The sequence below is a fragment of the Paenibacillus sp. FSL P4-0113 genome, from assembly GCF_038009305.1.
In the GTDB taxonomy this organism is placed as follows: Bacteria; Bacillota; Bacilli; order Paenibacillales; family Paenibacillaceae; genus Paenibacillus; species Paenibacillus polymyxa_D.
The window spans coordinates 693,186-750,856 of record NZ_JBBPAZ010000001.1 but is presented as its reverse complement, the minus strand read 5'-3'; the positions used below and the strand labels follow the sequence as shown (position 1 = coordinate 750,856).

Genomic DNA, 57,671 nt, shown 5'->3' with positions numbered 1-57,671 from the left:
TCCATGGTAGGCATCATCACGTCAAGCAGTATAAGATCAAATGCTCCGAGCTGCATGGTGAGAACCTGTGGGGAGGCGGAGACCACCGTGACAACATGGCCATCTTTCTGCAAAATATTTTGAAGGAGTGCCAAAACGGCGGGTTCGTCATCAACGGCCAACAAGTTTGCCATGCTTTATTCACATCCCTTGCTTTCTTTACTCTAATCTTTACTCCAACGAATTTTGTCCTTCCCAACGACAAATCCATAACCCTAATAATACCATGATGACTAAGGTCCCTACTACGCAATATCTGATTCCCAAATGAAGCTGTATAGCTTCAGGGATAGAATCTGCTGAGCTTACGCCGTATTGCACCCAGATCGTGATGAACCGGGCCGCCCAAGCAGCGGGGAAGAATATCCAATTATGATCACCCAGCCCTGTAAGAAGCAAAGCGGACAATAGACTCTCCATGATACCCAGACCGATGGAAGCTCCCTTACCGAACCGCAAACTAATGAAAAAATGCAGAATATAAAGGAACACACTGGACACAAACAGAATGCAGGCAGCCAACACATAAAACTTCAAGCCATACGGGGACTCTTTCATAAGATATATATAGCCAGCCCCAAAGCCGCCTGAGGCAAGCAGCACACTGCCAAATCCCAAGCACAGAAGTAGGCTGAGCTTGCTCAGGAAAGGTAGCAGCTTCACTGGCGAGGTTAAGAGCTGCTGGAAATTCCCAGCGGCTGACTCCTGATCGGCAGTAATGGAGCAGACAATACCAATCATGGTAGGAAGAGCCACGGCCAGGACCTGCAAATAGCCGTCAACCTTCGAAATCGGTGAGTATGGAGTGAAGGAATAATAGGCTAGAAAAATTGCTATCCCCAAGATCGGCACAAGCAGCTGCACGAGCAATAAGGGCTGTCTTCTAAGTTTAAGCACATCAGATTTCAGATTGCGGAAGAAAGATATCATCTTACTTAGCCTCCCGTTTGCGGAAAGAAATGGCCGTCAGCACTGACAGAATCATGAATAGACATACTGTGATCAACAGGCCGGGCACAATTACGCCTCTATCCAAAAGTGGATCTCCTGAAGGAACGGCAAGCCCATTAGGCAGCACTTGAATGACGGCGCACATCAATCTCGCTGGAATAGCATAGGGTACCGCCCACCATACAGAAGACGTAGCGAACAAAATGGTACAGGCTGCGTTGCCCACCATGTTGATGATTAGGGTGGCAAACATGCCTATTCGGTCCGTTAGGAACAGGCAAAGTGGAACTTGCCACAAAAAGGTGATGAAGAGTATCAGAGTTGCAGCGACGCTTCCTGCTAGTGTCATGGAAGTTGAGAATACGAATCCGCCAAGAGTTATCCCTGTAAATAGGATAATAGAGGAAACCATTAAGAGCCTTACGCAAATCCCGATTTTACCGTACCATACCCGAGCCAAATCTACAGACATGCCGAGGACAGCACGGTATTTTAGCTTCTTGCCGTCCTTTTGAATCACTCCTGAGCACATTAAGGTAAGGGCACCTGGCAGTAGCATGAAATACCACCAATTGTAGCTGGCGCTTTGGAGCATACGTCCTCCCATGAGCACGGTACACAGAAGAAGAGTAACGATGGGGGCAAGCCAGACCAATTTTTTCGTGAAGGTACGCTTTAATTTTAGATGTTCGGCGGCTATATATTGCTGCATCCTACTCACCTCTCTTTCGGTATTCCTGTGCAATCTGCATGAACAACGATTCCAAGTCTTGTCCTGGTGTAACCGCCTCTTGGTAAGCTAATATGCCACCGGCGATGATGCCGACATGGTCAACGATTTGTTCGACTTCAGATAGGATATGACTGGAAAGAATTACGGTAATTCCTTGCTTCGGAAAGGAGCGAATCAGCTCGCGTTGCTCCTGAATGCCAATGGGGTCAAGCCCGTTGGTTGGCTCATCTAAAATTAGTAACTTGGGATGGTTGAGGAGTGCAATGGCAATGCCCAGCCGCTGTTTCATGCCCATCGAGAACTGGCCAGAGCATTTTTTCCCCGTATGAATCAAATCAACAATGTTCAGTACTTCATCAATTCGTGAATCAGGTAATCCGAGCAAGGTTGTACGAACCTTTAGATTCTCTCTAGCTGTCAAATTCTCATAGAGTGGAGGAGATTCGATCAGTGCGCCGATCTGAGCGAGATCTTTTCGAGACCAGGGTTTTCCTTGAAATAAAATCTCACCGGCCGTGGGGCGTAGCATACCAGTTAACATTTTTAAGGTAGTTGATTTTCCTGCCCCATTCGGGCCGAGCAGACCATACACGGAATTCTCCTGAATAGACAATGTGACGTTATTCACCGCCTGTTGTCGTCTGAAGGTTTTGCAGAGATTTTTAGTTTGTAAAATAATGTTATCCATATCAGTTCATCCTTTTCATTCGTTCTGACAACTACTTTACAGATCAATTCTAAGAACTTTATAAGGATTGAAATATTAATGTTTCAAACTTTATGCATTCATACAGTATTCGCTATAATGGATACAGTGATTTAGGAAAGGGATGTATTCATGAAGAAGGTTATCGTAATCGGAGCAGGAATTCTGGGGGCATCGACAGCATACCAGTTAGCAAAATTGGGCGCTGATGTCATTCTTGTAGACCGCAAAGATAAAGGACAGGCGACTGATGCAGCTGCTGGCATTATTTGTCCCTGGTTATCACAGCGACGCAATCAGGCTTGGTATCAGCTAGCCAAAGCGGGCGCACGTTTTTACCCCGGATTGATTGAAGAACTCAAAAGCGAGGGGGAAACAGAAACTGGCTATGCTCAAGTTGGAGCTCTCAGTATTCATGATGATTTGGAGAAAATCAAAAAAATGCAGGAGCGAGCACACTTACGACAAGCGGATGCACCAGAAATCGGTGAGATTACCCGACTAAATGAAAAGGAAACCCATGAACAATTTCCTTTGTTAGTAGAAGGTTATCATTCTGTTCATATTAGCGGTGCCGCTCGTATAGATGGTCGTGCGCTGCGTGATGCGTTGATCCGATCAGCAAAAAGAAATGGGGCAACCCTTATCCATGGGGATGCTGTGCTTCAATACGATTCCGACCATGTAACCGGAGTGGCGGTCGGTGCAAACAGCTTCTCATCTGACGAAGTCATTGTTTGTGCAGGTGCATGGGCCAATCAACTGATGCTGCCTTTGGGCATTCATTTTAAAGTTAGTTATCAAAAAGCACAAATTATGCATTTGCAGATTTCTAATAGGCAAGACACAGGCACCTGGCCTGTAATCATGCCGCCTTCTGATCAATATCTGCTGGCTTTTGACAAACAGAAGATCGTAATAGGGGCAACTCATGAAAATGAAATCGAAGGCTACGATACAAGAGTAACAGCAGGTGGGATACAGGAAATTCTGAACAAAGGTTTAGAATTGGCTCCTGACTTAGCAAACAGCACTTTTCAGGAGGTAAGAGTTGGTTTCCGTCCTTTTACACCCGGTTTTCTACCGGTGATCGGAGCTGTTCCTGGCTGGAATGGCCTTATAGCGGCAAATGGGCTTGGGGCATCCGGGTTGACCATGGGCCCCTTTATTGGAAATCAGTTGGCAAAGTTGGCACTTGGAATGGCCTTGGATATCGATATCAATGATTATGATATTCGAAAAGCAATAGATGAAAGTTGATTCTTCAAGGTAGACAACATTAGATAGCATAAGAAGCCGCCATACTGGCGGCTTTTCTAGTAATATAAGTTCTTTTCCTGGACCAAAGATAGAGCCTATGTCGATTTTTAAGGTTACTCGTTTCTATTTTAGTCTTAGACCTAGTAAAACCCCGCTACGTAGGAACAAGATTAGTGATATAGTGAAACAAATCACAGAAAACAGGCTAACGGAAATAAAACCACCGGCGTGCGCGTATAGCATTCCTGCTGTGAAAGAGCCAACCATCGTTCCAAAATACATAGAAGAATTGGCAAGTGATGAAACTGTTCCACGTGCTGTGGCAGACAAGGTTTGAAGCATACTCATCATAAGCGGAAAAATCATTCCAAGGGTAAGGAAGATCAGAAAATATGTAATTTCGACATAGGTTACACTAGGTAAATAGGGTAGAATTAAATAAAGTAGGCCGATGAAAATTACGCCATATATCAAAGATTGCTTAGGACCCACTTTGTTAACTAAGCTACTCCCAAATAAGCTGCTGATCGTATTTCCTAAACCAAGGAACAAAATCACCGTACCAATATTTGCAACATTGAGGCTGAATTTGTCGGACAGCCATGTGCCAATAAAAGAGAAGGCAGCAAAATTTCCGAGTTGGAACAGGAAGTAGGCCAGAAAAGCGACCTTAGGTGTTGACCCCTGCAGCAATGAACGATATCTGTTCCTAATCGAGGGAGCCTTTTGCTTCTGTATAGAAGGAGGCAAGGCGGGCAAGAGAACAGCAGTCCAAATAACGATCAAAAAGGTGCAGCAACCAATTACCATAAAGGGTGTTTGCCACCCGGCGGTAGCGAGATAGCTGCCAATGGGAACGCCTAGCATTTGGGAAAAAGCTAATCCAGCGGTGGCAACTCCCATGGCTTTTAACACTTTATGTGGTTGAACCAACTGAGGAATGGCAGCCCAAACTTGAGGTGAGGCAAAAGCGGCACTAATGCCAGCTAATAAGCGAAAAGCAAACATGGTCCAAAAATCAACGGCAAAGCCGCAAAGTAGAGTGAAGATACCGAAACCAAGCAAGCCGAACAGTAGTACTTTTTTTCGATTCCATGCATCTGACAACGGTCCTGCAATTAAGGCAAACAGAGCATACCCTAAAGCATAGGCTGAAACGATCCAGCCCGATTGTTCAATAGAAATGCCGAAGCTTTCACGAAGAATAGGTAAAAGAGGGGATACAATGAACGTATCCGTACCAATGAAAAACATGATCAAGAAAAACAAGATGATAATTTTATTCAAAACGAAACCCTCCATTTGTTCTATTGTTCGAATATTTTCGAATAATAGAAATATAGCATTCCAATATGCTATAATGCAACTATAATTCTTTGTTAGGCAGGTGAACGGATCTTGAGAACGCTGTATCATCCTAACGTAATTGAAATTACTCTACCTACAGTTTTATATGCTTTAAGTGACCCCATTCGGCTTAATATCATCCAGATTTTAGACGAAAACGGGGAGCAATCCTGTAGCTCGCTAGATATTTCAGCCCCAAAGTCAACCTTGTCTCATCATTTCAAGGTTCTTCGGGAATCAGGGGTCATTCATACGAGAATAGAGGGAACCCAACGCTTTATTTCTATCCGTTACGACGATTTAAATGAACGCTTTCCAAGCTTGCTGTCGGCTGTACTGATGGGCTTGAAGCAATAAAAAAACAAAGGTCTAGTTAGCATGATACTAACTAGACCTTATTTGCCGAAAAACAACCATATATACTTATAAGTTGCTGCTTATTTTGAAGTTAGAGAGAAGCTGATCCTTCTATACGTCATTCATCATGTCATTGAGATGTGAATTCTTCAACGATTGTGTTAGGATTTGCATGTTTTTCAAGTAGTCGATTTTATAGATACAGGAGTAAATCACATTTAATACATAGTCAAAAGCAATTTGCGACGAAAATGTACCAATCTTGGCATGTTTTACTTCGTCATTAGGCACCTGGATACAGATATTACTGAGTTTGGCCAATTCATTTTGATTGGTTGCTGTAATTGTGATAAATGGAATATTTTCATGTGTAAAGTGCCTTGCTGCTTTTAAAAAAATTGGCGATTTTCCATGGTAAGTTAAAAAAACAGCGCAATCCTGTGGCGTAAGATTAGCCGTATGGTACGCCCACTCAGACAGCTCCGTAGCTATAACCACATACTTGTTAATTTTCACTAATTTATTTTGGAAACTTTTCGCACGGATTTGTGAATCTCCTAACGCATATATAAAGATCCTGTTCGCTTGATCCAGCAATAGGGCTGTTTGCGACAATAAATCATCATCCATGAATGTAAAGTTTTTTTCTATCGTTTCCTTCATTAATTCTGCAATTTCTTTCGCCACTTGAAGTGGGGATTCATCAAAACCAAATGGATAGTTGGGGTCTACATTGGAAATGTTCTGGGTATTCTGCTGAAACTCCCGAGCAAGTTTGATTATGAACTCCTTGAAGCCAGATAGCCCAAGTTTACGTGTTAATCGATTAATTGCGGAATGCGAAGTATATGTTGCCTTTGCAAGCTCCTGAATATTTAAGTGCAGGATACTTTCCTTATGAAGCAAAATATAGGATGCAATGCTTTTTTCGTTTGGTGTAAAGTTTTGCATTTCGGATAATTGCATCAGTATTTTCAACAGGTTCACTCCGGTTCAATTGAAATGACGTTTGATAAAGGATATAAAATAAACATTTTGTTCGAAAATAAACAAACATTTTTAAAAATATTCGGTTGATTGTACCATTTTGGCGGCAAATCCTTTACGATCAACGTTCTTCTTCTATAATAAATGAAAAAGAGCCTAGGGGGAATTAATATGCTTAACATCGGTTATATTGGGAATGGCAAAAGCACCAATCGGTATCATCTTCCTTTTTCATTGACCAGAGATCATTTGAACGTAAAGACGATCTACGCCCGTAATCCAGATAAAAGGGAGTGGGAGAAAACCCCTGGTGTGCAGTATACAGATAATCTTGAATCTCTAATGAACGATAAGGAAATTCAGTTGATTGTTATCTGTACACCTGTAGAATCCCACTACACTTATGCGAAGATGGCACTCAACCACGGAAAAAATGTACTTGTTGAGAAACCCTTTATGTTAACGAAAGAAGAAACTGTGTCCATCTTCCAATATGCCAAAGAGAAAAATCTGATTATTCAATGCTATCAAAACAGACGTTACGATTCGGATTTTCTCACTACAAAGAAGGTTATTGAATCAGGAAAACTCGGTGATTTGTTGGAGGTGGAAATGCATTTCGATTATTATCGCCCTGAGACCCCCAACTCCACCTCTCATTTTTCTAAATATAACAGTTACTTATATGGACATGGCGCTCATACCATTGACCAAGTCCTTTCCTATTTTGGGAAGCCTGACACGATCCATTACGATGTGCGCCAATTGCTCGGTTCTGGAAGAATGAATGATTATTTTGATCTGGATTTTTATTATTCTTCACTCAAGGTATCCATCAAATCCAGCTTTTTTCGTTTAAAAGAGCGGCCGAGTTTTGTAGTTTACGGCAAAAAAGGCGTTTTTATAAAGCAGACAAAGGATCGTCAGGAGGAGCATCTGAAATTATACTATCTGCCTAAGGGACACTCCGATTTCGGCATCGACCTGCCCGAGCATTACGGCATCTTAACATATCTGAATGATAAGGGCGAGTATCATGAAGAAAAAGTAATTTCTGAAAAGGGAGACTATGCCCGAGTGTATGACGATATTTATCAGTCGATCGTAATTGGTAAAGAAAAAGTGATTAAAGACGAAGAAACGATAATGTGTATGGAAATACTTGAAAAAGGTATAGAGGAGTGCAGCTAAAATGAAGTTAGGAATTGTCGGAGCAGGGATGATCGTAGGGGATCTATTAAGCTTTATTCAGGAAATCCCGACCATTTTACTAAAGGGCATTTGTTCTAGACCTAGCCACAAGGAGAAATTACTGGATTTGCAAAGTAAATATGGAATATCTCAGATTTATTCGGATTACAGCGAGATGCTGATGAGTCGTGACGTGGATACTGTCTATATCGGGCTGCCTAATCATCTTCATTATTCATATGCCAAAGAAGCATTATTGAGTGGTAAACATGTCATTTGCGAGAAGCCGTTTACTTCCACTTTGCAAGAATTTCTAGAGCTAAAAGAAATTGCTCAGCAAAGAAAACTGGTATTGGTGGAAGCCATAACGAATCAATATTTGAAAAATTATTTATCAATGAAGGAGTATCTACCTAAGCTTGGTGAGATCAAAATAGTTGAATGCAACTATTCTCAATACTCATCTCGGTATGAAGCTTTCAAAGCAGGAATAATCCAGCCAGCGTTTAATCCAGAAATGTCTGGTGGAGCCTTGATGGATATTAATTTATATAATATTCATTTGGTTGTTGGATTCTTCGGGAGCCCGAAGAAAGTGGAGTATTGGGCGAACATGGAGCGTGGAATTGATACTTCAGGTATACTGCTGCTTGATTACGGTGATTTCAAGTGTGTCTGCATAGGTTCGAAAGACAGTACGGCTCCCAATGCAGTGAACGTTCAAGGCAATAAGGGGTATATACACATGGCAAGTTCAGCAAATATATGCGACTGCTTTGATTACACTGCGAATAAGGAAACGCCAATTCGGGTGGATCAGAAAGATCATCCCCATCGAATGTATGATGAATTCGTTGAATTTGACCGTATCATCAAGGAAAAAGATTTGGGAAAAGTCTCAGAAATGCTTGAACACAGCGAGAGGGTCATGAATGTCATTGAGAAAGCCAAGCAATCCGCCAATCTTGTATTTGGTCCTGATAAATAAAGAAGCAGCTCAATTACTGAGTTGCTTCTGATCCGTAATTCCCACACAGCGGACACTGCATAACGGATAACCACTTCTTCGTTTAATCCTTGATTTCTCTCTTCAGTCATGTCTTTGATATCATTACTTCAAGTCATAATCCAATCACGAGGAAGTCTCTTTAGTTAGAGTGAATAATTCAGATGAAAAATCATATTTCTCCGCAATATTAAAATCCTGGTCAGCCTTATAAGGCGGGGTGAGTATAAGTCCGATGTTCATTAACTCGCTGCCTGTAAAACGTCGGTCCAATTCTTCCACGAAATATACTGCCATTTCGTCCAGTCCGATGAGCTTTAGCCGTGAATAAGCTGCATTGGGGCGTGAGAGAACCTGGTACCAGCCGACGAGAGCATGCTCACGTTCTGCATCAATGGTCATCCATGCTGTTTCATTTTTTTCAAAGGGACTTAGCAGACGGTAAAAGGTTCCCTGTGTAATTAATCGTCGGTGACGTTTATATACTTGTATTTGTTTTTTAATTACATTGCACTCTTCTTCGGACAACGCCAATGGGTCAAGTTCATAACCGAATATACCAAAGTAGGCGACATTGGATCTAGTTTGCAGCGGTGCCGTTCTGCCTACCTGGTGGTTCGGGATGCTTGACACATGAGCACCCATACTGCTAAGCGGATAGGCCATGGAAGTGCCATACTGAATCTTCAGACGTTCTATAGCCTCGCTATCGTCGCTTGTCCATGCTTGCGGAGCGTAATAAAGCATCCCTGGATCAAACCGTCCCCCACCGGAAGCACAGGACTCAAACAAAATCTCAGGGTGTTCGGTAATCAGCTTCTCATATAAAGCATATACACCCAGGACATAGCGGTGAAAAAATTCGCCCTGTCTTTCCTTGCCCAGAGATAACGAATAGGCTTCTGAAATACAGCGATTCATATCCCATTTTACGTATTCGATCCGAGCAGAAGAGAGCACGTCATCCATTAACTTAAACAGGTAATCCACGACAGGCGGTTGGGAATAATCAAGAACATATTGATGACGTCCATGCTTGCGTTGACGGCCGGGTGTTCCCACAACCCAGTCTGGATGCTCCCTCATAATATGAGAGTCGGAGTTAACCATTTCCGGCTCGAACCAAAGACCGAATTTCATCCCGAGCTGATTGATCTTCTTTGCCAAATTCGAGATCCCGTTCGGTAGCTTTTCAAGATTTTCAAACCAGTCACCGAGGGAAGAGGTATCATTGTTTCTTCGACCGAACCATCCGTCATCCAAGACAAAGAGTTCAATCCCCAGTTCACCTGCTTTTTTTGCCATATCAACTATTTTCTGCTCAGTAAAATCAAAATAGGTCCCCTCCCAGTTATTGATCAATACAGGTCGTTCCCGCTCGGTCCAACTGCTGCGAATTAAGTGTTTATTGTACAGGCTATGGTATGCTTGGCTCATGCCATTTAAACCGCTCTCAGAATAGACCAGAACTGCTTCAGGCGAATAAAAACATTCTCCTGGCTTCAGGGTCCAGCAGAATTTGTCAGGATGAATGCCGATCATCAATCGGGTAGTTGAATAGCTGTCCACTTCCGCCTGGGCAAGAAAGTTCCCGCTGTAAACGAGATTAACCGCATATACTTCTCCTTGGTGTTCCTGTGATCCGGGTTTGGCAAGCGCCAGAAATGGGTTGTGAACATGACTACTAATTCCTCGTGTGCTCCCAATCGACTGTAGCCCAGGTCTCAATGGTGTACGCTCCACATGACGTTCCCTGCCCCAAGCCCCTGATAAATGAATAATTTCATATTCGGAGTCAGGGAGATCAAGACTCAGGCTCATTAGACGGTTGACTCTCAGGAGATCATTCCCGGAATTCGTTATGGATACGGATCTCGTGATCACGGGCAGTTCGCTGAAGATGGTGTAAGCAAGCACGGCCACCGCTCCTGTAAGAGAATCGGTCAGCGTGATGAGGAGTGTCTCTGCTTCATGTGCTTCCTTACAAAACGTAGCTGGAAGATGAGGAATTTTGGGTTTTCCAGTGATTACCTCGTAATGGTCATAAGTGAACTCCATTATATGAGATCCATCCTCCTGTATGATCTCAATTGTTGGCTCTCGAAAGTCTCCACTTCCCGCAGAAGGAAACTCCTGCTTAATACTTTCCAACGATGTCACCAAGTCACTATCAAACTCACCGACAGACACGGGACGGTAGCTTCGCTCGATAAAACGATCATATTGACCCAGGTACTCTATTTTTTTGCCGTAATATAAATGCTCCAATTGCCCGTTCTCCATGACACGGAAAAGATAACTGCAGTATTTGTTCGTTAAGTGAAATGTCCGTTCCTTTTGGTTAACTTGTAGACTAGCCATGTACATAGCCCCTTTCAAAATATGTCGAACCACTTGAAAACGTTATTATTGAATCAGCATAACAAAGATAGTGATAGTAAATACATGACTTTTTTTAAGTTGGATATGGGAAAAACAAAGAACCTTACAAAAAAATATAGTTTAGAGCCAAATTTTTTCTGGACATTTGTCATCCTTAACTTATGCTATACTGTTAAATTAACAAGCATAGGTTCTTTATTTGGAAAAGTGAGGAGGATGCCAATGGGCCAGAATATGATTCAATATGTTGATACGTATACCAGTTCAGAGCATAAAAATATATCAGATTTGATTTTGTATAACTGTGGCACAGAGCTCTGCTTATCCAAACAGGATTTTGGACCCATCGCCCGCGATTTTAATCTGGTTCATTTTGTACTAAAAGGACGAGGTAGGCTGGTGATTGACAACAAAAATTACGATATAGGAGAAGGACAGGCTTTTTTAATTCCGGCCAATAGGGTAGCATATTACCAGGCGGATGAAGCCGAGCCTTGGGAGTACAGTTGGGTCGGCTTTATGGGCATTAAATCCGACATCTACCTGCAGAACATATCACTTCCACACCAGAACCCTTATATAATTGATATCGAAGATATTACGTTCTTTCATTCCACGATTATTGAGATGTTGCGGATCGGAGATAACACGCTTTCTTCATCGCTGGCTATACAGGGGTATTTATTCCATATTCTTGCCAAACTTGTACACAATTTGGGGGAAACGATGTCGATAAAGGAACAGCTTCCTTATTCGGTGCAAGCGATAAACTTTATTGAGAAAAACTACATCAGTGGCATCCAGATTAGTGAAGTAGCGGAGTACCTTGGTCTACATCCGAATTATCTGACCTCCGTTTTCAAACTAGAAACTGGTGAAACGCCTAAACAATATCTGATAGTCCTCAGGATTAAAAAAGCGTGCGAATTGCTGCAGCATACAGACTATTCGATCCAGGTCATATCTAATTCGGTCGGCTATACCGATCAGTTGACCTTTTCGCGAGCTTTTAAAAATGTAATGAGCATATCACCCAGCGCGTATAGAAAAAAATTTCTTTGATTTTGCTATATAAATCTATAAAAATATTTGTATTTAGAAGCGGTTTTTTTTGCTATCGTAAAACTGTGGATTTTTTCCTGCATGGCATTTTAACGATTGTAGGAAGAGTACTTTTTACGGGAGGAGAATTTCGCGCGTGGATTTCATTATTGCTTTTATTCCAGCCCTTGGCTGGGGAGTTATGCCGATACTGGCGCATATTACAAAAGCCAGTCCCCGAGAACAGCTGACAGGTACCGTTATTGGTGCTGTGCTGTTTTCCCTGTGCTTGTATACCATTCATCCTACCTCATTAACACCGATTCATTTTGTGGTAAGTTTTATATCTGGTATTTTTTGGGCCGCTGGACAATTGCTCCAGTTTCAAGCTTTTCAAAAAGTAAGCGTATCGATCGCCATTCCTGTGATTTGTGGTCTGCAGTTGATAGGGACGACGCTATTTGCCGCACTTATTTTGGGTGAATGGATAACAGGGTACCAATATGCGATAGGCGTTGGTTCTCTTCTGTGTATATTGGCAGGAGTTCTGTTAACCAGCTATCAGGGCAAGTCTGCTGGATTGCCCAAGCCTTTGCCGGTACCCATTATCATAATGTTGGTTTGCTCGGGATTAGCGTTAAGCAGTTATGTCGTGATTAATCAGTTTTTTCATATATCCGGGCTATCCGTCATTCTGCCGCAATCGCTCGGTATGCTATGCTCAGCCATGGCCATGAATCTGAAGGGCAAAAAGCGGCTACGATTCTCTCTGGTGGTTCGCAATTTGTCGACAGGATTGGTTTGGAGCATTGCGAATCTAGCACTATTTATTTCCAATGGGCTGATCGGCATGGCGGCTAGTTTTCCGATCTCTCAAGCGAGCATTGCTATTGCCTGTGTTGGCAGCATTTTAATATTTAAGGAAAAGAAGAGTCCTCAGGAATGGATAGGTATACTTGCGGGAATTACAGTACTGATGATAGGAGTAGGAATGATCAGCATGCTCAAGCCTTAAAGAATCATTTTGTATCTTGTATATGATCAGGTGTTTTGACTGTTTGCCAGTAGGAACCACGAGACCACGTTCTTTTAGTAACGAAAAGAGCTTATCCATCTATGGGGTACGCTTTTTGGGATTGACAGAGGTAGGACTGCATGAGAAAATGTACGCGCGTACATAAAATGATTTGGAGGTGGGTAATATTGTTTCGCGCAAGGAAGTAGCCGAACTTTCCGGCGTGTCTGAAGCGACAGTATCCCGGGTCTTGAATGCGGTAGGTCCTATCAAAGAGGATACGCGAAGAAGGGTTCTGGACGCAGCCAATCAGCTTGGATATGTTCCCAGTGCGCTGGCCCGTAACTTTGCCCGAAGGAAGAGTGGCCATCTTGGTGTGGTTATGCCTTATGTCCCGAAGGCGCACTTGTTCTCAGCCTATTTTTTCTCTGAGATGCTGAGCGGTATCGGAAACAAGGCTAGAGACAGCGGACTTGATCTGCTTCTATTGTTCCGGAAGCCGGGGGAACGGATTGATTACAGTAGTCTTTTCCGTCAGCAAAGGATCGATACCTGTATCATCCTTGGAGCCAGGGATGACCACGATGAGGTGGAAGCTCTAAAGAGGCTTCAGGAAGAAGGACGTCCGTTCTGCGTCATGAATCACCATTTTGAAGGGCAATCGTTCTGTGAAGTGGATGCAGACCATGTAGAAGGCAGCCGGGCGGCTGTAAGTCACCTCATCGAGCAGGGATACAAGCGGATTGCCTTTCTCAACGGCCCGGATATCTATTCCAATAGTACTGAGCGAATGAAGGGTTATCGTACCGCGCTTCAGGACGCTGGGATTGAATATGACCACGAACTGCTTCTGGAAGGTAACTATAGCCGTCGGAGCGGACTCGAAGCCTCAGCTACAATCGCAGACCAATTGAATGATATTGATGCTGTATTTGCGGCGAACGACCGGATGGCTCTTGGGGTAATGCAGGGTCTCCGTGAGCGCGGACTGGCAGCTGACCGGTTTCCGGCGTTTGTAGGCTATGACGATTCGGATGCGGCTGAGATGGCTGTTCCGCCGCTAAGCAGTGTCCGCGTACCTTTTTATGAGATGGGGGAGCTTGCAGCCTCGAAGCTTATACCCGATTCTCAGCATCTCATTCCGGCTCTGGAACTAACCGGGTGCGACTCAATAAGAGAACTCCTATCCACAGAACTGATTATCAGAGCGTCATCCATTCGTCGATAACACCATTCGTCAAAAATTCGTTGAAACTCAGACCCATAAGGAGGATCACGACATGTCTAATCGTCTTCGTATCGGAATGGTTGGCTACAAATTTATGGGCAAGGCTCACAGCAACGCTTACCGTAGTCTACCCATGTTCTTCCCAGATGCCCCGCTGCAGCCAGAAATGTCCGTTATCTGTGGACGCAACGCGCAGGGGGTTCAGGCGGCTGCCCGCCAGTTCGGCTGGACCGAAAGTGTTACGGATTGGCGTGATCTAGTGAAACGTAACGATATTGATCTCATTGACATTAACGCCCCGAGTAATGCCCATAAAGAAATTGTCGTGGAGGCTGCCCTCCATGGCAAGCATCTGTTCTGTGAGAAGCCGCTTGCGCTCTCGCTGGCGGATTCACGTGACATGCTGCAGGTAGCAGAGCAAGCAGGGGTCAGACATATGGTAGGCTTCAACTATCGCTTTTCACCGGCTGTCCAGCTGGCAAAGCAGCTAGTCGAGAGCGGTCGCCTAGGCAAAATTTATCATTTTCGTGCCTTCTTCCTTCAAGACTGGATCATGGACCCGTCCTTCCCGCTGGTATGGCGGCTGCAAAAAGACGTGGCCGGTTCTGGCTCTCATGGTGATCTTGGCGCCCATCTGATTGATCTCGCTCGCTTCTTAGTTGGCGAGTTCCATGAAGTGATCGGCATGAGCGAGACATTCATCCAGCAGCGCCCGTTAGCTTTGGAGATGAGCGGGTTGAGCTCCAAAAGAAACACTGAAGCAAATGCTCCAATGGGAGAAGTGACAGTCGATGATGCCACGCTGTTCCTGGCACGCTTCGCCGGAGGTGCGCTGGGCAGCTTCGAGGCCACACGTTTTGCTGCCGGACATCGGAGCACCAATTCATTCGAGATCAACGGTAGCCTAGGCAGTGTGCGGTTTGACTTTGAACGAATGAACGAACTGGAAGTGTATTTCACACAGGATGAGGAAGACGTTCAGGGCTTTCGCCGCGTACTCGCCACCGATCCGGCACACAAGTATTCTGAAGCTTGGTGGCCTGCAGGACATACGATTGGATTCGAGCATACCTTCACCCATGAGATGCTTGAGATGTTGAGTGCCATCTCTGAAGGAAGGCAACCGTCGCCGAACTTCCGTGACGGTGTTGCTTGTCAGGCTGTGCTTGAAGCGGTAGAACGATCCATAGAGGAACGCCGCTGGGTATCCATTGAAGAAATGTAGTATAACAATACATTCCGAAAGGTGAGTGGATTACAGATGCGCAAGGCACTGATTGTATGGGGCGGATGGAACGGACATGAGCCGGAGCAGGTGGCGGCCATTTTTGAACGCATTTTGAAGGAAGAGCAGTTCGAGGTGGAGGTGTCTAATACCCTTGAAGCCTACCAGGATGCAGAGAAACTGCTTGACCTGGACCTGATCGTTCCAATGTGGACCATGGGACAGATTGAGCAGGAACTGGTCGATAATGTCTCCGCTGCGGTTCAAAGCGGCGTAGGTCTCACAGGCTGCCATGGTGGCATGTGTGATGCCTTCCGGAACAATGTGGATTGGCAGTTTATGACAGGCGGGCAATGGGTTGCGCATCCCGGCAATGACGGCGTAGAGTACATGGTGAACATGAAGCGCGGCTCCAGCCCACTTCTAGACCATATTGAGGATTTTCAGGTCAAAAGCGAGCAGTATTACCTCCACGTAGACCCAGCAGTTGAAGTGCTGGCAACCACACGCTTTCCGATCGTACCAGGCCCCCATTCAGCTAATGGGCCAGTGGATATGCCCGTTGTATGGACGAAGCGCTGGGGGAACGGCCGCGTCTTCTACAATTCGCTGGGGCATCACGCAGATATCATAGATATGCCTCAAGTGACCGAGATGATGCGCAGTGGATTTCTGTGGGCAGCAGCAGGCAAACAGGCGGTGGCCACCCGGGGCAGCTCTCTCGCAGAGGCTTATACAGGCATGACAGACAACCAGCAACGCTAGGGTGAACAGGATGGTATCCGATGTAACAAAAGAATGCCATTATCCATTTTTTCTGAAGAAGAAGGGAGTCTAGGCATGAACAAAATGAAAGTAGGCATTATCGGGTGTGGTAAAATTAGCGGAATTTACATGGAAAATTGCCATCGTTTCGACATTCTGGAGCTGTACGCTGTAGCGGATCTGGACCAAGGTCGGGCAGAGGAGCAGGCGGTAGCGTTCAACGTTCCGCATGTATATTCGGTAGATGAGATTTTGGCTGATCCGGAGATCGAACTCATCATTAATTTGACCATTCCGGGCGTTCACGCCGACGTATGTCTCAGAGCTCTTGAGGCAGGCAAGCATGTCTATGTGGAGAAGCCACTTGCCGTCACCCGTGAGCAGGGTCAGGCTGTCTTGGATCTTGCTCATCAAAAGGGACTGCTTGTCGGCTGCGCACCAGAGACCTTCTTCGGTTCCGGTATACAGACATCATTGAAGCTGATTGAAGACGGAGTCATTGGGAGTCCGGTAGCCGCTACGGCTTTCATGATGAGCCGTGGACATGAACATTGGCATCCTGATCCTGAATTTTATTATGCAGTCGGCGGCGGTCCAATGTTTGATATGGGCCCTTATTATTTGACGGCTCTGGTGCAAATGCTGGGTCCGATTGCTGCCATTTCGGGCATGACAGGCAAGGCGATGGACCAGCGAACGATTACGAGCGAGAAAAAGAAAGGCCAGACTATCCCAGTCGATATTCCGACCCATGTAGCCGGGTTGCTGCGCTTTAAGCAGGGAGCTGTCGGTACGCTGATTACCAGCTTTGACATCTTTGGTGGAAGCACTCTGCCACCGATTGAGGTTTACGGTACTCATGGCACGCTGCAGGTGCCTGACCCGAACACGTTCGGAGGGCCAGTTCGCTATAGGCTGCTAGGCGAGCAAGAATGGACAGAGGTACCGCTGCTGCCAGGATACCAGGAGAATACACGGGGCATCGGTGTTGCCGATATGGCCTACGCTATCCGCAGCGGACGGCCTCACCGCGCTAGTGGAGAACTGGCCTACCATGTGCTGGAAGCGATGTGGGCGTTCCATGATTCCTCCGATCAGCAGACCTTCTATCCAATGCAGAGCACATGTCTGCGCCCGGCGGCTTTACCGGAAAACCTGCCCTTGTATACGTTAGATGCGTAAACTAATGTAAATTTCACATCCCGCTTTGAATGTTCATTTCTATTAAAAAGAAGACTCCAGCTCCGTTTTGACCGGGGCTTGGAGTCTTCTTAGTTCATTTTCAGGAAGGATTTTAATTGCGGGCATAAAATCATTCTTTACCGGTCGTTCTAGATATGTTATATTGTTGGCGTGGGAGGAGTACACGGATAAGAAGCCAAAAGTTATGGGGAGTGGTGTGAGTGTGAGATCTTGCCGTGGTGCTCTTCTATGCATATTAGAATGATCATTCTTAATATAATAGATGGAGAAGGGATGGATTGAACATGGAATATCGTGTATTAGGAAATACAGGCCTTAAAATAAGCAGTTTTGTATTAGGTACAGGTACTTTTGGTTTTTGGGGCAACAATACGGAGAAAGAAGCTGCAGTCATGTTAGATGAGGCTTTGGCTGGAGGCATTAATCTGATCGATACAGCGGATGTCTATTCAAGTGGTCAATCCGAAGAAATTCTGGGTCAGATCCTAAAAGGACGCAGACAGGATGTTATACTGGCCACGAAAGGCGGAATGCCCATGGACAGTGGGCTTAATCAATCCGGTAACTCTAAATATTGGATTAAGCGTGCAGTAGAGGGAAGCTTGAGAAGGTTGCAAACGGACTATATCGATTTGTACCAACTACATCAGCCAGATATCCATACCGATATTGAAGAGAGTCTTGACGCACTTACGGACCTGGTTCGTGAAGGGAAGATTCGCTATATTGGTACATCCAATTTTCAGGCATGGCAAGTGACCGAAGCACAGTGGACTAGCGAACGTAAAAATACAGCACGCTTTGTATCCGAGCAAGCCCCATATTCCATTGTGAATCGGAGTATCGAATTCGATTTGCTTGCTGCAACTGCAAAATATGGAATGGGCGTAATGGTTTGGAGCCCACTTTCGGGTGGTCTACTAACGGGAAAATACCGCTCAGGAGAAGCGGTTGCCCCAGATTCAAGAGCAGCGAGTTCTCTAGGGAAACTTTCAACTGTTGTAGACCCAAATCGAGAAGAAAACCGAACCAAGTTCGAAGCCGTTGCTAAGCTCCAAACCCTTGCAAATGAAGCAGGATTAACTTTGCCTCATCTTGCCATGGCATTTACACAAGCTCATTCGTCAGTTACTTCTGCTATAGTGGGGGCAAGAACAATTGAGCAACTACGTGAAACGTTAAAAGGCAGTGACATTCGATTAAGCACTGATATTCTGGATGCGATAGATGCTATCGTTCCGCCAGGAGTAACCCTGGATGCCCTGGAAAAAGGATGGACGCCTGATTGGTTACAAGCAGACAAACGAAGAATCCTGGGTTAAATATATAAGACAGACCTCATAGCTGTAATGTATTCACATATTTTAAATCTAGTTTGCCGATCCTTCACTAAATTGTATAATGATTATTCGAGGTGATGACGATGGCAAGATCAAAAGAATTTGAAGTTAATGAAGTATTAGATAAAGCGATACACCTGTTTTGGGCACAAGGATATGAGAAAACTTCAATGCAAGATTTGGTTGAGTTTATGGGCATTCACCGAAGAAGTATCTATGATACCTTTGGGGATAAGCATGCCTTATTTATGAAAGCTCTCGAACGATATGAAACGAAGCAGACCAGCAAAATGAGGTTTCTGATTGAAAAACAAAAACCGATCAAAGAATCAATTCGGGAGTTGTTTGAGGCGACAGTAAGAAACGAAGGAGAACCTCTAGGGTGTTTTCTCGTGAATTCAGGTGTGGAACTCGGCGTGTTGGATCCTGAAGTTGCATCCTTAGTTGATGAAAGTTATTCGCGAACTGAGGAACTCTTGACTAACCTTGTTCTGAAGGGTCAACAATCGGGTGAATTCAAGGCTGACTTGGATCCTGTAGTTATTTCTCATTATTTAATGAATGCGTGGTTAGGGCTACGTACGTTGGTTAAGACAACAACGGATCAGCAAAAATTAAAGAATATTATTGATATGACACTGACCGCTTTAGATTAAAAGTGAAATTACAGCATGACAGGCAAAAGGAGTTACCTCAATGGAGGACTGTTTGTTTCCGTGATACAAGTTTTTTCTTGTCCCTCTAACATAAGAAAGAACTTGTATCTTACGCCTCAAACATGTCAAGGAATACCGCTCCAAAATTACAATTCTTAGCCACGAAAAAATTCTTTATTGTTCGTTCTAAAATTGATATGCTAATAGCAAGTCAGATCTAACTGTTTTTTTTACCCTAATAAGAATGGTCGTTCTAAAATCGTCTTTAAAACTTATTTACACTAATATGCATGTTATGAAGGAGAGAATATTATGAAGTATACAGTTATTACAGGAGCAAGCTCGGGGATTGGATATGAAACGTCATTGGCATTTGCGGCACGTGGCAAAAACCTAATCTTGGTAGCTAGAAGATTTGATAAATTAGAAGAACTCAAATCAGCAATTCACAATATTGACCCTAATGTAAATGTTATTGTTCATACAAGTGACCTGTCTGTTACAGATCAAGCCTACACACTATATAACGATTTAAAGGAATACCAAATTGAGACCTGGATAAACAATGCGGGACTCGGTGAATCTTCTTTTGTAGCAGAACAGAATTTAGATAAAGTTGAAACCATGTTACGTGTTAATATCGAAGCTTTGACCATCCTTTCTACACTATATGTACGAGATTATGCTGATGTAGAAGGAACTCAGTTAATTAACGTTTCATCTGGACTTGGATATGCCATTGCTGTTGGGAGTGTTACTTATTCTGCATCTAAGTATTACGTTAGTGCCTTCACAGAAGGACTTGCAAAAGAACTAGAAATAAAAGGTGCAAAACTAAAGGCAAAGGTTTTGGCACCAGCTATAACAGAAACGGAATTTGTGAAGAAATCATTAGATGCAGAAGATTTTGATTATAAAGCAAACATGCCTAAGTACCACACTGCCAAACAAATGGCGGGCTTCATGGTGGATCTTTATGACAGCAACGAAGGGGTAGGGATTGTAGACCAGAACTATAATTTCAATCTCAGAGGTCAAATATATCCGATCATTTCAGAATTTTAAATTCAATTTATAGATCTGTTGAGTTTATTGAAAGAGGAGAGTATCCAATGAAAAAGTTGTGGAGTAAAACGAAGATTGGAAAAATGGAGCTGCCACATCGTTTAGCAATGGCACCAATGACACGTAGCAGATCGCAAGAAGATGGCACACCGGGAGAGCTAACATCTCTTTATTATGCTCAACGAGCGTCAATGGGACTCATTATTACGGAGGGTACACAACCTTCTGATGATGGTCAAGGGTACTTATGGACACCTGGGATTTATACGGATAAACATATTGAAGGATGGAAAAAGGTTACTTTGGTCTGGGGAGTAAAGGTTACACGGACTATCCGACGATACGAGAATTAGAATCGCAAGAGGGACTACAATAGCAAAAGAGTGGAACATGGCGTACAACCGTAAATTGTACGCCATGTTTTTAGCCAATAGTTTCATGGTTATGCTATCTCCAAATTAGCAAAGGAAGAGGATGAATATGAGAGCAGCACAAATACAGAAATATTCAAAAAAAATCCAAGTGGAGTTAAATGATGTTGACATGCCACAGATCAACAACCATGAGGTGCTTGTCAAAGTAAAGGCAGCAGGTGTAAATCCACTGGATATCCTAAATTTGAATGGTAGTGTTCGGATGATTGCTGACTATAAGTTGCCATTAACTTTAGGGAATGAACTGTCTGGCGTTATTGAAGCTGCTGCTGTACCCCTTACTGCCTTGACTGCTTATCAAGCATTGCACGATGTACTCCATGTCCAGCCGAATAAAAAGCTATTCATTCCTGGAGGAACCGGAGGATTTGGCGCTATGGCAATCCCCATTGCCAAATCACTGGGGTTATTTGTTATTACAAGTGGAAGTGAAAGAGGCAGGTTACGTATACTGTCGATCGGGGCTGATCAGTTCATCAATTATAAGACAGAGAATTATGCTAACATACTGTCCGATATCGATTATGTGATCGACACCTTGGGTACCAAAGAGATCAAAGCTGAACTGGGTATTTTAAAACCACAAGGGAAATTGGTATCATTGAAAGCCGGACCTAATTATCGCTTTGCGGTTGACAATCGTTTTCCCCTGTGGAAAAAAGCATTATTTGGTCTGGTGGGTGCTCGCTTAGATTCTTTAGCGCGCAAGAATCAAAATGAATATCGTTTTTTATTTGTGCAAGCCAATGGAAGTCAATTACAAGAAATCACTAAACTTGTTGAAAAAGAAAATATAAAGCCCTCTATAGATTCAACTTATACGTTTGGTGACATTAACAAGGCGCTGATTAATGTGTCGACGGGCCACTCCCAGGGCAAAGTGATTGTGACCTTCTAAGTAATTTCTAGTTCACATACTTTTCTATCGTGCTTCGGACTGCTCCGGGACCTGCCAGCATTTCATGAAACATGGCTTCAATCTTGTCGCCCAGACCAATTTCATATAATCGGACACCGAACAGTTTGTCATCTTCGAGGAGGCAGCGAACCTTGGAGGTCTGATCGCCCAGCTTCGTATTCTTCAAATATCCCTGCAACGTATCCAGTAACGGGTCCGGACTGAGTGTGAAGGGTTCTCCTTGATCATCCACTCCCAGCAAATAGCGACACCAGATCGCAATGGTCAAGGGAATAGCAGTCAAGTTCGCAGGATCAAGTCCTACTGTGCCAACATAAGACTTTATGGTTTCACCAAAACGGATGCTCATCTTTTGAGAGGTATCTGTTGCAATCCGCTGTGGCGTATCCGGAATATAGGGATTGGCGAAGCGTTCCTGCAATACCTCGTCAATAAATGGTTTCGGTTGAATAATACCGGGATCAACTACAACAGGCAACCCTTCCTTGTAGCCGATAGTTTCCACCAGACGACGTAATGTGTGATCCTTCATTTCATCTGCAATAAGCTCATACCCAAGCAGACACCCAGCTAGCGCCAGCGCTGTATGCAGCGGATTGAGACAGGTAGTGACTTTCATCTTCTCCACTTTGTCCACTGTATCCCGATTCGTGAAAATGATACCAGCTTCCTCTAGTGCAGGTCTCCCGTTCGTAAACTTGTCTTCAATGACCAAATACTCGCTAACCTCAGCATTGACAAAGGGAGCCGTATACGTATGCCTGGAGGTAACGATTAACTCCATGTCGGCTAACCCCAGTTCCTGAAGAGCAGACTGTACTTGCAAGGAAGGGCGGGGGGTAATTTTGTCGATCATGGTCAGGGGGAAGGTTATTTTCTCCTCATTCTGCAGATAGTCTGCAAATCCTTCCTTTACCAGGCCTCTGCGAGTCCACTCCTTGGCGATGGCAATCATACTATCCTTTAACAGATCGCCGTTATGGGAGCAATTATCCATGCTCACAAAAGTCATTGGAAGTCGCCCCTTTAGATAACGCCGATAGGCAAGCGAAGTAGCTATGCTCATCACATGCGCTGGTTGTTCAGGGCCATTCATCAAATCCCTCTCTACAACAGCCAGATACTTGCCGTCGGGCCCGGTCAGAGCGTATCCTTTTTCCGTGACAGTAAAGCTGGCCATCTGCAGGGACGGATTCTCAAATATTTCAATCAGACGGAGGTAGTCGTCTGGACGATTCTGCTCTGCCGCGATTTCCTCAACGATGCTTGCGACCACGCTCTTGTGAAATCTTTCGTCTGCACTCATCAACACCAGTAAGGTTAAATTGTCGTAAGGCTTATAGGCTTTGTCGATCATTTCAAAATCAAAGGCTTCGGCTGCAATAATACCTGTATCCGCTTTCAAGTTATTCAGTAGTTGTTGCTGCGCATTGGCTATCAACCCTCGAAAAATATTGCCTGCTCCGAAATGCACCCATTGCGGTCGAAGTCGGGTGTTATGGGCTACAAGCTCCAGATCATATTTCGGCAATTCAATACCTGCTGCTTCCCAGGCCGCCTTATCTAAAAGGCCTTTCCGGTCAAGTTGGAGCATTTATTTCACTCCTTTGCCTTGAGAGAGACTATCCCAGACACCAAGCAAGTACATAACTCCCAGTGCACGGTCATACAAACCATAGCCTGGCCGACAATTCTTTTCTTCCCCCCATAGATGTCTGCCGTGATCTGGACGTACATATCCCTGATAGCCGTTCTCGTGATAAGCTCTAACTATTTCCGGTACATCGACGCTTCCGTCCTTCCCGCGATGTGACACTTCAATAAAGTCTCCATTCTCAAACACCTTGACATTACGAATATGCGCAAAATGAATACGATCATGAAACTCCCGAATCATGGCTGGTAAATCATTCTCAGGATTACTTCCCAGTGAGCCTGTGCAGAAGGTTAGACCATTATATGGACTGCTCACTGCGTCTAGGATGCGCCGGATGGTCTCACAACTCCGGACAATTCTCGGCAATCCGAAGATGGGCCATGCTGGATCATCAGGATGAATGGCCATCTTGATGTCAGACTCCTCGCAGACCGGGATGATGCGCTCAAGAAAATACTTTAGGTTGTCAAACAACTTGTCTTCTGTGACATCCGCATAAGCAGCAAAAAGTTCATCCAGTCTCGCCAACCGTTCCGGTTCCCAGCCAGGCATGGTGAACTTCCCAGCTCCCTTGAGAATCCGATCCACCATTTGGCGGGGATCATCAGTAATGGCAGCCTTTTCATAAAAGAGGGCATTGGACCCGTCAGGCAGTTCCTTGTACAGCTCTGTTCTGGTCCAGTCAAAGACAGGCATAAAGTTATAGCAAATCACCTTAACTCCCACTTTGGCTAATTTTCGAATGGTGTCGATATAAATGTCAATATATTGATCGCGGGATGGTAGGCCGATTTTGATATCATCGTGGACATTTACACTTTCTACGACCGCCGAACTAAAGCCCTTGCTCGTAATCTGATCAGCTACCTCCTGAATTCGCTCCATTTCCCATACTTCACCAGCTACCTTATCATGTAAAGACCAGACAATGCCCATAACTCCAGGAATTTGCCGGATATGGTCCAGCGTAATATTGTCGTTGCCTTCTCCATACCATCTCCAGGTCATATTCATAACGATACCTCCCTGATTATATTCGTCTGTCTTGTATACAAGATTGAGTTGATCATAAATTATAGGGTTTGTTCTTGTCAATGATAATTATAAAGGGATTTATCACCTCAAAATGCTTTATAATAGTTCTAGATTTATAAAGTGAAGGTAGGAATGAAATGTTGACGAAAGAAGAAATCAAGCAGCTTTTGAAAAATGATATTTTGTCACTGACTTTAAAGCCGGGTACTCTACTGAGTGAGACGACTTTGTCAGAACGCTTCCAGCTGTCCAGAACTCCGCTACGCGATGTATTAAAGTGGCTTGCGCTCGAGTCCTACATTGATATTTATCCCAAGAAGGGGAACATTGTGTCCTATATTGATCTGGAGTCCGTTGAGCAAATTATTTACTTAAGAAGCGCATTGGAAAAGGAGATTATGAAGGAGCTTTCTTCGCAAATTACATTAAGCGATGTGCAGGAGCTGAGCGATATTCTGGACAGACAGAGAGCTGTGATCGAAGAAGATCATGCGACGGATCAATTTCTCAGTTTGGATGATCAGTTCCACCAAACCATGTTCCAATTGGTGGGGCGGGAGTTTCTTTGGCAGCTCATTCAGCAGTCAAATGTTCACTATATCAGATATCGCAAGCTGCATATGCTGGAAACAGGGAAGCTGATGGGCATCTGGCATGAGCACCAAGCTATGCTTGAATACATGCTGAATAAGGAAACAACCAAAATGGATGATCTGGTTCATCATCATCTTAGAGAGGATATCCATTCGCTCGATTTTCTTCGGAAGTTCGCTGATTATATCAAGAAATAAGGCGGCTAGCTTAAATTAACTTGTATGAATATTGAGGAAGTGGGGGAGTCATGGAGGCTGTTCTACGAGTTGGATATATCGGTGAAAGAGCGAGTAAGAAATGCGAGACTGCAGCAAAATTTATGGGCGGAAACGAGCTGGCCTTTGTCATTCCGTTTTTGCTCGTGAGTATTGTTATTTACCGTCAGGCGGTGGCCAAACTGGAGGAATTCTCACAGGAGTTTTCAGACTTGTATACATGTCAATTGAAAAAATACTGAAATATTTCTATGATTTAAGTGAAAAATGCCAGACCAATTCTAGATTATAAAGGGGGTAACCGTATGTGTAGATATGCAATATGCGGCCCATATAAAGATATCTTTGCCTGCTTTACCTGCAGGAAAGTATATAAGCAGACATCACGGTTTGAAATGCCGAAGGATGAATATGAACGGATTGTCCATGTCTGTCCGCAATGCCAGGCATCCATGCATGACATGGGTCATGATTTTCAGGCCCCGAAGCAAACGGATATCAAACAGTGGAAAAAGGTAGAGCTACTATATCAACAAGGATACACTTACCACTCCTGCGGCTGTGGTGGCCCCGGGTACAGACCCTCTCGGCTGATAGAGGTGCCTGAATTTCTGGAAACACAGCGAACGTTTGAGAATAAGGGAGAGGCGCTGCTGTACCGGCTTTTGCAAAGCTAGAACAAACGTATTTTGAAGCGTATCCAACAATTCGAAGAAGTCTACTCGTGGACAGGTTTTCTATCGGAATTTGTTTGATCGAGCAAAGCAGGTGTTGTAAGGTAGATCGACTTGGAATGAGATAATATTCTATGTCATGCAGCACCTGTCGGGTAATAAGAATTTCATCCCATTCATTGCTGCGAAATCGCGGCTTTTTTTATTTTAAGAAGTGATAGCGGAAATCAAAAAAGAACCTGGATAGTTTTATCAGGTTCTTTTATATTGCATATAAAACAGACACGATGATATAATCAGATTATCTTTTACAAAGATGTAGTAGACATAAATAACACATCTTACAATTAAATCTTACCATGCCGCTAAACTCTTGTCAAATGTTTTTTTCTCAATTTAATGGTTAGGAGAGATGTTGAATGAATTCACTAGTTCTCGATTTTCAAGAAATGGATAACACTCAGCTTTTGCTTGTTGGTGGAAAAGGGCTACACTTAGGGGCATTAACCAAAATGGAAGGAATACAAGTGCCAGAAGGGTTTTGTGTTACAACAGTGGGATATCAAAAAGCCATCGAACAAAACGAAATGATTCATGCTTTGTTGGATCGGCTAACTACGCTTAAAGTAGAAGATCGAGAACAAATTTATGGAATTAGCAAGAAGATTCGACAGGCCATTATGGAAGTAGCCATTCCTTCCGATGTTGTGAAAGCAGTTGCTCACTATCTCTCCCAGTTTGGCGATGAATATGCTTATGCCGTGCGTTCTAGTGCGACCGCTGAGGATTTGCCGCATGCTTCTTTTGCTGGTCAACAAGACACTTATTTAAATATTATCGGCAAAGAATCCATCTTGGAGCATATCCGCAAATGTTGGGCTTCTTTATTTACGGAACGCGCGGTAATTTACCGAATGCAGAATGGATTTGATCACAGCCAAGTTTATTTATCTGTTATCGTTCAAAGAATGGTGTTCCCACAGGCTTCAGGGATTTTATTTACCGCTGATCCCATCACTTGCAACCGAAAGCTGCTCTCTATCGAAGCCAGTTTCGGACTTGGAGAAGCACTGGTCTCTGGCTTAGTCTCTGCCGATTGTTATCAAGTACAGGAAGGGGAAATCGTCGATAAGAGGATAGCAACCAAAAAATTGGCTATCTATGGACGAAGAGAAGGCGGAACAGAGACTCAGCAAATCGATCTCGATCAGCAAAGGACTCAAACCCTTACGGAACAACAAATTTTACAACTGGCACACATTGGAAGACAGATCGAAGAACACTTCGGCTGCCCCCAAGACATCGAATGGTGTTTGGCTGATGATACATTTTATATTGTCCAGAGCCGGCCGATCACCACTTTATATCCCATTCCTGAAGCAAATGACCAGGAGAATCACGTGTATGTATCTGTCGGTCATCAGCAAATGATGACTGATCCTATTAAACCACTGGGGATATCTGTTTGGATATTAACAGGTGCCACGCCCATGTTTAGAACTGGTGGCGGAAGGCTGTTTGTGGATATCACGATGGGCCTGGCTTCACCGGCTGGCAGGCAAAATTTATTGGATGTTCTAGGGCACTCCGATCCGCTCATAAAAGACGCGCTTATTACCATCATAGAGCGGGGAAATTTTATAAAATCGGACCCATATGACACAAGCGAACCGGGGCCCGTTAAAAGCCATAAGGGTATGTCGTCTGCGGATATTTTGGAAGAAGCAGGAAACGACCCGGAAATTGTTGCTGTTTTGATTAAGAGTAGTGAGACATCGTTATCAGCATTAAAACATAATATCCAAACGAAATCAGGATTGGATGTATTTGATTGTATCCTGGAAGATATGCAGCAACGGAGGCAGCGAGCGTCAGAACTGAAAAATTTGAATGTGATTATGGCCGCCATGCATGCTTCAGCATGGATCAATGAAAAAATGAATGAATGGTTAGGTGAAAAAAACGTAGCAGACACACTTTCCCTATCTGTACCTAACAACGTCACTTCGGAAATGGGTATGGAGCTACTGGATGTTGCAGATGTGATTCGTCCCTATCCGGAAATAATTGAGTATTTACAACAGGTAAAGGATGATAACTTTTTGGATGAACTGGTTCAATTCGAAGGTGGGCAGCAGGTGCGTGATGCTATTGCTGTTTATCTCGACAAATATGGAATGCGATGTGCCGGGGAGATCGATATTACAAGAACACGCTGGAGTGAAAAACCAAGTACACTGGTACCTATGATCCTCAGTAACATTAAAAACCTTGATCCTGGCGCCAGTAAACGAAAGTTTGAGCAAGGGCGACAGGAAGCTTTGAACAAAGAACAGGACTTATTAGCCCGATTGAAACAATTACCGGGTGGTGAACAAAAAGCCGAAGAGACAAAACAAATGATCGACCTGATCCGGAACTTCATCGGTTATCGTGAATATCCGAAATACGACATTGTTAGTCGCTACTTTATTTATAAACAGGCTTTACTAAAGGAAGCGGAACGACTCGTACAAGCCAACGTTCTTCATGAAAAAGAAGATATTTACTATCTCGCTTTTGAAGAATTGCAGGAAACCATACGCACAAATAAACTGGATTACCAGGTCATCGACAAACGAAAAGATGAGTACAGATTATATGAAAAACTAACTCCGCCACGTGTTATCACGTCTGATGGGGAAATCATTACGGGTCAGTACAAACGAGAAAATATCCCTGCCGAAGCTATTGTAGGCCTCGCTGTTTCTTCGGGTATTGTAGAGGGGCGGGCACGTGTGATCCTGAATATAGAAGGGACTGATCTGGAAGATGGCGATATACTAGTCACCGCTTTTACCGATCCTAGCTGGACTCCATTGTTTTTATCCATAAAAGGCTTGGTTACGGAGGTGGGTGGACTGATGACCCATGGAGCCGTTATCGCACGTGAATATGGCTTGCCAGCCGTTGTCGGAGTGGAGAATGCGACCAAACTGATAAAAGATGGGCAACGAATTCGCGTGCATGGAACCGAAGGGTATATCGAAATATTGTAATGGCTGAATACGCTAAGTAATAGCCTCTGTCATAATGGACGGTATTAAATGCAACCTGTCATGGATAAAAGGGCGATTATCCTGTCGTCCTTTTATCCATGACACAAAGTACTCCCCAAAATATCAACGGATTTTAATTTTGGGGGGGAATAATTTAAGAACTTATTTATTTGATGATCGAAAAAACACATTATTTAAGTGTAACAATAATCAGGAACCTTTAGGAGTTATCAATGGTTTCCCTTGCTGCGATCAACACAATGATTTATACATAGCTGATCCGATCTAATCTCTTGTGCTGCTGTGTGATTATTTATGATGATCTAATTTATGCGTGCATGCAGAGGAAGACACACGGAAGTGTTTTTATTCAACAAAATCCAAAAGTGATTTCTATGATGTCCTACGTTATTGGGGTAAAGTGACAGACTGGACTTGAGCAGAGGTATTTCCGTAAATATCTTTAGCCAGCACGAGAATATGCAGCGTATCGGCCTGGGAGGCACCATCCTGTTTATATTTAGTAGTTGGAAGCGTTGCTGACCAATTGGTTTTATCTTCTGTAATAACGACACGAATGCCATTGACATAAACTTTAAGCTGTGCGATATCGCTTTGATCTGTGACTGAACCTTCCAAAGCGAGAACATCATCCGTGATAGAAGCATACAACTTAAGTTCAGGTGTTCCTGTTTCCTTGCGTTTAGAGGGTGGGAGAGAAGTTTGCGGGTTATAGGAAAAGGTTTCATCCTCAAGCGCTGGCGTGCGTGCTGCAATAGGACGGTTTTTGGTAGCCTGCTCATAGGAATAAGCGTAACGAAGCAGGTCGTTATCGCTGTATGCGGCACCTGCCATTGTCAGATTAACGGGCATTCCGGTATCCTTCATAGCGCCCATACTCACAGACACACTTGGGATCCCGTACTCGCGTAGAATAAAATTCGTATTGGAGAAATAGTTGCCATTCTCCCAAGCCTCCTCATAGGATGTTTCATTCACATCGGAGTCAGCTTTACCGATATTCGAATTTGCCGGAAATACAATAAAATCAAGGTTGTTTTGCTTCATCCAATTTTCAAAATCAATCTTTCGTACATTTTCAAGCCCACGTAGTCCTTCTTGAAACTGAGGAATTTGTTCGTAAGGGGTGACGCCTTTCTTTATGGTTTCAATAAATACGTCATAGTGGCCAAGGTCTCTGCCACGTTTGGCATCTACCGAACCGGGTGGATTCGGGAAGACGGTTGCAGGGTCTATATTAGCCCATGACGGGAAATTCGGATCGTCCACACTTTTAAGGAATTCCTCAGCTGCATAGGGATTAAGCAGCCCGAATTCCTTTTCAGCCCACTTTGCCGGCATTAAACCACGTTCTTCAGGTGTTTTCGCTGTTGCCCGGTCCTTCTCGCTGTTGGCCTGCAAGGGGAAGTCAACTTCCACAACCTCAGCTCCAAGAGCAGTTAAATCCTTTACAGCTTTTTCCCATAATGCCTGTATCGAAGGTCTGAATTTGATCGGAGTTGAGGTTTCATGGTCCTTACCGATATAGATTTTCGGAACGCCAATGCGTTTGCCTTGCAAAGCTTGAATATCTCGTAGTTCTAAATAGGATTTGGGACGGACACTGTTGACAGAAGGGAGCCGAACGGCTTTCTGTTCTCGCCAGAAATCACCCTTGGTGATCTTATCTTCTACAACGATCACGTCAAGCAAGCGGAGCATGTCCTCGATAGTCCTCGTATGTGGCACAACGACATCCCGTATAGGGAAGAGCGGCCAATTCCCCCGAATGGAGATTAGCCCTCGCGATGGCGTGTAGGCAATTAAACCATTGTTCGATGCTGGTGATCTTCCAGAGGATACCGTTTCTTCCCCCATGCCGAAGGCAGCGAGGTTGGCGGCTGTTGATACACCAGATCCGTTTGAGGAGCCGGAGTACCAGGCTGCAGCCAAATAATTTGGATTGTACGGACTTTCAGCACGGCCATAAACACCTCTTTGCATTCCCCCTGCTGCCATTGGTGGCATGTTGGTTTTACCAATGAGCACCCCACCGGATTTACGTATCTTCTCTACTGTAAAGGCATCCTCCTTTGCCATCAAGTTTTTGAAAGCCGGAGATCCAGAAGCGACAGTGAGTCCCTTAACCTTGTAACTGTCTTTAACCGTGTAGGGGATGCCTTGCAGAGGCCCGGTCTTAATACCTTGTGCCCTTAGTTGATCAGCCTGAGCAGCTTCTTTTAGTACGTCGGGGTTCAGAACGGGGATGGAATTTAGTCGAATGCCACTAGAATCATAGGCATATACCCGGTTAAGGTACAGGGCGGTGAGCTCGACACTTGACAGTGCTCCTGACTTCATCGCTTCCTGCATTTGAGCAATCGTAGCCTCTTGCAATTGAAATGTGACTAGAGAGGAGGCGGGGTCACTAGTTTTACTAGAGGATGAGGGTGAAGGAGCGGCGGACGCAAGCGGGCATCCCGTGAAAGTTAAAATCATACCAACTGCAATCCATTTGCAATAGTTGCTGACTACATTCCTTGTATTCGCTTTTAGCGTTCGTGCGCACATAGCATTTCACTCCTTAAAATTAGGTAGTATCAGGAATTTAAAAAGAGGGGGATGAGAAAGGCACTTTTATAGCATAAATGTTTCTAATTATACTACTAATTTTCATGTAGAATGTCAATTTTTGTAATGCGCAATACAAGGAAATTCGCTACTTTTAAGTGTGAAATCTAGTAATCCATGATTCAGATTGTTGCATCATCGCTGATTCAAGTTTTGAAATGAAAACGACACCGTTTTGGTGCCGTTTTTTCGCGGGAGGAGGCAATAGAGGCTTAATTCTTACGTTTTAATTTATGACTTGATTCCTTTTTAACAGCTCCCATAATTGATCAGCCACATCATTTGGCGATTGAGGCATGTTATTCAGAATCACCATTGCTTCAGAAACAAGTAAGGTTGAACGTTTGGTATAGGAATAGGTTAAAAACCGATTGGACATAATTAAATGTGTTGGTGAACGGTTCTGGAAGGAAATATATGCGTACATATCATGACATTTTAATTCCTGCACCAATGAATAAAGAAGTAATTTTAGTAGGTAACTTTGTGTCAATGTACAACAGAAGTCTACATTATCTATATTTACATATGTACAAAATACTATGTAATATTAAATTATAAGTTTTATTGACTAGGCTAAATATGTACTGTAATTTCATATAGTGTTACACATTATGTGGGCATTCCGTATAGATGAAACGGAGTAGTCCTTTTTGATATGTAAACAACAACTAAAGGAGTGATTAAATATAACTTCTTTTTTTCATGCATATTGTCCAGAGGGCGTAAAGAGTAAATATCGTCTTATTGTTTTTGATGATAAGAAAGAGGCATTTATACCGCTAACAGAGTTTTATCATGACCAAGTTAAAAGAATCAGTGAAAGCTCTGTAATTACTTATCTAAATACGTTAGAACCATTTTTTTATTGGTTGAAGATGAAAAGTAGTTTTAGAGAAGAAAAGGTCTCCTGGAATGATGAACCTCAAGCTGTTAATGAAGCTGTAAGACAATATTTACTAGACCAGATGAATTGCAAAATACGTTCTAGAGATGGATATGAAGGTGTGTATCTCACAAAAAAGAGTTCTAAAACGGTACAACTTTTTCTTTCAGCAATTAAAGGATTCTATAAGAGCATGATACGTCTAAAGAACTATGCCTATGCTAATCCGTTAGTTGGCTTAGAGTTTAGTCAAAATAATTCGGATCAACATGGTGAAAGAAAGAATAGACCAAGGGTGCATAAAGAAGCTGGTACTGAATTGCAAACTTCTTTTAGAAAACAAACGGATTCATATTTTAAGATTATAAATGAAGAGTGGGTTCCGGAGATCATAGGTGATTGGGATTTGCCCTATCGCATTTATAAAGCTGGAGATTCACAAATTTGGAAGTTAAGAGATGAGGTTATTACTCGCTTCATGTTTGAAACAGGCGCGCGAATATCTGAGATACTTGAACTTACTGTTGGAGACTATAGACAACGAACGGACTTACATGAATTTGCCGCAACCAACAAAGGTAGCTATAAAAGGCGAATCAAGTTTATTCGTATTTCTCCAGAAACATTAAAATTATTGATTAGATATGTAAACTCAGAACGTCGTCAGTTTGCGAAAACACAAACAAAGTTTGATAGCTTGCCTGCCCAAGAACCTTTATTTTTATCAACTAGAGGAACTCCATATACTTACTCGGCTTTTTACTCTAATTGGACATTGATTACAAAGAAATCCGGAATAAGGCTTAATCCACATAAAGCTAGACACTGGTTTGTAACCTCTATGCTACGGGGAATTTACGAACAATCTAATACAACTGCCCAGATCGAGGACAAGAAAAAGCAGCTTATTGAGTATATGAAATGGCGCGATACTGAAACCTTAAAAGTATATGATCATTATCACGATGAGCAAAAATTTCGAGACCTACATGCAAAGCTTCAAGCAAACTATATGAAAAGAGAAAAAGAGTATTTAGAATTAGTTAAAGTCCATTCACATAACGAACTAACTGAATCTTGTAGTTTAAAACTTAATAACGAAGAGAAACAACCATGGTTGAATGATTTCTTTGAAGGGATGGAAATGTAGTGACTGCAGATGTGATTATAGAAAAATTGATAAAAGATAAGACTTGGGGAGCATTGCTCCATAATAAATTGCCAAAAGAACTCTTACTTTTAACAGACTCAAATCAAGGCTACTTTTGGGACAAAGTTGATGATAAGAACATTAAATATTTTTTGCGTCATTGCGCTGATTATCCCTGGGCGAATCACTTTGCACTGGCAATTTTATGCCTATCGGATCGACAACTAACTCCTCAATCAATTTTTAATATTACGAGTTCGTTAAACGCTCGCTTCCGAGATATATTTAGCCATTTTAAACTTTTGTCTATGAATGAATTTCTTACGTCACACGTAGAATCCTACTTAGTGGGAGAAATCTGCTCTGATCACACTGACCGACAACGCCAATCCCTTTTGGCAGGTTATAATACGTTTAATTTTAATCTTGACAAATGGTTAGGGACCAAATTCAGCCATGAAAAACAAATTACCCTTTCTGTATACCAACTTCCTAATCTTCCTTATGACAATCGAGACTTTAGTGCTCGTAAAAAAGCAGTTACTAATGCAAAGACTAAACGGAAAATTGACACTTCAGCGATAACACCTCTACTACCTGCAATAAGAGCTGAAGGACACCTTAGGTGGAATCAAGTAATTCGATTAAGAGAGGCCTTCCGTAAAGCTATTATGAAGGCTAGAGAGGAGAAATTATCTCTGCCTATAGAATTTAACTACGATGAATCAGAACATGTAGGAGAACGTTGGTATTTTCTCCTTAGAGATATTAAAGCCTTTGGTAAAAACCGTGGTGAACCTAAAACGTATAGAAAGTTCAAAGATGAAAATTGTGTACTTGAGTTTGTAAAGGCTGAGAAGCTAGAAGATGGATCGGAAGGTGAGGGACCGTGGTTTTTAGAACTCCTTAAACATAGAGTTTTGGGCAACCTTGCTCCGGGGCAAATTTCTGAAGAACGTAAAAAGAACTTAATAAATTTCCTTGATCATTGGGGTTATGAGGTAGAAAAAGGTGAGAACCTACCCTCGCCATTTTTTGTAAGAAATCCAGGTGTACTTATCCAAGGCTTTGACATAACTCGGACTATGAAGACAACGAACAAGCTCCTTATTAATATTGAACCTATATATGTCGCCTGCATGTTTGCAAAGTTTGCGCTAGATATTATTACATCCTCAGGAGCTAGAATAAACGAGGTGCTTCAGATCAGTTATGATAAGGACTGTTGTGTAGTTACTGTAGATAGAAGCGTAAGCCCTCCTAGGACTAATTATATTTTACGTTTGATTCCGAAAGGTAGGGAAGAACCAGAGAACTTTTATGTCCCAGAGGAAGTATTCAAATTTATGAATGAGATACTGAAGATGTTAAAATCTTCTTATGACTCTGACTTGTTACCTGAAGTAGATTTTGATATAGAAAGTAGGAAACATCTGATCTCAAAGAAAAAGTTTATTTTTCAGTATCAATTTAAACATATTCATGTGAATTCACTTACAGCCATTCTTCGTTTCCTATTACATGGCATAATCATCCAAACAGCGGAGGGTAAACAAGTTATAATAAAGGCACATCTTTTAAGGCATGCTTTCGCAACTCATGCAGTACAAACGGAAAAGATTCCTTTGGATATCGTGAAGACTCTTTTACATCAAAAAGATATTGAGGTCACTTCTTACTATTCTGCTCCTACAGCTCAGCAAATTACTGAATCGATTACTTCTCTTCATGAAAATTGGATTTCCTATATAGATATTCAAAAAGGGGTTCTTAGAGGCCCAGAGGAACTACAGGAATTATATCATGATTATCGTGAGAAAGTTGGGACTATGTCCAGGGTTGTTGGGGGGATCTGTACTATAGATGCTGTATGCCCAACTAAAATGGCCTGTCTCGGTTGTGGAGCGAAAGTGCCTCGACCTGAGTTCAAAGAAGAACTACTTGCTGTTTATGATTGGGCAGATGAAAGTGAAAAACGATTTCAAAAATTAGGACTGCCTTTAGAAGCAAAGAAAATGAAAATCGCAAAAAACAGAACCAAAAATGAGCTTAAAGAAATCCTATTAATCGAAAACTCACAAAAGGATGAATCACATGTCCCAGAAATCAGAATCCAACCAACCTAATGAGCTGCTATGGTTAAAATCCATTTATGACAAGAAAAAACAACGATCAATTGAACTTGGCATGAAAGCGATAAATTCATTAATAAAGGAGAAAAAAACAGTTTCATATAGGACAATATCTGAAAAAACAAAAGAAATTGATCCAGAAGGTCTAGGTATACATCCAAATACTATTCATAACAATCAAGAACTTTATGAGTATTATTTGAGTAGTCGTTCCACATCGCTTAACAAGCCTCTAAAGAGATCTCGTAAGCCACTAAACGACAAATTAGAGAGTATTAAGTATATTAAGTTGGACCGTGACATAAATCAAGTTAGACAGCGTTATATGAAGCTTACAAAGCCGGAGTTAGTTGATTCATTAATACGAATGGAACAGTATGTTGCTCAACAAAATCAACAATGGCTAAAATCTGAATTTGAGAAATTCGAAGATTAGTTCGTGAGTTCTGAAATGAAAATCTGGACTAAGTGGAAGAAAGAAGCTTAAAAACTTTCTCACAGGTTAAGTACCATTAATTGTTCCGAACCCAACTTATATTGCCGAGGGACAAGAACATGTCCCCATTAAAGTCGCTATTTTAGCGGCTTTTTTATTTTAGCGGCACAAGTCCGTGTCCCGAGCCAAGCACAAGAACTTGTACGATTGCCGGAATGGACAAGAACATGCTCCCATTTCTGATTAGATGAATATCTAAGTGTGAGAAGTGAGTCTCTTCTGAGCGATTAACAGACTACAGGAGGTATTTTCACTGGAACTATATTCCCATTTGAAATGGATAAAACAAGCTCGTTAATAAGCACTTTCTCAAAAGCGAAGATGAAATCTGTTTATAGGGGGATCCTTAGACCAGCTGCAGGTGAAGATAACTGTAGATATGATAAAAATGATGAAAGCCCAGGACATTATCATCATTGAACAACACATATCAAACTATAGTTTAATAATAGTCTAATTCCATTCGGGGGTATGTTCATCATATGGAACTGTTATTAAGCAAAATGAAGGTAGATATGCTGTTGCTTCTTGCGGATTATATGAAAGTGGATATTACAGAAATGAAGCGAGAGAGTAAATAGGAAGTTGTATTTGTAACATACTGATTAAGAAGTAGCAAATTCGTAAAGGTAAGATTTATAAATATCGCCGCACGGCCTCTTTATTTGCTTATTAGACTATAACTGTTACTCAGCTGGTGCTGCCCAGCTTCTCCCGAAAGTAACTCCGGTAACGTTGTTTCAGTAGTTATTATGCTATGCGGTATTCGTTTTTATCTTAATTTGCCCGAGACAACCTAATGACGGTACTGCAATAGTCAGCTGTCCAAAGATTTGTAATGTACGGAGTCAATGGGATAACGATATAAGTGGTTGCGTGACTAATGATATAGCCATGAAAAGTACAAAGTTGAAGAAGCGTAAATAGAGAGTTTAGAAAGGAGGCAGAAATGAATTACACAGAAGCAAAAAACAATTTTATATGAAGCATCCAGAAGAGAGTAGTGATATTGGATTAAATAAAATACAACGTGCAAAGGCTGACGGTAGTATAATGAAACACGTCTCATTGCAATACATTGATGAATTTGAAGCTCAGTTAATTAGCGATAAACTAGAGCATAGGAACGACACACGTTGTGATACTATTATGAACAATGTAATTCAATGCTCGAAGATAACAGAGATTAAATTAGCCCTCTATGTATGCTAATATATACACTTTACTACTATTTTTTTCTGACTTTATAAATTGAGAATGAACTATTTAATTAAAAGAAATTTTAAGCATTACAATCACGGCAATTGCCTTGTATAATTATAGGGAGTTAGGAACTGCCCCTATAACGTGAGACAAAAAAACCACCATCAGTGCGCTAACTTTATATGGTGGACTTGATGTCTGGGAAGAGGATTCATCCGAAGTCAAAGGTTCTGTTAGTAACAAGTGATATGAATATGCAGAAGGTTTGCAGGGTTTCCATTTATCGAACCACCAGGTTCTTATATATAGGTTAGAACATTAATGCAGAAAGGAAGAGGATAAGTGAGGATTCTAAATAACATTGGTTCCAGACACTTTGATGAGTTAAAACAACTTGTTGCTGGATCTGACGAGTTGCATATTGTCAGTCCTTTTTTAATGGAATCATTTGATATTTTCTTCGATGAAATTATCGCCAACTCGGAGATTAAACGGATTGTGCTGGTAACAAAATTAAAGGATAATGACCCTGACTTATTGAGAAAGGCAAATTCGTTGCATTCGTTCCTTTTCAATTGCCTTACGAACTCTATTGCTTTTCGAGTTCATGAAGATAGCAAGTTGCATGGAAAGATTTATATCGCACATAAGAATGGAGTCCCAATCAGGGGGATTATCACTTCTGCGAACTTTACAGACAACGGTCTGAACCAGAATCATGAGTGGGGCGTGCTAGTTGAAGATCAAGAAGCTTTAAAGAAGGTTATTGCCGATATCGGAAAAGTAAGCAGCCATGCACTAACGCGTGAGGAGCTTCAGGGAATTATCAAAAATATTGACAGTTATGCTAAAAATGAAGAAGTACATAAAGTGCCAAAATTTGATCTTGAGGTAGGTCATCTATTTAAGAAAAAAACAGTTGAACTTAAACCAGATGTTCGATATTTTATAAAGCCAGTTGGTTCTTCTGACCGTCCGTTCGCAACTACAAGAAAACTGAACAGTGACTTTGAAAAGATGCACTTCTCTCGGAGACCTACTCCTGTGCGTATAGGGGATATATTAATATGTAATGGAGTTGGTACGACGAAACTACTAGGATATTTTGAGGTAATTAGTGAACCCTATATTTGGGATAGTACAAGCCAATGGTCTTGGGAGCTGGAAGTAAAGAATTTATGTCCAGAGTACAGCGAATCTTGGAACACATTCAATAATACGATAGCCAGTATCGTAGCGTCCTATGATCATGTTCATCCTGTAACTAATGTCGGAGGAAGTACTCTTGGTGCATTACAGTTTGGGCGGGGCAGAATACAACTGACTAAAGAGTTTGCGAAGCATGTTATCGAATTAATGGAAGGTAGTGTGAAAGCAAAGAAGGAGAACAAATAAGAGCCTGGGCGAACATCGACCTTCCTTTGAAAACATACACTGTCCACCTCGATCATGATGCATGTGCGCATGTCACCGAAATGAAGCACCCAACTGAGCTTGGATGGAAGAAACAGCAAGGTACAGGAAGTTGGAAACCGTTCCGGTCCAAGGAAGAAGCTCTTGATATTTATGATATTAGCTACAAAGAAAAGCTAACACTAATCGAGTGTAGTAACTGCTGCAAATAAAATAATTGAAGAGACGGTACAGAGTTCACATGTCGAGTTCTGTACTGCTTTTTCTTGTGCTCGGAGATTATTCTGATTCAGCAGTTATTACAGCACCAACTCTAACAAATGCTGGATTTGCCGTAAACGGGGTCACATTCAAGGCATTAGTAGAATCTCTTGAAAAAGGGACTTTTGAGTTTTTAGGACTCATGACTGTGATCTAGTTGTAAGTTTGTTGTCACAGGAAGAGTAATACATTGCACAAGAAAGCTCGAATCTTTTGATTAGAGGTGTATGTCGATGAGAGGCTTAAAGATCTGAACAACGAAAATCTGGCTTTGTTGTTGAGCTTAATCACGAAACCAAATAACGGCACAATCACATGGATTAATTCAGCAGTTGAGACTAACAGAGAAGATTTATTAAAACTATTATCGGTTAGACGGGGGACTACGAATGAAAGCAACTGATAGAGATTATTCTGTCTTAACACCTGATGAGGAACTTGAATATGCAAGAATGCTAGAAGAAGAAAAAGTTGAGAAGCGTGGGAAGCTAAACATTAGGGTCAATTTATTTAGAAAATATCCCAAGGCTGCGAGGCATTTTTTGAGTCTCTTTCCTAATAATTATCTTGATATTGTTGATTTGGAGAATGAACGTGGTATAAAGATCTTCTTAAACCAGCTTTCAGACCAATTGGACGATGGCACATTATCTGATGAGCGTGATATTGCACGATATATAAAAGAAAACGGTGCGTATTATTTTATTGGCTCAATATTAAATTACTATGATTTTGGACATCACGAGGCATACATTTTCCCAGAGTTTCAATTGAGTTCAACCTTTAAGGTTGATTATTTGTTAATCGGGCGTAATTCAGATGGATACTCATTCATATTTGTTGAAATTGAGCATCCTATTAAACAGATAACTTTGGCGGATGGGGAACTTGGCAATGCCTTTAGGAAAGGCATCAAACAAGTTAAGGATTGGAAAAACTGGCTAAATGCTAATTTCTCTACATTCACCACTACAATTAAAGGATATACGCATGCTGAAAAACAGTTACCGGATGAATTTTATTCGTTTGACCCAACGCGATGCCAATACGTTGTAGTAGCTGGTAGAAGGGATGATTTAAATGATACAACACGCAGAATTAGGCGAGAGCACATAGAAGAGCAGAAGATCAGGCTTTTACATTATGACAATATTATCGACAGCACATTGGAAGTAGTTAAGAAAAAGAACTATTAATAGTAGTCTCTAAAGGGCAGTTTAGGACGGACTCGTTTGTTGAGTTGAAAGTTGCACTGCATAATAAACATAATTGAGGTGTTTTATGAAAAACAATGATAGTTATAGGTTAATTCCTTATCTTTTCAAAAATATTCCATATGCTCTACCAACAAACTCATCAAAAAGATTTAACGATATATTCGTTCTTCGTTAATTGCATATATTACCGAAAGACTATGAGTTGGAGAATATAACTGAGATTCTTGATAGTTTACCACTAGAGAATTTTGAAATGGACGAGACTGTTTACGCTGATCTAGCCCAAGATTTATTAATAGGTACTATTAAGCCAAACAAAACGGCCTGTAATGAGGCGACAACAGCGAATGAGCTCGATCGTGAGTTTGACCAGACGGAAGCGAAGCGTTTCGTGGTAAGCGATCTCACGTATGTGAAGGTCCCGCATCGGTGAGATTAAGTCTGTGTCCTGATTAACCTGTGCAATCGTGAGATCATTGGCCACAGTGCAGGTCCACATCTCTGGTTTCGCGTGCCTTTGCAACGGTAGAAGGTGATCTCAGCCAAATCCAATGGTTTCATACGGATCGTGGGAGTGAGTTTAAAAACCACACGATGGACCAGCTTCTCAAAACGTTTGGTATCGGCCGATCACTCAGCAAGTCGGTAGTCTTTGTTTAATTTAACATTCAATTTATGGCAGAGTGTCATTTCCATATGAATTGTGTTATCCTTTGGGTAAATTATATCACTCTTCATATCCGAGATCAGGAAGAAGCCTCAATAGAAGAGTTTGCTACTTTAGATGAAGAAAATCAAGAACTGATCACCACATTAACTTATCTCTACGGAGGTTAAAATGAGTAAAACAAATGAAGAGTTGATTAAACAACAGCGAGTTGGTGACCTCCCGAAAGTGAAACTCATGGCTCCTTCGTTAGATGGTGGTCCTGATCGCGAAGTGACCGTTGTTTACCAGCGAAAGGCAAACTATGGTACTCCGTCATTCCTCAAAGATAAGTAAACGATTTCTAATGAAAAGCCAGCGCTTAAATGCTGGCTTTATTCTTTATATGTGATAACGCGGGTATCACGTCATGGTGATGTTTGCCTGAACCAATCCCATTTTGAAACATAAAACTTCTCCACATAATAATTCTGAATTGCATCGCAGAAATATCTTTATAAATTTGGCATACTAGACCATATGAAATGAGAAAAAATACGAGGAACATAGATATAAATAGATACATTTATCCATATATTTAGCCCGACTTCCGATACTCACTAATCAGCTGAGATAGAGGAGAATAGATTAGTGTGCATAAAAAAAATGGTTCATTTTGTTCAATCACCAAACTATGAGCACATGTACAAGTTCAGGTGCAAAAGTACAATTACTGAGACAAGCGATTGGTGAATATCAATCATCCCTTGGACTATAAGGACTCGCAGCGACGAAGCAAGTGCCTGGTCGTTCACGATAGGAAAAGGAAAGGCTTATATGCCCGATACGACGAATTGGTGCTGAAACCGGGAAGTAAATTGCCGACGCAGATCGTGGCCTCTTACGACGACGGCACATTCGGTACCTCGAACAGCGATTGCTTACTCTAGCAGTTCGCCTGCCGGTCTGAAAGTCTTATCGGACGGCACGCTAGAAGGGGTTCAGCCCGGAAATTATAAGGTGACGCCCAGCTCCGGGGCGGTGCGTGGGACAGTGGCGGTGAGAGTATTCGAGAAACTTATTCAGCCACAGATCCGGTCAAGGTCAAAGATATCGCAGGATGCTCTGAACAGGTGGCGATTGAGTGGGCACTTCGTTCCGGAGTCACCGTAGCGAATGCAAACGGCAAATTCCGCCTGGAAGATCCGTGAGCGAGGCTCAGTTTCTTATCATGTTGCTGCACACCTACAAAGTTGATGACGAATCGCATGCCTCCAAGAACAAGAAGCACTGGACGGAAGGCGCCTAAAACGTGGCTACGGCCCGCAACCAGCTTTTGTTCAGTTCAAGTCCTGGCAAAAGCTGATTCCGGGTTAAGCCAATTAACCGTTATCGCGCGGCTGGCTTAATCGCCTCGATGGACGGTGTGAATTTCGATTTTCCTTATGCAGTGAACTACGTGCTGGCTCATAATTACATGCGCGGAACTGAAGTGAAGGCAATGAGAGTAGGATGTTCGGTTCCAACGATATCGTTACTCGGACGCAGGCAGCGGTGATCTTGATGCAATTGCAGTCCAATATGAAGCAATTGATTGACGCACCGAAGTCTGTTACTTCCGAGAAAAAGCTACCTGAAGATTTATTTCTGGAAGTGTATATTAAACCGGCACTTGGTAGCAAAACGTTTATTGTTGAATTCTGCACGGACGACAGGTTTTTGGTGGAAGGGAAAATCACGGATCAGGCGAGCGAGCAAGCAATTGGAGATTCAGATCGATCAACACCAGGATAACTGTAAAGCAGGAAGATGCTGGAGAAAATTCATCGGGTCACTTTTCCATTTCGTCCACGGGTACATATAGCGATGCTAGCCTAAATTTATATCTAATAACACAGGGAACAACTTATGCCATTGGGGCCAAAAGAGACACAATGAACGGATCGGATTTTTCAAGATAAGAAATTATGACCTAACAAAAATGTTCACAACTTAAGAATGAAAGGCGAAGAAGCCTCCGACGTGGTTCGGAGGTTTCTTCGTGTCGAGAAAGTCCGATTTGGAGCAAAATGAAAGAGTTAGGAGAGAAAGGTGCAGTGGAAGAGCGTTAGCGTTTGCAGTTATTAATTAAGAAATTATACTTCGTTTAGTCCTTTTCACGATTTCAACATGAATTTTACCCTGCAGCTTCTTGCTAAGATTTTGCTAAGGGAATTTCCGTATAGCCCTATTCTCTTAAATTGTTCATCAAGATTAAATCGTCTCTGATTCCAAGTGGAGGTACGAACCTAACCAAAGGAAAGAAGAAAATTTCTTTGTATATTCAGAGTTGACACTCCCCATAAAATGGATTATATTTTATTCACAACGATTTGAAAATAATTAACATGTCTGTGAATAACATTAACGGAGGTTGCGCTATGATAATTGAAAAAGATTTATTAGCGTTAAGTGATGTAGCAAATTTATGCGGAACTAGTAGCAGTAATATTTCAAATTGGAGGAAACGTGATCCCAGTTTCCCTGACTCTTTTATTGAAACATCTGCTGGCCCGATATGGAAGGCGGAGGATATTGTTCATTACCTCCAACAGAAATTTGATTCTGAATATGACGCTGTCTTTTCAGGAAAAACAGTTATTAAACGTATGGCTATAGTTGGAAGAGCGCGTGGGGGGAAATCATTTTATAACTCAAGATTTGTAAAAGATAGAGTTGGATTTGTTGAACTTTTTTGTGGTAATAGCGATGATAAAACTTCTTGCCCAATAAACGTAAAGATATCAGAGTACTATATCTATGAATCATATGAATTCCATACTGATTTTAATAGTATCTATTCTTCAGATGAAAAAGATATTGAGATCACTCAAGTGAGAGAAAAGGTCTCAGCACTTGTTAATAAATCATATCCTCAGGACAATATTGAAGTGATGCTTGAGATTGAAGCTGTTTGTAAGGCGATTCAATCAATAGAAAGGAGATCATCCAAAAAAAAGAAATGTTACACTTATATTGATACCTATCAAAGACCAAGTGAGTTTTGTAAAGAAATTCTTAGGACTTGTGGCCTTCGGAGTTTAGAGATAGTGGATACTCCAGGAGTTTCTGGAAATGTTGAAGCATCCAAAATAGCTAAATCCGATATATATGTGTTCCTACTAAAACCAGATAATGATGATGAGTCGCAGACTTTAAAGCGAATAGTGACAGAGATAAAAGCAGACGTAGCAACCAGCAAAGCTATCTTCTTATATAAGAAGGAAGGTGTATTTCTTAGCATAAAGAAGTATGATGAGGCACGCTTAAAAATACGTAAAGATATGGCTACATATAATGAATTGTTTTCAGATCTTAAAGGGAATATTATCTCTACTGATTTAGAAGTTTTGGACCCATCGAGTCACAGTATACTCTTTCCAACAATGGATAGTGAAGAGATTATTCTTTCAGAAGAACTGTTTCTTGAAGAGATAAGAGAAAAATTGCTTGAAGCGTTTAAACCACAGGATGAAATAAGCAAAGATCAGGAATTTAAAAAGATAGTTTCAGAGCATGGAGAGCAGGCAGTAGAATTAGCCCTGAATATCTTAAGAAACATTCCAAACCACGATATTAATACAGATAATATGGAATACACCACAGAGCAGCTACTTAGTGAGAACCATGACCGAGTTATGACCAAAGATAATTACAGGCTTCGTAGCGATTTAGATAATGCTTATCGCGAAGAAGCGAATATTCTGGATCATTACTTCTCATCTTTTACAGCTGAAGATTATCCAGAAGGTTGGAAGCAATTAGTGATCAAATATATACACAAAAAACTAACAGAAAGTGTTAGAACAGATCGGGGGTTGGGTGTAGGAACACACCATTGGGAGGAAAGGCCAGCTAGAACGATGCTAGTCGAAGAGTCGATCTTAGCCGATAGAATTCTTACAAGCATCCTTGATACAGATGAGAAATCTAGGAATAGACCCTATAGAGAAGTATTTAAAGATAGTAACATCAGTAGTGCCACTTGGGATTATGTAGGTTGCGTCAACGATGAGGATGCAACTACAAAGTTAAAAATCATAAAAGAGTGTCTATTAGATGTTGGCGTGTCAAACCGCAAAGAAATGGTTTTGACCCGATATGTTGGTGGACTACGTAAACTCGCAGAGTATAAGATTCTTAGAAACCTAGGTTATAAAGAGGATAAGTGTATGGACGAGTTGAAATTATTGCCGTTCTGAACGAAAATCAAAAGAGCATAACCAATTTAGTTGGCAGAATCCCCCCACTTGAAGAAGATCGGGATTCTGCCAAAGGTTTATTCTATTTCAACTTTTGTAAATTTCTGTCGAGGGACAAGAACATGCTCCCGTTGAAGTCGCTTTTTTAGTGGCTTTTTTACTTTATCGGTACAAGTTCTTGTCCCCAGCCAAGGACAAGAACTTGTACCGATTGCCGGGATTGACAAGAACATAGTCCGATTGCGAATTTGATATATGTCTAAACATTGAGCACATGCACTTATAACCTTATTAAGTACCATGATATATGAATGGAACAATTGATACGACGAGAGGTTAAATACGGGCGGATAGGAAATAAAAAGCGAAATTTCGGACTGAAATTAGCTCTTAAGGATAAGAACATGTACCCATTTCCGATTAAATATCTTAGTTTGAGTAGTGAGTCTCTTTATAGACTAAAAGGATAAAGTCTAACGATTAGACGTATATCTAGTCGTTAGTTGCCCGTTAATTCATTAACTTAAATTGCAGGTTAGTACAAGTAAGGGGAATTGGTTTCAGATCGAGAGTCAGCTTCAATAACTGTAAATGGCTGCGCAAACGCTTAATTTCCTTTTTGCTCGATGTAGCCTTTCGCATACACGAACTCTATCAACCTCGAGCACAAGGCACGGATAGCGGAGTTATGTCAAGAAAGAGCTCCAGAAAGATCAACCCAAACTGGATGAGACTCATCTCTAGAACCAGTTGCAAAAGAGCGTTTGCTGAAACTGAATTTTCCTTGATCAAACAGTACTTTGACATGGATCAGCAGCAGTACATTGTCTTAAAAGAGACAAAAGGAAATCTGGATCGATTTACGAGACTTCTTTTTGAAAGAGAGGTAGGAGCTTTACGAAAGCTCCGCCATAATCAATGTATAAGTTTGAGTTTACTGCTGGTGCAGTTTGACACATCGACCATCCCACAGGGGGCAAAGGTGTTAACGGCTGACTTGAACCTCTGCCTAATGTATCACACTAAATAGTGTCAATAAAGCATGGACGGAATACTCTGCATCCTGGATGTATGCAGATGCTACGAACTTGTGGAGTAAACAGGGTGGAGATTTCAATGCTTCGCAGGTGGCTACAACTGCAGTCGGAAAACTATAAGTGGTCCTTGCCTGCCAATATGCTAAAAAAGTGGATAAATGACCCCACAACAATAGCTACAAAAAGTTTATATCCGGTGATGACACGGCCAATCCGGATTACACGCCGCTTTTAAGCGTGACATGAAAAGTAGCGCAGCAGGGGCAACGACTGGTTATGGACTCATAATAATCGTCTGGATTCACAGGGTTTTCTTTTCAGTAGGTATGAGTTAATTGACAAACATGGATACCTTTTGTACATATGTATAAAATACGGATTATGTGAATATGTCTATAAAAAAACCGCTAATGATGCGGCTTCAACGGTCCATATTATCTACTGCATTTCTCATCTCCTCATCAGTTAAGTGCGTATATATCATCGTTGTTTGAATAGATGAATGGCCCAATTGATTCTTGAGTCTAGGCACATCGTTATTTTCAAGATGATAACGTGTTGCAAAGGAATGTCTGAGAGAATGAACTGTTAACGAAGGTTTTCCAAAGGCTATTGCATACTTTTCAACAAGTTTTTCGATTGATCGTTGTGTCAAACGTCGGCTTTTTCCTTTGCGGCCTACAGGAGCTGCTATGAACAAATAGTTCTCGTTTTTTTCAGGCACATATTTTGTTTCTCTGATCTGAAGATAACTTTCTAAATCCATTAATGCCTGCCTGCTAAAGTAAACATATTGTTCTTTATCACCTTTGCGTATCACTCGGACTAAAGCTTTATTCATATCTAAATCATCCGTATTAATCCCTGCAACTTCGGATAATCTAAGCCCTGAACCCAATATCAACGAAACAATTGCGGTGTCACGTTCACGATTAAATTGATGAAACGAAAAGATCCGTTTATTGTCTTTATGCTTTTCGCCAAAATCATGTGCTACAAATTGTCTGAATAATTCAAAATCGTCTTCTCTTAGAATTTTTCCTTCAATTCGATTTGCTATGGTTTCCTGGCTTTCTTTTATAGTATTCAAATCCATCTTGGCCATAACATTTCGTTGGATATAAGGCTTTAGATCACGGGTTTCAGCCTTATTCTGTAGATAATCGAACAAAGATTTTAGTGAGGACAATTTTCGATTAATCGTAAGCTTTTTGTTTCCCAACTGATAATCCAGGAATGACATGAAGTTTTCTGCCTCACGAATGGTTAGTCGTTCTAAGGTTTCTAAAAGTATCTCTTTTCGAGTTGCTGAAGTTATATCTTCAGCTATAAGCCAATCAAAAAAGATAATGTAATCATGGCAATAATTAAGAAGTGTCGTTGGAGATAACTTTCGTTTTTTACTATCGATAAATTCTGTAACGTACCAAGGTAAATCAGAAAGTTTATCATCAATTCGTTGCATATAGTGCATTTTCATTTGTTTATCCATATGTACGTACCTCCGTGTTTTCAATATATCTCATCTTTATTTATTCGTCAAATTATTATTTTACGTAATAATATTTCGAGGATACAAGGAGCAGAGCTTGTACCGTGATTTGAGGTGTTAGTCTTTCTCTTTCTCGCTGCTTATAAATTCGTCAAATGTTTTTTGGTTACAAAACTCCACCTTTAAATTTTGACGATCATAATCTCTATATCGTATAACTTTATTTTGTACTTCGAATATAAAATTATACTCGACGTATATTTTACCCTCTAAGATTTTTATAGTTTTAATCAATTCTGAAATGAATTTACATACAAAGTCGGTATTACTATGGATGAGTCTTGTTTTAATTTTTTCATTTAGAAATTTTTCATTCTCTTCTGGGGTTTTCTCTATTTCTTTGTAGTACTGAATTTTTAAATGTTGCTTAAATTTATTGTATTGAGGATCACTTAAATCTAATAGATATTCTTCAAAAGTTTGAAATATTATTGTATTTTCGTTAACCAAACTATCAATATCTCTATCACTAGGCTTATATGATCCTCTCTCACTGAATAGCCACTTTTTAAAATGTGAGAATTTTCTAGCTAAATCACTAATTATAGTGTTGAATGCACTCCCAAATCCATATTCGTATAAGTCAACTTTACCAGCAGTCTTTTCTAAAATTATATAACTTATTAAAGGGTTGTGAATAAATGGCTTCTCCATGCCAACGGTGGTTTGAAAAAAATAATCATGAGGGAGATCGAAAATTTCTACAGCACGTATTAAGTGTTCAATTTTAGGAAATCTTCTACCTTCAAAATACTCATCAATAGCAGCAATTTCAAACCCCAATAAAATTCCCATTTCATACTTAGTATATTTAGACTGGTGGAATCTATAGATGGTGTTAAGCTTTTCAGCAAATTTAGAAACACTAAACTGAAATTCCCCCTTGTAAAACGCATCCTCTTCTTTAAACATAGAGTATTCTGATTTTTTATCTTTCAAAAATTGTATATCCTCGGCTTTTAAATCATATTTTCCCAAAGTGCTAACTTTGTGAATCAACAAATTAATATCATCGATATTAGCTTTTATTGAGCTAGTGTTCCGACGAAAATAGATGGTGTGTTCACTTACAATTGGTTTACCCTTTTCGTTATATAAATCTATTGGTGATACTAAAACTTTGTCAGAATCATGAACATATAATAAACCCACAACTTTTTCAAATTCATCATGAATGTTGTAGTAATTCAAGTCAAATACAACTTGTTCACCCAACACACTTATAATTTTTTCGCCTAATGATGTAGGATCGATTTTTTTTTCTATTCCTATAATTCTAGAGTTATCATCCACACCTAATACTAGCCAGCCTCCCCCACTATTTGAAAAGGCTAATATATCTTTTAGTAAATTTGCAAATGCAATATTGGGACTTATATGTATGTCTCTTTTATAATCCCATTTGTTATTCTCTGTTCCTAATCGAACTAATTCAAAAAATTTGTCTTGAGAGTTATACATGTTATCACTCTTCCCTATAAATGCTTGTTTTTATAGTATTAAATCTTATAAAATTTCAAAGTTGCAGAACTTAACTACTGGATTCTTAATAGATATCAAAATACTTTTATTATTATTTGAAAAGTCCAAATAACTTGCCTAAAGTTTCAAGACTATTTTTATGAGGTTTAAGTTTACTCATCTGCGACAAACAAACATACACTTTTGTTTGTTCATAAAAGTTTAAGGCTAATGTTTGTGCCCCAAACCCGTCTGGAGGGCTAAATTGATATTGGAAAATTAATGGATTACTTCCTTTTGTTTGGGTTTTCCAATGTTTCTGTTCATTCTCAATCATTAATATTGCGTTTTGAATAAATTGATTTGACTCTAATGCCGCTTTATCTTGGGATAAAAACATATTTGATAAGACAAGGCATTCTCCATTGTGTTGAACTCTGTACTCGTGGTAGTAGAGTGCGCGTGCAATTGCCTCAAAAGAGTAACTTAATCGGGGAACTTCTATATTAACTAGCGAAACCGGAAACTCTTGTTCTTTCATTTTTAAATTAAAATTTTTCTCAACTTGTAGTAGATTTTTTTTATACTTTAAAGATCGCCGCAATTTTGTATGTGTGTGTGCATAAGCTATGATATTATTCCCTACTCTTGCAGTTAAACAAGCCATAAGATATTCATCTTCACCAGATTTTAATGAGTTATGCTCATCGCAGGAAGGAACAGTAATTAATTCAGAGCGAAAGGATTGATTAAATATTTTTTTAACATCTTTATCTGCTGGAAAGAGGCAACGAGGTGGAACATGCTCACGTGATATAGCTTGTTTTCCGCACCAATAACATTGCTGCTCAGATTGATTCAAAGTACACCCTCCTTTTAGGTTTACAGCATTTTTTCAATAAGTAAGGTCACTTACCAACTTAGAGCATCATTCAACTATCGTAAGCTATTTCAAAAATTTCTTTCTCATTTAACTTCTCGTATTTAAGTACTAGCCTATAAACGTGAAAAACTGGAGAGTGAATATGGGAATTCACATTTTTTTCACATCACTGTAATTATCTTACTCAGTGAACTTCTGAAATGCCTTTATAAGGGATTGTCATAATTCACGTTCTGAAGTAACTAGATTTCTAAGGACTCTATAAAGCCCAAAATCTCATCAGAATCCTGAGCATTGACTGAAGTCGATTCTCTATAATTATATCATCAATATTTCCTTGGCTCAGTTTGTATCTTCCTTCACGCTTGCTTTGCAAGAGTTTTCCTAAGTTTTGTTTCCCCCACAACTAAGGTAACACCGCTTCAACGGTCATTTCATCGATCTCAGACGCTCCATGTGTCTAACTTCTTCAAATGCTCTGTCCAGTACTCTTTAACAAATACTTTCCAACATCACTATCTTTGCGTTCCCGCATAATCTTCGTGCATTACCTCCTCTCTCTGAGGGTTTAGGTTTTTTTTTTCTTTTTCTTAACGCCCTGTGAGATCTACCCTGCTAAGAGCAATAGCATTACACTTACTGACTATCACATCTTTTACCAATTGATACCGGCAATCAATAGTGGGTATTGCTTTCTTAGAAATTTTGTCCTTCCACTGCCCTTGTATGTAATTTCTGTTCGTCAGACTTAGAGTTGCCGAAGGCCTTTCTTCAGGAATCTACTTCACGGTGGACAGCCTGGCTTTTATGCTGCAAAGCCTATAACGAACTTTCAACGCCAAGTTTTCTCTATGCAGACCGAACACACTAAAAAAGGCTGTAGGGATTTCTCCAGACTGCCTTAAATTTAAGTCGTTTTAAACAGATTTCAATATCACTATGCTATATTTCAATCTCATATTTTATTTTTATTTTCATTCTTTTAATGTAATTAATGCTCACATCATCAGTGCTCGTGAAATTTAAAATAGCGTAGTTTGTATAATCTTCACCTCTTACCCCCTTATAAGAGATACCATGATATCCAATTTCCTTGCAGCACTCAGCAATATAATTGGTTAAAGCATAGTCAGAATTGTATATACCATCATTATTTGAACTTTCCCGTACCAAATCATTAAACTTATAAAACAACCTATCTATATCGAGCATTATTAATGGTCTTCTGATATAAACGTGAGCAATACATATATCTTGTTTTGCTGTCGGGTTAATTTCATAAGGAATTGAATCAATATTATCACAACAGTACAGTACAGACCTTCCAACAGGATTAAAGCGTCCGTGACTGGCCCATGATTGCGGAGGATTCCACATTTGATCTATTTCATAATCTTTGCAATTCTTAGTGACAGTTCTACCTCTAAAGACAATGGTGCCAGTTCTTAATACTCCATAATGAGCCTTATCGAAATGTGTTTCCAGCAATTTAAAGATTGATTGGCCTACGTTATGAAGATAGCCCAGCATATGATTAGCTCTTAAATATATTGCGAATTCGATTAAATCTTCTGTGTTAATGTCCATTCCATAATCAGATGCAAAGTCTCGAATTTTAGTATATTTAATAATATCATAGAATTGCTGGATATCTTCTTTCGAATATATTTTGTCTTCTCTAAAAAACTTATATTCAGATCTTGTTCTATCTGTTTGCGGATCAGATCTGTTATAACCAAACCCGCAATTTTGACATTTTAACAATAACAACAGATTATCTTTTACTTTATATTCAAGTAGGTAATATATTAAGTTGTCAACTGGTTGACCTAATGCTGTAAGATTACTAACATCGTTATCACTAAGATCATAGTGCCCTTTATAGTCAGAGTCATCTTTTATTACTTTGTTAATAAATGCTCCTTCGCAATTAAAGCAATAGTGAATCTTCTTAGAAATGCTTTCCGACAGAACTATTAAAGAAATCTCAAAAAAGTCATCTTCAGATATGTAATATTCATTCTCAGCAATTTCTTTTTCACATACACACATTAATTCATCATCTTTATCGGCCTGGTCAAAATAAGAATCTAAGAAATGTGATTCTATCTCCATTACAGCATCTTTAAGTATTTTGTTTTTGAGATTCCCTTTAAAGCAAGTATTGCAGTGAAGATTTATATACATATAGTAATTCACCTTTTCTAGTATTAGCTATTCTGACTCTAATTTAAAATAACTTGCCAATGTAACCAATTAAACTAAATGAAAATTACTGAGTTGAGCGATCTCGTCACCTGTTATTTCAAGCATAATCATCCCCCCCTTTTGTAGCTAACTTTCTATTGTAACTAGAATATCCTCCAAAATAGAATTCAAATTGTTACGTTGCCCAACTTTCTTATATACAAGAATTTCAGTGAAATCTTCGCAGAGGTTCTTCCAAAATGTTATGGTTATCACTAAAAATATGGATATAGTTAAAACACCGAAGAATATAGTAAGCTGCCACTCGGTAGATTGAAAGATACTCATCTCATAAATATATTTCAGAAGATAATTTAAGTTTGGAGCAAGAACTGCTATTAATATACTTGGTGCAATAAGTGGCGGCATTTTGTCTTTACTATTGTCTGTCTTATATGAGTCCATCAAACGTTCAATTTTCCATTTTGAATAAAGGTTATGCTCTATTAGGTATTCTGTTATGAGGTGAACCTGGACTTCATGAAAACCGTCAATCCACTTGCCTTTTTCTGTTTTAACTGAAAATTCTCTATTAAGTATAATCCGAGCTTTATTATTGAACTGTTTATGTATATAAACAAAGTACACACAGAACACAGTCGCAGAAGGAATCGTAATCAAAGCCCACTTTTCTGTTGATAACAGTATTAGTAGAGTAATTGAGATTGGCACGGTTAAAATACATGTGATCATATAACTCCAGAATAGAAACGGCATATTCTGATAAATAAGCACACGTGCCCTTACTTTATTCGTGTAATAATCAAGTAATCTGCTTTTCATTTGATCCTCTATTTCTTTAGATTGTTTAAATTATCGATTGTTTTGAGTATGTCATTCACAAAACTCTCAACTATCTTAATTTCTTCAATGTCTCTATTTACGAGAAGTGCATTGATTCGATCTAGAATTTCGTGCGCTTCTTTGTTGGACAAATCATTGTCATAATTACGGAATAATTCTTCTGGTGTTATATCTAAAGCTTCTATTAGTTTCTGCAGGGTATCCAAAGAAATGTTTCTCTCCCCTTTTTCAATCCCACCAATATAAGGCTGTGGGAGATCTACTTGTTCTCCTAAATTAGCCTGAGTTAATCCCTTTGACTTTCTTAGAGATTTTATTCGCTCGCCTACAAAAGCATTAATTTTTATCATAAGTACAATTCACCTCTCACTTAAGAGTAGGTGTACTTATGTATGAAATAAATATACTCAAACTATATATTACCATTAGTAATTATATAATTTAAGATATATATTTACTTAGAAAAAATAAAATTTCTATAGGAGTGTACTTCATGAGACAATTACCTCATCAAATAGTTATAGAAAATGTTCTCCAAACTAAAATGAGGGGAAAAATTGCATACCAAAGTGCGTTCCCATCCTCAATTGCTATGCATTCAACCTATGTCAAACCATATAACGACCCAACTGGAAAAGGATATCAACGGCCAGTTGATCCGAAACGTGTCGATGAATTTGCACTATACCTCTCCAAAGGTGATAATGCATTATTTACACCAATTCTCTTGAATGCATCTGGTATGTGGGAATTTACAGCGTATGACTCTAGTAGACCTATGTTTGGAAGATTACTTTGCAAGAGTAAAGCTTCTGTACTGGACGGACAGCATCGACTAGGAGGTATTAAACGTTATACTCAGGAAACGCATTCAGAAATTAATGTTCCCTTCATGGTTTTTCACTATTTAGATGACGATGAAGAAATCGAATTTTTCGATACTATTAATACAAAAGCAAAGGGACTCGGGACTTCTCTAAGTAAATATTTGAAGAGAGAACACGATGAATTGAGCTGGATGTCCACTGAACTGTTGATATTTAACGATAGTCCTTTTTATCATATAGGTAGTATTACAGGTAAACGAAGTAAAGGCAGACATATTACACTTCAGAATCTCCATCGCATGCTAAAGTATTTTTTCAAAGACACCGAGACTACAGATTTATCAAAACATGAAAAGGTAGATCTTGTACTTGAGTTTTTCAATATAATACGACAAGAATATCCTCATGAATGGATGAACTATAAAGAATACAAACTTACGCATATTGTATGTTTAGACGCCCTAGCAATGGCTGCATCCAAAGCTTTGTCTAACTGTAAGAAAGAAAACTCAACACAAATAGACCATCAAAAATTTATCAAGTCAGTAACACGCTTGAAGAGGATTGATTGGTCTACAGATGGCCCTTTTAAATATTTAAAAGGTATTTCAAGTTCTAAGACTTTAGCTTCAGAATTATTCGATATTATGAATTTAGAGTGACTGATCCGGCTGCAACCGCCTCAAATTGGTTCGTTTACCTCAGGCCCGTGCTTTTGCCATCGGCTTCATTCTGATTTACCTCACGGTGGAATACCCTAGGCCTTAGCTAAAGATAGGCGGTTGCCAGCCTCCATGCGGGACTTTTACCCTATAGATGAAGCCCATACTGAGCATACGATAAAAAAAAAGACCATCGACACTTTGTCGACAGCCTGAAAGTCCTTGCTGAGCAAGGACTCTAATGCAACCAATTATAGTTCGCCATACAATTTGCGTTTACTAACCGTTCAACTTTACCTTGTCTAATTCCAGCACGACGTCGGTTAACCTTAACAGCGTAAACGGCGCAGTCGTTCCGTTTTGATCATTCAGCACGGAAAGATCAAAATGAAATTGTCCACCGTTTGTCTCCGGCCTGCGCGTCGCAAAAAACGTTTCGACTTGCTTAGCGATCGTATCAACCACCTCCCTCCTATCGGCAAGGCTTCTACGCGGCATGAGTAAAACCGGCACGACGATGGAAAATAACTGATTGGCCAAACGGTAGGAATACATGCACTCCGCCTGCAGATAGTAGTTTCCGAAGGAATTGGAGATGGTGACATCGCCGAAAATCCGATCGATAAACCGATTTAGTTGTTCATCGAGCGGTTGCGGATCGGATGGATCTTCGTCGGTCATGGCGATCGGGTAGTTTCTTCTCAACGAGGGAAGATACGCCTGTTCAAAGCGATGCTTGTCCGTCCGGTAGATAAAAGGGGCTGCCGTACGCTTCCCTTCGACCAATTCCTCGTTACGTGTAATCGCAATGGAAGTCCACGCGCTTGACTCTCTGAGAATATTTAAACCAGGCAGCTTAACTTTGCGCTTCAATGCGGTCAATCCTGCTTCCGCCCGAAGAGGCGCCCCGTTGGCATCCGTGTAAGTGAAATCGTAGCGGCAAAGCTTGCCTCCTTCCATAAAAACAGGATTGTCGGCGGGAATGCATTGATAGCCTGCAATTTCGACCAAAGGCGCCTCGGAGGAAGGGTTTGGCGAGGTTTCGGTTAAGCGTAAGCCCCAGACGCCATCTTCTCTCTCTGCCTCCTCGATGTAGAATTGGTAATCGTGACGGACAGAGGACGTGGGTTTCGGCTTCAAATCGGACGATGTAACCTGCAAGCCGCTTTTGAAATTTTCCCACCCTTGCCAATTGCTTGCGATAAACTTTACGATGTCGATCAGCGCGTGGGCTGCATCATTGATCACAGTCTTCGCCTCTTCGCTTGCCATCGAACCGACATTTGTAGCGGTCTTCACTTTTTCAATCAACGCAGGATAATAATCATGGTAATCCTTGAGCGCCCCGCAAAGATGTTGTAGATCCTCACCTGACTCCAAATGTCCTCTCGTGTTCTCCCTAAAGACTACTTCTACGCGAACCCGATCCTGCGGGAGATGGCGCGTCCGACTGTACGTAAACTCATAATCCCATTTCAGATGCTCCTCAAGAGGCCTCCCGTGCACCGACTGGTCGGTTTCCGGATCATGCAGTGCTTGCCCGGACAGCACCGGGATCTCCGGATAGCTCCTTAACGCTAACGGAACCTGGAAGGAGCCGAGTTGCCGATCCAGGAAGGTCAGGTCAAGCTGCTGCGAATCGGGCAGGATAAAATACAGCCAGGAAGAAGCTTTGAACTCCGGAATCTCTGGCAGCTGCTCGATTTGGTGCTCAATATGCGTCGGATTGTAATAACCGTCTACCTGTACATACGGCTTTGGCGTAATGGCAGCGGGGTCTTCCCGCGTTCCGACAAAGGAGATGTTCAACAGTGAGTAGCTGTCCGCCACCCCTTTAGACGCAATATCGATCTTGCAAGGAGGCAGCGTCAACCCGGCCGGCAGCGGTTCCGCAGTTCTTATCGTGCCGTAAAGTCTGGGCTTGTCTTCTTGGCCATTACTGCTCTTGTTCGTTATTCCGCTCAAATAAACGCGAAATTGGGCGACCGCATCCAGCAAATACGTCTTTGAGAGCGAGTGAAGCAGCTTCTGCTTATAAACTTCGCGAGCTGAATCCAGCAATTCTTTATCTTCCGAGGAGGAGTCATCCTCCTTGATAGCGTCGTAAACTTTTATAAGTTGAGCAGATATCGTTTTCGCGAGTTGTTCTTTACATTCCATCAGTTGCTCGCTATATCGCTTACTGTCCGGTTCAGGCCGCAGCAGCTCGAAGGCTGCCATAGCCTCGGAAGCAAGAATCTGTTCGAAGGTATCCAGAAAAAACCTTGCCTGCCGTTCCATATCTAACGTAGAAACATTAAGATTTGGTTGATCGCCGGTAACTTTTCCAGAGGCATTATATTGCTGCTTGTACGGCAGCAGCGTATCCGCATTAATTAACGGGCTTGGCGCGTAGATTATCGGCTCCTGTGATTTTCCCGCATGCTCTGGAATCGAGAATTGAATACCGTCGCCGTCGATGTTATCCGGTGCAGAAGCGCGAACGAGCCAGATCGCCACGTCCACCGCACGCTCGATCCATTTTCGACGGTCAAGACCAACGGCTGTGCGGTAACGGGGGCCTTCCTTTATATTCAATGCCGCTTCAAGCTGGCTGGCAAAGTTGCGAAGCGACAGTGTCGGATCGACTCCATCAGGTCCGTTCGATAATGCGTTCAAGGAGCGCGCAGGAAGTATGTTTGCAGCTTGACGCCAGAATGCGGAAGTGAAACGAAACTCCGGGTCCACCGCATACCGCTTACGTACGAATTCCAAAGAGACAGTCAGCTCGAATACGTCTTGCTCTGTGATCTGCTCCAGATCGATGCGTAAGTCGAGCAATAAAGGCTTGTCTTCAGAGAGTAGGTTTGCAGACAGACT

Annotated in this window: 45 protein-coding genes and 2 pseudogenes (2 of these 47 cut by a window edge); 30 read left to right on the top strand and 17 right to left on the bottom strand. The window is 41.3% G+C overall.

From position 1 onward, the window contains the following. The 4 genes in view from MKX46_RS02825 to MKX46_RS02810 are tightly spaced (at most 37 nt apart) and all read right to left on the bottom strand, a layout consistent with a single transcriptional unit that may run on beyond the window. A protein-coding gene (locus tag MKX46_RS02825) for a response regulator transcription factor (RefSeq protein ID WP_029515155.1) crosses the window boundary here: on the bottom strand, positions 1 to 173 show its 5' end (the start). Its footprint begins 487 nt before the window's first position; the window shows 173 of its 660 coding nt (coding positions 1–173); the start codon lies at positions 171 to 173; its stop codon lies beyond the left edge, outside the window. A 37-nt stretch (positions 174 to 210) separates the two neighbouring features. Continuing rightward, a complete protein-coding gene (locus MKX46_RS02820) occupies positions 211 to 969 on the bottom strand; it encodes a lantibiotic immunity ABC transporter MutG family permease subunit (RefSeq protein ID WP_341070884.1) in 759 nt (252 codons plus the stop codon). 1 nt (position 970) lies between these two features. After that, positions 971 to 1,702, bottom strand: coding sequence for a lantibiotic immunity ABC transporter MutE/EpiE family permease subunit (locus tag MKX46_RS02815; RefSeq protein WP_341070883.1), 732 nt, complete (start codon positions 1,700 to 1,702; stop codon positions 971 to 973). 1 nt (position 1,703) lies between these two features. Next, entirely contained in the window at positions 1,704 to 2,411 is a 708-nt protein-coding gene (locus MKX46_RS02810; protein ID WP_341070882.1) for a lantibiotic protection ABC transporter ATP-binding protein, read from the bottom strand. A 150-nt stretch (positions 2,412 to 2,561) separates the two neighbouring features. On the opposite strand from MKX46_RS02810, the gene MKX46_RS02805 reads away from it, so the two are divergent. Beyond that, the gene (locus MKX46_RS02805; protein WP_341070881.1) at positions 2,562 to 3,689 is read left to right on the top strand and encodes an NAD(P)/FAD-dependent oxidoreductase; all 1,128 of its coding nucleotides are present in this window, start codon (positions 2,562 to 2,564) and stop codon (positions 3,687 to 3,689) included. A 123-nt stretch (positions 3,690 to 3,812) separates the two neighbouring features. Here MKX46_RS02805 and MKX46_RS02800 read toward each other — a convergent pair whose 3' ends face one another. After that, positions 3,813 to 4,976 (bottom strand): MFS transporter, encoded by a 1,164-nt coding sequence (locus MKX46_RS02800; RefSeq protein ID WP_341070879.1) that lies wholly within the window; start codon positions 4,974 to 4,976, stop codon positions 3,813 to 3,815. A gap of 111 nt (positions 4,977 to 5,087) precedes the next feature. Between MKX46_RS02800 and MKX46_RS02795 the strand changes: the two genes are divergently transcribed. Beyond that, the gene (locus MKX46_RS02795) at positions 5,088 to 5,393 is read left to right on the top strand and encodes an ArsR/SmtB family transcription factor (protein ID WP_029515163.1); all 306 of its coding nucleotides are present in this window, start codon (positions 5,088 to 5,090) and stop codon (positions 5,391 to 5,393) included. A gap of 111 nt (positions 5,394 to 5,504) precedes the next feature. On the opposite strand, the gene MKX46_RS02790 is transcribed toward MKX46_RS02795, so the two are convergent. Beyond that, positions 5,505 to 6,371 (bottom strand): MurR/RpiR family transcriptional regulator, encoded by an 867-nt coding sequence (locus MKX46_RS02790; protein WP_341070878.1) that lies wholly within the window; start codon positions 6,369 to 6,371, stop codon positions 5,505 to 5,507. Positions 6,372 to 6,551: 180 nt separating this feature from the next. Here MKX46_RS02790 and MKX46_RS02785 point away from each other — a divergent pair, with 180 nt between their 5' ends. Both MKX46_RS02785 and MKX46_RS02780 read left to right on the top strand, forming a co-directional pair. After that, positions 6,552 to 7,571, top strand: coding sequence for a Gfo/Idh/MocA family oxidoreductase (locus tag MKX46_RS02785; RefSeq protein WP_341070877.1), 1,020 nt, complete (start codon positions 6,552 to 6,554; stop codon positions 7,569 to 7,571). A gap of 1 nt (position 7,572) precedes the next feature. Beyond that, positions 7,573 to 8,559, top strand: coding sequence for a Gfo/Idh/MocA family protein (locus MKX46_RS02780; protein ID WP_341070876.1), 987 nt, complete (start codon positions 7,573 to 7,575; stop codon positions 8,557 to 8,559). Positions 8,560 to 8,703: 144 nt separating this feature from the next. Here MKX46_RS02780 and MKX46_RS02775 read toward each other — a convergent pair whose 3' ends face one another. Next, the gene (locus tag MKX46_RS02775; RefSeq protein ID WP_341070875.1) at positions 8,704 to 10,938 is read right to left on the bottom strand and encodes an alpha-galactosidase; all 2,235 of its coding nucleotides are present in this window, start codon (positions 10,936 to 10,938) and stop codon (positions 8,704 to 8,706) included. Between the two features lie 243 nt (positions 10,939 to 11,181). On the opposite strand from MKX46_RS02775, the gene MKX46_RS02770 reads away from it, so the two are divergent. The 11 genes and pseudogenes from MKX46_RS02770 to MKX46_RS02720 all read left to right on the top strand — a co-directional run bounded on the left by MKX46_RS02770 (position 11,182) and on the right by MKX46_RS02720 (position 21,829). Continuing rightward, positions 11,182 to 12,021 (top strand): AraC family transcriptional regulator, encoded by an 840-nt coding sequence (locus MKX46_RS02770; protein WP_029515168.1) that lies wholly within the window; start codon positions 11,182 to 11,184, stop codon positions 12,019 to 12,021. Positions 12,022 to 12,157: 136 nt separating this feature from the next. Continuing rightward, positions 12,158 to 13,015: a GRP family sugar transporter gene (locus MKX46_RS02765; RefSeq protein ID WP_069011836.1), complete on the top strand. Its 858-nt coding sequence runs from the start codon at positions 12,158 to 12,160 to the stop codon at positions 13,013 to 13,015. Between the two features lie 172 nt (positions 13,016 to 13,187). After that, a complete protein-coding gene (locus tag MKX46_RS02760; protein ID WP_322252421.1) occupies positions 13,188 to 14,243 on the top strand; it encodes a LacI family DNA-binding transcriptional regulator in 1,056 nt (351 codons plus the stop codon). 52 nt (positions 14,244 to 14,295) lie between these two features. Continuing rightward, positions 14,296 to 15,468 (top strand): Gfo/Idh/MocA family protein, encoded by a 1,173-nt coding sequence (locus MKX46_RS02755; RefSeq protein WP_340932277.1) that lies wholly within the window; start codon positions 14,296 to 14,298, stop codon positions 15,466 to 15,468. Positions 15,469 to 15,504: 36 nt separating this feature from the next. Then, the gene (locus MKX46_RS02750) at positions 15,505 to 16,233 is read left to right on the top strand and encodes a ThuA domain-containing protein (protein ID WP_029515175.1); all 729 of its coding nucleotides are present in this window, start codon (positions 15,505 to 15,507) and stop codon (positions 16,231 to 16,233) included. 75 nt (positions 16,234 to 16,308) lie between these two features. Continuing rightward, positions 16,309 to 17,415: a Gfo/Idh/MocA family protein gene (locus MKX46_RS02745; RefSeq protein ID WP_340955486.1), complete on the top strand. Its 1,107-nt coding sequence runs from the start codon at positions 16,309 to 16,311 to the stop codon at positions 17,413 to 17,415. Positions 17,416 to 17,720: 305 nt separating this feature from the next. After that, positions 17,721 to 18,758 (top strand): aldo/keto reductase, encoded by a 1,038-nt coding sequence (locus MKX46_RS02740; RefSeq protein ID WP_069011841.1) that lies wholly within the window; start codon positions 17,721 to 17,723, stop codon positions 18,756 to 18,758. A 101-nt stretch (positions 18,759 to 18,859) separates the two neighbouring features. Beyond that, complete coding sequence (locus MKX46_RS02735; protein ID WP_029515180.1) at positions 18,860 to 19,432, top strand: TetR/AcrR family transcriptional regulator; 573 nt, start codon at positions 18,860 to 18,862, stop codon at positions 19,430 to 19,432. 312 nt (positions 19,433 to 19,744) lie between these two features. Next, positions 19,745 to 20,497 (top strand): SDR family NAD(P)-dependent oxidoreductase, encoded by a 753-nt coding sequence (locus MKX46_RS02730; protein ID WP_029515182.1) that lies wholly within the window; start codon positions 19,745 to 19,747, stop codon positions 20,495 to 20,497. 47 nt (positions 20,498 to 20,544) lie between these two features. Next, positions 20,545 to 20,799: pseudogene (locus MKX46_RS02725) on the top strand (oxidoreductase); the annotation flags it as partial. A gap of 178 nt (positions 20,800 to 20,977) precedes the next feature. Next, on the top strand, positions 20,978 to 21,829 hold the full coding sequence (locus MKX46_RS02720; protein WP_029515184.1) for an NADP-dependent oxidoreductase: 852 nt from the start codon (positions 20,978 to 20,980) through the stop codon (positions 21,827 to 21,829). A 7-nt stretch (positions 21,830 to 21,836) separates the two neighbouring features. Here the strand turns inward: MKX46_RS02720 and MKX46_RS02715 are convergent, their stop codons facing one another. Both MKX46_RS02715 and uxuA read right to left on the bottom strand, forming a co-directional pair. Next, positions 21,837 to 23,444 carry a mannitol dehydrogenase family protein gene (locus MKX46_RS02715; protein WP_341070874.1) on the bottom strand — a complete coding sequence of 536 codons (1,608 nt, stop codon included), beginning with the start codon at positions 23,442 to 23,444 and terminating at the stop codon, positions 21,837 to 21,839. Beyond that, positions 23,445 to 24,521, bottom strand: a complete 1,077-nt coding sequence (uxuA, locus tag MKX46_RS02710; RefSeq protein WP_341070873.1) for a mannonate dehydratase — start codon at positions 24,519 to 24,521, stop codon at positions 23,445 to 23,447. It abuts the gene before it with no gap. Between the two features lie 158 nt (positions 24,522 to 24,679). On the opposite strand from uxuA, the gene MKX46_RS02705 reads away from it, so the two are divergent. The 4 genes from MKX46_RS02705 (at position 24,680) to ppsA (ending at position 29,063) form a co-directional block, all read left to right on the top strand. Beyond that, positions 24,680 to 25,333, top strand: coding sequence for a GntR family transcriptional regulator (locus tag MKX46_RS02705; protein ID WP_029515188.1), 654 nt, complete (start codon positions 24,680 to 24,682; stop codon positions 25,331 to 25,333). A 50-nt stretch (positions 25,334 to 25,383) separates the two neighbouring features. Beyond that, complete coding sequence (locus MKX46_RS02700) at positions 25,384 to 25,593, top strand: hypothetical protein (RefSeq protein ID WP_029515189.1); 210 nt, start codon at positions 25,384 to 25,386, stop codon at positions 25,591 to 25,593. 63 nt (positions 25,594 to 25,656) lie between these two features. Beyond that, the gene (locus tag MKX46_RS02695) at positions 25,657 to 26,028 is read left to right on the top strand and encodes a hypothetical protein (protein ID WP_029515195.1); all 372 of its coding nucleotides are present in this window, start codon (positions 25,657 to 25,659) and stop codon (positions 26,026 to 26,028) included. A gap of 416 nt (positions 26,029 to 26,444) precedes the next feature. Further along, positions 26,445 to 29,063 carry a phosphoenolpyruvate synthase gene (ppsA, locus tag MKX46_RS02690; RefSeq protein WP_341070872.1) on the top strand — a complete coding sequence of 873 codons (2,619 nt, stop codon included), beginning with the start codon at positions 26,445 to 26,447 and terminating at the stop codon, positions 29,061 to 29,063. A gap of 408 nt (positions 29,064 to 29,471) precedes the next feature. Here ppsA and MKX46_RS02685 read toward each other — a convergent pair whose 3' ends face one another. Beyond that, a complete protein-coding gene (locus tag MKX46_RS02685; RefSeq protein ID WP_341070871.1) occupies positions 29,472 to 31,634 on the bottom strand; it encodes an amidase in 2,163 nt (720 codons plus the stop codon). A gap of 938 nt (positions 31,635 to 32,572) precedes the next feature. Between MKX46_RS02685 and MKX46_RS02680 the strand changes: the two genes are divergently transcribed. From MKX46_RS02680 to MKX46_RS02640, 10 genes and pseudogenes are all read left to right on the top strand, one after another. Next, complete coding sequence (locus MKX46_RS02680; RefSeq protein ID WP_341070870.1) at positions 32,573 to 33,730, top strand: tyrosine-type recombinase/integrase; 1,158 nt, start codon at positions 32,573 to 32,575, stop codon at positions 33,728 to 33,730. After that, positions 33,730 to 35,856 carry a site-specific integrase gene (locus tag MKX46_RS02675; RefSeq protein ID WP_341070869.1) on the top strand — a complete coding sequence of 709 codons (2,127 nt, stop codon included), beginning with the start codon at positions 33,730 to 33,732 and terminating at the stop codon, positions 35,854 to 35,856. Before MKX46_RS02680 ends, MKX46_RS02675 begins: the two co-directional genes overlap by 1 nt. Continuing rightward, positions 35,825 to 36,298 (top strand): hypothetical protein, encoded by a 474-nt coding sequence (locus MKX46_RS02670; RefSeq protein WP_341070868.1) that lies wholly within the window; start codon positions 35,825 to 35,827, stop codon positions 36,296 to 36,298. Before MKX46_RS02675 ends, MKX46_RS02670 begins: the two co-directional genes overlap by 32 nt. 1,605 nt (positions 36,299 to 37,903) lie before the next feature. Then, on the top strand, positions 37,904 to 38,956 hold the full coding sequence (locus MKX46_RS02665) for a phospholipase D family protein (RefSeq protein WP_341070867.1): 1,053 nt from the start codon (positions 37,904 to 37,906) through the stop codon (positions 38,954 to 38,956). Between the two features lie 668 nt (positions 38,957 to 39,624). Further along, on the top strand, positions 39,625 to 40,431 hold the full coding sequence (locus MKX46_RS02660) for a Shedu anti-phage system protein SduA domain-containing protein (RefSeq protein ID WP_341070866.1): 807 nt from the start codon (positions 39,625 to 39,627) through the stop codon (positions 40,429 to 40,431). A gap of 274 nt (positions 40,432 to 40,705) precedes the next feature. Continuing rightward, positions 40,706 to 40,885: a hypothetical protein gene (locus MKX46_RS02655; protein WP_341070865.1), complete on the top strand. Its 180-nt coding sequence runs from the start codon at positions 40,706 to 40,708 to the stop codon at positions 40,883 to 40,885. 6 nt (positions 40,886 to 40,891) lie between these two features. Beyond that, positions 40,892 to 41,094 (top strand): annotated as a pseudogene (locus MKX46_RS25545) (IS3-like element IS655 family transposase); the annotation flags it as partial. Positions 41,095 to 41,290: 196 nt separating this feature from the next. Further along, on the top strand, positions 41,291 to 41,455 hold the full coding sequence (locus tag MKX46_RS02650) for a hypothetical protein (RefSeq protein ID WP_341070864.1): 165 nt from the start codon (positions 41,291 to 41,293) through the stop codon (positions 41,453 to 41,455). Between the two features lie 1,155 nt (positions 41,456 to 42,610). Continuing rightward, a complete protein-coding gene (locus MKX46_RS02645; RefSeq protein ID WP_341070863.1) occupies positions 42,611 to 42,892 on the top strand; it encodes a hypothetical protein in 282 nt (93 codons plus the stop codon). Between the two features lie 626 nt (positions 42,893 to 43,518). Then, positions 43,519 to 45,339, top strand: a complete 1,821-nt coding sequence (locus MKX46_RS02640; protein ID WP_341070862.1) for a hypothetical protein — start codon at positions 43,519 to 43,521, stop codon at positions 45,337 to 45,339. A 1,458-nt stretch (positions 45,340 to 46,797) separates the two neighbouring features. Here the strand turns inward: MKX46_RS02640 and xerS are convergent. The 6 genes from xerS to MKX46_RS02610 form a co-directional block, all read right to left on the bottom strand. Continuing rightward, positions 46,798 to 47,868 carry a tyrosine recombinase XerS gene (gene xerS / locus MKX46_RS02635; protein ID WP_341070861.1) on the bottom strand — a complete coding sequence of 357 codons (1,071 nt, stop codon included), beginning with the start codon at positions 47,866 to 47,868 and terminating at the stop codon, positions 46,798 to 46,800. 117 nt (positions 47,869 to 47,985) lie between these two features. Continuing rightward, the gene (locus MKX46_RS02630; RefSeq protein ID WP_341070860.1) at positions 47,986 to 49,389 is read right to left on the bottom strand and encodes an AlbA family DNA-binding domain-containing protein; all 1,404 of its coding nucleotides are present in this window, start codon (positions 49,387 to 49,389) and stop codon (positions 47,986 to 47,988) included. Between the two features lie 112 nt (positions 49,390 to 49,501). Then, positions 49,502 to 50,251 (bottom strand): hypothetical protein, encoded by a 750-nt coding sequence (locus MKX46_RS02625; RefSeq protein WP_341070859.1) that lies wholly within the window; start codon positions 50,249 to 50,251, stop codon positions 49,502 to 49,504. Positions 50,252 to 51,214: 963 nt separating this feature from the next. Next, positions 51,215 to 52,459: an RES family NAD+ phosphorylase gene (locus MKX46_RS02620; RefSeq protein WP_341070858.1), complete on the bottom strand. Its 1,245-nt coding sequence runs from the start codon at positions 52,457 to 52,459 to the stop codon at positions 51,215 to 51,217. A gap of 147 nt (positions 52,460 to 52,606) precedes the next feature. Next, positions 52,607 to 53,302 carry a hypothetical protein gene (locus tag MKX46_RS02615; RefSeq protein ID WP_341070857.1) on the bottom strand — a complete coding sequence of 232 codons (696 nt, stop codon included), beginning with the start codon at positions 53,300 to 53,302 and terminating at the stop codon, positions 52,607 to 52,609. Positions 53,303 to 53,310: 8 nt separating this feature from the next. Next, positions 53,311 to 53,673, bottom strand: coding sequence for a helix-turn-helix domain-containing protein (locus tag MKX46_RS02610; RefSeq protein ID WP_341070856.1), 363 nt, complete (start codon positions 53,671 to 53,673; stop codon positions 53,311 to 53,313). 143 nt (positions 53,674 to 53,816) lie between these two features. Between MKX46_RS02610 and MKX46_RS02605 the strand changes: the two genes are divergently transcribed. Beyond that, the gene (locus MKX46_RS02605) at positions 53,817 to 54,812 is read left to right on the top strand and encodes a DGQHR domain-containing protein (protein ID WP_341070855.1); all 996 of its coding nucleotides are present in this window, start codon (positions 53,817 to 53,819) and stop codon (positions 54,810 to 54,812) included. 279 nt (positions 54,813 to 55,091) lie between these two features. Here MKX46_RS02605 and MKX46_RS02600 read toward each other — a convergent pair whose 3' ends face one another. After that, positions 55,092 to 57,671: the 3' portion of a hypothetical protein gene (locus MKX46_RS02600; RefSeq protein ID WP_341070854.1), read on the bottom strand. It continues 2,238 nt past the right edge of the window; 2,580 of the gene's 4,818 nt are visible here — the last part of the coding sequence; its start codon lies off the right edge, out of view; its stop codon occupies positions 55,092 to 55,094.

What these genes read in the sequence shown, in the direction of transcription:
- MKX46_RS02745 (WP_340955486.1), top strand. Translation starts at nt 16,309, where the DNA reads ATGAACAAAATGAAAGTAGGCATTATCGGGTGTGGTAAAATTAGCGGA.
- MKX46_RS02620 (WP_341070858.1), bottom strand. Translation starts at nt 52,459, where the DNA reads ATGTATATAAATCTTCACTGCAATACTTGCTTTAAAGGGAATCTCAAA.
- MKX46_RS02640 (WP_341070862.1), top strand. Translation starts at nt 43,519, where the DNA reads ATGATAATTGAAAAAGATTTATTAGCGTTAAGTGATGTAGCAAATTTA.
- MKX46_RS02685 (WP_341070871.1), bottom strand. Translation starts at nt 31,634, where the DNA reads ATGTGCGCACGAACGCTAAAAGCGAATACAAGGAATGTAGTCAGCAAC.
- MKX46_RS02785 (WP_341070877.1), top strand. Translation starts at nt 6,552, where the DNA reads ATGCTTAACATCGGTTATATTGGGAATGGCAAAAGCACCAATCGGTAT.
- MKX46_RS02755 (WP_340932277.1), top strand. Translation starts at nt 14,296, where the DNA reads ATGTCTAATCGTCTTCGTATCGGAATGGTTGGCTACAAATTTATGGGC.
- MKX46_RS02780 (WP_341070876.1), top strand. Translation starts at nt 7,573, where the DNA reads ATGAAGTTAGGAATTGTCGGAGCAGGGATGATCGTAGGGGATCTATTA.
- xerS (WP_341070861.1), bottom strand. Translation starts at nt 47,868, where the DNA reads ATGGATAAACAAATGAAAATGCACTATATGCAACGAATTGATGATAAA.
- MKX46_RS02680 (WP_341070870.1), top strand. Translation starts at nt 32,573, where the DNA reads ATGAAAAGTAGTTTTAGAGAAGAAAAGGTCTCCTGGAATGATGAACCT.
- MKX46_RS02695 (WP_029515195.1), top strand. Translation starts at nt 25,657, where the DNA reads ATGTGTAGATATGCAATATGCGGCCCATATAAAGATATCTTTGCCTGC.
- MKX46_RS02735 (WP_029515180.1), top strand. Translation starts at nt 18,860, where the DNA reads ATGGCAAGATCAAAAGAATTTGAAGTTAATGAAGTATTAGATAAAGCG.
- ppsA (WP_341070872.1), top strand. Translation starts at nt 26,445, where the DNA reads ATGAATTCACTAGTTCTCGATTTTCAAGAAATGGATAACACTCAGCTT.
- uxuA (WP_341070873.1), bottom strand. Translation starts at nt 24,521, where the DNA reads ATGAATATGACCTGGAGATGGTATGGAGAAGGCAACGACAATATTACG.
- MKX46_RS02805 (WP_341070881.1), top strand. Translation starts at nt 2,562, where the DNA reads ATGAAGAAGGTTATCGTAATCGGAGCAGGAATTCTGGGGGCATCGACA.
- MKX46_RS02670 (WP_341070868.1), top strand. Translation starts at nt 35,825, where the DNA reads ATGTCCCAGAAATCAGAATCCAACCAACCTAATGAGCTGCTATGGTTA.
- MKX46_RS02730 (WP_029515182.1), top strand. Translation starts at nt 19,745, where the DNA reads ATGAAGTATACAGTTATTACAGGAGCAAGCTCGGGGATTGGATATGAA.
- MKX46_RS02820 (WP_341070884.1), bottom strand. Translation starts at nt 969, where the DNA reads ATGATATCTTTCTTCCGCAATCTGAAATCTGATGTGCTTAAACTTAGA.
- MKX46_RS02770 (WP_029515168.1), top strand. Translation starts at nt 11,182, where the DNA reads ATGGGCCAGAATATGATTCAATATGTTGATACGTATACCAGTTCAGAG.
- MKX46_RS02705 (WP_029515188.1), top strand. Translation starts at nt 24,680, where the DNA reads ATGTTGACGAAAGAAGAAATCAAGCAGCTTTTGAAAAATGATATTTTG.
- MKX46_RS02740 (WP_069011841.1), top strand. Translation starts at nt 17,721, where the DNA reads ATGGAATATCGTGTATTAGGAAATACAGGCCTTAAAATAAGCAGTTTT.
- MKX46_RS02700 (WP_029515189.1), top strand. Translation starts at nt 25,384, where the DNA reads ATGGAGGCTGTTCTACGAGTTGGATATATCGGTGAAAGAGCGAGTAAG.
- MKX46_RS02610 (WP_341070856.1), bottom strand. Translation starts at nt 53,673, where the DNA reads ATGATAAAAATTAATGCTTTTGTAGGCGAGCGAATAAAATCTCTAAGA.
- MKX46_RS02630 (WP_341070860.1), bottom strand. Translation starts at nt 49,389, where the DNA reads ATGTATAACTCTCAAGACAAATTTTTTGAATTAGTTCGATTAGGAACA.
- MKX46_RS02615 (WP_341070857.1), bottom strand. Translation starts at nt 53,302, where the DNA reads ATGAAAAGCAGATTACTTGATTATTACACGAATAAAGTAAGGGCACGT.
- MKX46_RS02650 (WP_341070864.1), top strand. Translation starts at nt 41,291, where the DNA reads ATGAGTAAAACAAATGAAGAGTTGATTAAACAACAGCGAGTTGGTGAC.
- MKX46_RS02655 (WP_341070865.1), top strand. Translation starts at nt 40,706, where the DNA reads ATGGACGAGACTGTTTACGCTGATCTAGCCCAAGATTTATTAATAGGT.
- MKX46_RS02815 (WP_341070883.1), bottom strand. Translation starts at nt 1,702, where the DNA reads ATGCAGCAATATATAGCCGCCGAACATCTAAAATTAAAGCGTACCTTC.
- MKX46_RS02720 (WP_029515184.1), top strand. Translation starts at nt 20,978, where the DNA reads ATGAGAGCAGCACAAATACAGAAATATTCAAAAAAAATCCAAGTGGAG.
- MKX46_RS02810 (WP_341070882.1), bottom strand. Translation starts at nt 2,411, where the DNA reads ATGGATAACATTATTTTACAAACTAAAAATCTCTGCAAAACCTTCAGA.
- MKX46_RS02775 (WP_341070875.1), bottom strand. Translation starts at nt 10,938, where the DNA reads ATGGCTAGTCTACAAGTTAACCAAAAGGAACGGACATTTCACTTAACG.
- MKX46_RS02660 (WP_341070866.1), top strand. Translation starts at nt 39,625, where the DNA reads ATGAAAGCAACTGATAGAGATTATTCTGTCTTAACACCTGATGAGGAA.
- MKX46_RS02645 (WP_341070863.1), top strand. Translation starts at nt 42,611, where the DNA reads ATGTTCGGTTCCAACGATATCGTTACTCGGACGCAGGCAGCGGTGATC.
- MKX46_RS02750 (WP_029515175.1), top strand. Translation starts at nt 15,505, where the DNA reads ATGCGCAAGGCACTGATTGTATGGGGCGGATGGAACGGACATGAGCCG.
- MKX46_RS02605 (WP_341070855.1), top strand. Translation starts at nt 53,817, where the DNA reads ATGAGACAATTACCTCATCAAATAGTTATAGAAAATGTTCTCCAAACT.
- MKX46_RS02715 (WP_341070874.1), bottom strand. Translation starts at nt 23,444, where the DNA reads ATGCTCCAACTTGACCGGAAAGGCCTTTTAGATAAGGCGGCCTGGGAA.